Below are 56,031 nucleotides of genomic sequence, written 5' to 3'. Positions count from 1 at the left end.
CTGCTGCTAGGTCTGGTTTTTCTGTTGATGCTACCTTTGGGAATTTTTGGCACTATCTACGTCAACAATCAAAACAACCAGCAAATTACTACTCAAGCAAACCAACAATTAGCTCAGTTGCAGCAGGTGGAAGAACGGCTGAATAAGGGTAGTCCTGAAGATTTAAGGAATTTGGCGGGGGAACTTACCCGTTTGGGGGTACAAGCGGATACGCAAAACCCACAGCAATTGAAAGAGCAAATTCTTTCGAGAATTACTCCGGCTAAGGAACGGTTACAGACGCAAAGTGCTGCGGTTCAGCAAAGTCAGCGCTTGGGGTTATTTAAAAATGCGATTAAGTGGCTGCTGGGCGCGCTGATTTCTAGTGTTTTGTTTTTTACGCTGTGGCGCGGTACTGACTGGGCTCGCTAGTAGTTTTGAGTTTTGAGTTGCGAGTTTTGAGCTAGTAAGGTGCGCCTAGCGCACCCGGAGAGACTTGTTGAGGACTAAGGTGCGCCCTGCCCTGTACACGCAGCCCGCGTCTTGGTGGTTAAAAAGACCCTCAAACCCTGGAAATTTCGTTGGGGGCAGCGCTCCCTCTTCTTCTTTTCAAAAGATATTATCGGTAATAAATCTTGTTTATTGCCGATAGCCAACACCGAGAATGAGGCAAATCGCTTGTTAGCGCAGCCCTCGAAGAGGAACGCACCTTGACCAAGAAACTGGGTACAAGCCTCGCCCTTTTAGGGCGACTTTAGTTAAAACTTGTGAATAAGCGTTCCGGCCTTTCTTCACGACTGTATAATCAGAGTAGGAGGATAGAGCAAGTGTTTAACTTAACCTACGAGTACAAATTAAGACCAACGCCAGCGCAAGCAGCCATTTTTGAAGATTGGCTGGAACAGTGTCGTCGCGTTTATAACTACGCGCTGGCAGAGCGCAAGCATTGGTTTCATTCTCGTAGTTGCCAGGTTAACGCTTGCTCTATCCGCTCTGAATTTATTATTGGGGCCGAAACAAAACGACCAACTTATGCTAGTCAGTGCAAGAACTTAACCGCAGCCAGGGCAAGTATATCGGCTTTGGGTGCCGTTGCCGTACACGTTTTGCAACAAACATTGAGACGGCTTGAAAAAGCGTTTGTCAGTATGTGGGAACAAAAGCACGGTTTTCCTCGCTTTAAAAAAGCGGGAACAATGCGGTCTTTTGTCTTCCCTCAATTGGGGGTTGATCCGGTTCAGAATGGAAAAGTAAAATTACCCAAGATTGGATTGGTTAAACTTCACCAATCGCGTCCTATTCCTGATGGGGCAACTATCAAACAAGCCAGAATCGTCAAGAGAGCCAGCGGTTGGTATGTAATGCTAACCCTACAATGGGACGTGTCAGTGCCGTCGGTTATGCCACACGGCGAGGGGATTGGGATTGATGTTGGCTTAACTAATTTCATAGCAACTTCTAACGGTCTTTTAGTCAAGCGCCAAAAGTTTTTTGTTGAGGCCGAACGCAAGCTTAAATTGCTGCAACAGCGCGTCAGTCGGAAAAAGTTAGGCTCAAATAATTGGAAAAAGGCTCAGAAGAAAGTTTCTCAACTGCACGAGGACATTGCAAACTGTCGCCAAGACTGGCACTGGAAATTGTCTCACCAACTCTGTAAAGATGTGGGGATGATATTTGTTGAGGACTTGAACCTAGTAGGATTGTCTAGAGCAATACTAGGTAAACATTGCTTAGAGGCAAGCTGGGGTCAGTTCTTCACAATATTAGAGCAAACCTGTTTTAAGCATGGCGTGTACTTCCAGAAAGTAAGCACTCATAAAACAAGTCAGATTTGTCCTAGTTGTGGTGTAGAAACGGGCAAAAAAGAATTGTCAGAGCGCACCCACACCTGCTCAAGTTGTAACTACACAACTGATAGGGATATTGCAGCAGCTCAAGTAGTTCTTATTAGAGGACTTGCAGCCGTAGGGCATACGGTCAAGATGCTTTCTTGCAAGTAAATTCGTCGGAATCCCGGTGAAGGAAGAATCCTCGTACCTGATAGTCGAGGAGTGTCAAAGTGCTGGCATTGTGCAATCGACAATCTCAAATCTAAAATCTAAAATCTCAAATCCACAATCTCAAGTCTAAAATCCACAATCTAAAATCTAAAATCCACAATCTAAAATCTAAAATCTAAAATCTAAAATCGATTGATGGTATTTTCTAGTTTGTCGGCAATGCCTTCTACCCAGTTTTCATCTTGTTTTGTATAGCTGCGGGGCGCGTTAGCGCCTAAGATTAAAACGCCTTGGGTGCCGATGGGTTGACAGATGACTCCTTGAGTATTTTCTGGCAAATAGTCAAATTCAATTTTGCCGGGATAAATATTGAGATTTACTAAATAAACTGGTTTATTTTTGTCGAGCACTCGCTGCAAAATCGGCCCCGGTTTGACTTCGGGATTGATGCCTAAAATACCGCGCCGCAATAGGACTTTTCCTTGATACACAATTACGATCGACCTTGTGGCGGTATTTGTCAACAGCAAACGCGACGCCCAGGCTAATTCTATTTTCACAGCATCCGGCAAATCCGGCGCAAATTCAAAACCTTCTTCGCCGATAAGTTTTACGGAATCGGGCGATCGCGCTTGCACCTGCTGCCACAGCAAACCTGTTAAAATCAGCAGAGCGCTGATAATTACTCCCAAAGCGTCCGATCGAGCTTGAGAATCTGTAATTTGCTCTGTCAGCAATCGGTTTACCATTAGCAGCGTACCTGCTAACCCTCCTGCAACTAAGGGCAATTGCCGCAAAACTTTATTGGGATCAGATTTAGTCATTAGTCATTAGTCATTAGTCATTAGTCATTAGTCATTAGTCATTAGTCATTGGTAATTGGTAGTTGGTAATTTAAGTAATGCCAACTGCCAACTGCCAACTGACTTTATCCTACTTCCCCAATTTCGACAATTCGCTGGAAGAGATAGCCGGTGCCGCGGGCGGTGAGAATTAATTCGGGATTGCTGGGGTCGTCTTCCAACTTTGCCCTCAGCCGCGAGATGTGAACGTCCACTACGCGGGTGTCTACGTGGCGTTCTGGCGTGTATCCCCAGACTTCCTGCAAAATTTCCGATCGCGAAAAAGGCTCTCCAGAACGGCTGACAAGCAGTTCTAACAGGCTGAATTCCATGCCCGTGAGGCGAATTCGCTCGTCGCCTTTGTAAACTTGGCGCTTGTTGGTGTCAATCCTAATGTTGGTGACGTGGATGACTCCAGAACTGGGAATTCCCGATGCGCCGTTTTTGTCTACCCGGCGCAATACCGAACGGATACGGGCTTCTAGTTCTTTGGGAGAGAAGGGTTTGACGACGTAATCGTCGGCGCCCAATTCTAAACCGGTGATGCGATCGGCTACGTCTCCCAAAGCAGTTAGCATGATGATAGGCACGTCTGACTCTTTTCGCAACTCCTGACAGACGCCGTAACCGTCTAGCTTCGGCATCATCACGTCCAAAACCACTAAGTCGGGTTCGGTGTTGCGAAATGTTTCGAGAGCTTCTTCGCCGTCAGCAGCGGTGACGACATCGTAGCCAATCATGGAAAGGCGAGTCTCCAGAATGCGACGGATACTGGCTTCGTCATCGACTACCAGAATTTTTTCTTTATGGTTTTCCAAGTTACCGAGCACTCCTTAAGTTACATTTCAGATAATGTTATTTTTTTGTACCCTATCATAGAGGACACAAATTGAATCATGGGCGGCGATCGGTCTGAAAGCTTGATAATTGCTTTAAATCAGACTTTTCTAAATGTTAGGGTGACTATTTATCATAGTAAACAATGCCTAAGCCTCGAATACAATATATTTGTCGGGAATGCGGGTATGATTCACCACAATATTTTGGCAGATGTCCTAGCTGTCAGAAGTGGGATTCTTTTGACGAGCAGTTAGAACAACCTACTGCTGGTGTGCCGCGGGCTGGTTTAACTGGGGTGACAACTAAGACAGTGGGCGGTTCGCCCCCTGATAAGTCGAAGGGTCAACCAAGGGTATCTTTCAGATTATCGCAGATTGCTGACCAAACTCAGTCTCGCTGGCCTTCTGGTTACGGGGAACTCGATCGAGTTTTGGGAGGCGGGATTGTGCCGGGATCGCTGGTGTTGATTGGGGGGGAACCGGGAATCGGGAAATCGACGCTGCTGTTGCAGGTGGCGAATATGTTGGCCCGCAAGGATCGGATACTGTATGTCAGTGCGGAGGAGTCCGGCCAGCAGGTGAAGTTGCGATCGCAGCGTTTGGGCGTGGCTAATCCGGTTGAATTGTCAAGCAACGGCGGGCATAAATCTGGCAGTAACGGGGAAGCTAAAAAGGATTCGGAGGACAATTCAGCGGAGAATTTCTACTTGCTTCCAGAGACGGATTTAGAAGTTGTTTTGCGGGAGTTGGAAGCGCTGAAACCGAATGTGGCGGTGATTGACAGCATCCAAACTATTTATTTTGCTAGTTTAACATCGGCGCCCGGTTCGGTGGCTCAGGTGCGGGAATGTACGTCTGCTTTGATGCAGGTGGCGAAAAGGGAAAATATTACTTTATTTATTGTCGGTCACGTTACGAAAGATGGAGCTTTGGCCGGGCCGAGGGTTTTGGAACATTTGGTAGATACTGTACTGTATTTTGAGGGCGATCGCTTTGCTTCTCATCGACTTTTGCGATCGATGAAAAACCGTTTTGGCGCTACTCACGAAATTGGTGTTTTTGAAATGGTAGCCAACGGTTTGCGAGAAGTAGATAATCCGTCGGAGTTATTTTTAGGGAATAGAGATGAATTTTCGCCCGGTACTTCGACGACTGTTACTTGCGAAGGAACTCGACCTATTTTAGTAGAAATTCAGGCGCTAGTCAGCCCTGCAAGTTTCGGTTCGCCGCGCCGTACTACTACTGGTGTGGACAATGGTAGATTGCAGCAAATTTTAGCTGTTTTGGAGAAAAGGGTGGGGATTCCTTTATCTAAATTAGATGTGATTTTGGCGACGGTGGGCGGGTTGAAGGTGGACGAACCAGCGGCGGATTTGGCAGTTGCGATCGCCGTTGTGGCCAGTTTTCGCGATCGGGTTGTTGATGCGCGCACAGTTTTGCTTGGAGAAGTTGGTTTGGGAGGACAGGTGCGGCCGGTTTCGCAATTAGAGTTGCGGCTGAGGGAGGCGGCGAAATTGGGTTTCAAAAGGGCGATTATTCCTAAGAATCAACCCGTACCAGAGTTAGGGATGGAGATTATTCCGGTGGCGAAGGTAATCGATGCAATAATTGCGGCGATTCCGGCTACACCGGCTCAGTTGCAGTCGGCTGATATGGAATTACAGTCTGTTGATTTGGAGGAAGAGGATTTGTTGAATTGAGTTAGAATTGTGATGTTATAAATTGATAGTAAGGAGGCACGAATTATGTATCAAGTAGACATTGTTGAGGCAAAAGAAAAGCTTCTGGAATTAATCGAAGCGGCAATGAGAGGCGAAGAAGTGGCGATTACTCAAGATAACCAGCCTGTTGTAAAATTGGTAGGAATTCCCAAACAAGCTAAACCCAATCGGCAAGCAGGAAGTGCCAAAGGAATGGTTTGGATGTCCGATGATTTTGACGAACCGCTAGAAGAGTTTAAGGAGTACATGGAATGAGGTTGTTGTTGGACACTCATGCCTTTATTTTGATGCTTATGCGATGATCGCACGAGTGTGGTGAATTAAGTTAGTGCAAAAATAAAGAGGCAAAAAGGAGGTAATAGCAACGTGAGCGTTAGATTACATCCCCATGCTCAAGCACGATTGATTGAGCGAGGTGCAACTGAGGCAGAAGTAATTGCTACTGTTGAAAGTGGCACAACTTTTCCGGCTCAATTTGGCAGAACCGGATTTAGGCGCAACTTTTCCTTCAATGCTGAGTGGCAGGGAAAAGTTTATGCTATTAAGAAAGTGGAGGCGATCGCAGCGTCAGAAGGCGAAGACTAGATGATTATCACTGTAATTGTCAAATTCTTTTGAGCAGGAGGTTCCCGTGAAACTGAGTTACGATCCGAGATACAACCTAGCTTATATATACCTGCAAGAAAAAACCGCACAGGTAAAAACTATCCAGGTTAGGGAGCAAATGAATGTGGATATTGCCCCAGACGGTACTATTTATGGAATTGAATTACTCAATGCAAATCAACAATTAGGGGCAGATAGTCAAGGAAAACTGATTGTAATCAACGAAGCTTTGGGAGATTATTCTGAGATTAAACTCGCACTATAACTGTCTTAATAAAATTAAGTTCAATACAGATTAAAACCTACCATGAAAGCCTACGAGTTTCCAGCAAAAGTCACAGATGAAGGGAAAATAGAATTTCCCGATACTCTCTTAAAATACTTGGCAGCTAACCAAGAAGTCCGAGTTATTGTTCTGGTGCAAGAACCAACTGACACAGAAGAGGAAAACGCTGCTTGGCAGATCCTTGCTGCTGAGCAATTATTGGCTGGTTACAGCGAGGAAGATGCTATCTACGACAATATTTGAAATATGCCCAATTATCAATCAGGAGAAGTTCTCTTACTGGCACTACCGTTTGCCGATGTAACAACATCAAAACTCCGTCCTGTGCTGGTACTTTTGGATGCAGGAGATGAAGATATTGTTGTTGCACGAGTGACAAGTCAAACAACTAAGACTGTTTTTGATATTGAGATTGTAGAATGGGAGCAGGCAGGTTTTTTGCGTTCGTCAGTGGTTCGACTCCATAAGGTGAACACAATAGAAAAGCGTTTGGTCAATCGTCGATTGGGAATTTTAACCGCTAGCGACTGGACGCAAGTTAGAGAAAGAATACAACAAATATGGTATTCTATTTGAGCCAGTTTAAAAAAATATTTACTTGCCCAATTTTTGACGTGCGTTTTCACGAAACATGAAAAAATCAAAAAGACTTAAAAATCAGTGGTCAAAGGAACTAAACGACATCATTCGAGGTGCATCTGGTGGCTTTTTGTTCGGAATTCCGCTGCTTTATACGATGGAGGTTTGGTGGATCGGTTCCTATACTACACCAGCGGAAATGTCGATCGCGATCGCAACTACTTTTCTCGTCGTTTTCTTGTTGACTCGCACGGAAGGTTTTCGCAAAACTCAAGAGATCCGCTGGCTAGATGCTGCAATCGATACCGTAGAAGCGATCGCCCTTGGCATTGTCTGCGCGGCTTTTGTCCTGTTTTTGCTCAGGGAAATTACCCCGGAGACTCCGCTGCAAGAAACTTTGGGGAAAATCATCTTTGAAGGCCTGCCGTTTGCCTTGGGAGTAGCCCTGGCCAACGGTTTCTTGAGCGGCGATCGCTATCAAAGTTCAGACAGTGAACAGGAACCTACCATTAATGCAACTGTAGCAGATATCGGCGCTACTTTAATCGGCGCGATGATCATTGCTTTCAACATCGCCCCAACTGACGAAATTCCCATGCTAGCGGCAGGTATTTCGCCACCTAGGCAATTAGCAATTATCGCCGCTTCCCTGCTAATTTCTTACGGTATAGTATTTGTAGCAGGCTTTACTTATCAAGCAAAAAGGCAGCAGCAGCAAGGGATTTTTCAGCGTCCTCTCAGCGAAACTGTCATGGCCTATTTAGTGTCCCTGGCGGCTTCTGCATTTATGATGTTTTTCTTCCACAAACTCACTTTTGACGACCCGTGGTCGCTGTGGTTGAACTATACGTTAGTATTGGGATTGCCGGCGGCTGTTGGCGGCGCCGCGGGGAGGTTGGCGGTATGAGTGAAAGTAATAACAAAGAACAGCAACAAAAAAGAACTTTTGCTGAATGGGTGACATTTGCGATCGCCGGCTTGATCCTCTTTGCCCTCACCGGACTCGTACTCTACAACTGGGTGACTAAAAAGCAGGAACCTCCGGTTATTTCTGTCACTCGGAACACGCCTATTCGCGAAAATCAAGGGCAATTTTACGTGCCGTTTACAGTAACTAATACGGGCGGCGAAACGGCAGAATCAGTGCAAATTATGGCCGAACTCCGCGTCAACGGTGAAGTTGTAGAATCCGGCGACCAACAAATAGATTTTTTGTCAAGCGGTGAAACTCAAGAAGGAGCTTTTATTTTCAGCCGTAACCCCAGTCAAGGTGAGTTGATTGTGCGATCGAGCAGTTACAAACTGCCTTAACAAGGTTTTCAACTCTCGTTTCCGGTAAGTGTGACCCTCATAAAATCCTGTCGCTGGGTGGGGGCGGGTTTAAAAATACCTTGGTTATTAAGCAGAGATACGGGTGAACCCGCCCCTACAAAATTTACGTTTATTGACCGAGAATTTTTTCATGGTACCCGCCACGTGATTTATCCGTGGAATCAATCCAAAATCTAAAATCCTCAAGCCCCCGAATTTATCTCGCGCAAGTCAATCCAAAATCCAAAATCTAAAATCTAAAATAGAATGACTCGGTATCACGTTAAATAGACATAATTCCCGTAGGGGCGGGTTCACCCATCTCTCCAATCGAGTGAGAGATTCATTAAACCCGCCCCAACCTCGATATTGTAGTGCGATCGAGCTAACGCTTCACGAGATTGTGTTCCCACTTCCAAACACAGCTAGAAATCAAATTTGTGCAGATATGAGCCGTAATTGGCACTAACAAATTCCCAGTAGCTAAAACACTGTAACCCAACAGCAATCCGACAGCCGTTGCCCAAACAGCATAAGGCCACTGATCCAGGGTTCCCAAGTGCAGAATACCGAAACAAAAACTCGATAAAACTAAACCGGTAACATTCAATCCCAAAGCAGACAGCATCACGCCTCGAAATAGCAATTCTTCGCTAAGTCCCGGCAGGAGTCCCAGCCAAATTAAATCCGGCCAAAACAAAGGTTTGAGCACTACTTCCAAGTAAACATCCGCACTGCGGCGATAACCGGGCCAGAGTTGATAAACGATCGCACTACCGCCTGTAATTGCCAGTCCGAGCGCAAATCCTTTGAGCAAGTCGATTCCTATCAATTTGACTGGCAAAAGCGATACCGATCCAAATAGCAACCACAATTTAGCTACCGCCAGCAACATAATTGCTGTCACGCCCATTGCTACTAAAACTTGGGTGCGCGTCAAGGGTTCAATTTCAGGATTTCCGGGAAGTTTTTCTGCCACTTAATCACTTTTAGATTTGAGGTTTGAGATTTGAGATTTGTTGGGTTTAGTCAGATAAACAACGCAGGGAGGAGATGTCTGCACCCAAGGAAGCTGGACTGATGCCCGATCGCAAAGCGACCAAAACTCCGATCGCCTCTAAATATGAGTTTACCTGCAAAGCTTTGATTCCGAGTTTTTCTGGAGTCGCCTGCATCTGGGTTTTGTTGTCGCCGACAGCGATGATTTGTACGGACGATCGCGCACTCAAACTCAGAATAGCACTGCCGCCGCAGGCTGTGGCGGGTATCACTACCGCATCGACTCGATCGGCGGTAATTGATAATTGATTGTGCTGCTGGCTTTCTGGCGCTACCAATTGAGGAGCTTTGCTGAGTCCGGCAAGCACACAAGGTAGGAAAGTATAGCCGATTTCCTCAGCAGCCGATCGCGGGGACAGGTGCGGATCGAGGGGAAGCGCTGACAGCGCGGGGGCGTGGGCGCAGGGGATTTTAAACGTTTTGACGACGAGGTGGCTGATCGCAGCTTCCGCGCCGGCGAGGGGGTCAACTCCTTTGCCCCGGCGGTAGTTTTCGAGGGCGAGGCTGCCTTCATCGTCGGGAAATCTGGCTACAACTGCGATCGCCTCTACTCTTGCTTGTGTGATTAATTTTTCTGCCGCGCGCAATAAACTGTCTGGATTGCCGATCGTCCCCCAGGATGCCCCGGATTCGGAAATACGCAATTCTACTTGCAGGGGGCGATCGGTTAAAACACAATCGGTTATATTCAAACCCAATGTAGCTCTCGCTGCATCAGCCGCTTGCAAGTGGCGCAACTGCAAGTCTGGTTCAATGCCGGCATCGAGGATTAAGCCGATGCGATTTTGATGTACCGGTTGCAGTCCCCAGCATCCGGCAGCAAATTTGTCAAGGGCGTAACCTTCAACGTAGAGAGCGTTAGGTATGGGCCAATAAAGTTGAGCGCCGTTGAGGACGTTGGGGTGAGTGATCAGGGTGTCTGAAATTTGGGCGATCGCCCTAGCCACGGGCAGCGCATCTCCTGCAAACCCACCAATCGAGGCTCCAACGCCTGTGGGGACTATCAAAACCACTGTCAAAGGGCGGGGGTTCACGGTGTTGCGGGGGATGCTTCCACGAGCACGTAGCCTTCTACAACAGCCTTTTGCCGATCGACATCCACGTCTGTGACTGCCCACCGTAGGGGTTCGCCGTGCTTTTGCAGTTCAATTTCAATAGCCGAGTGCAGTTGCTCGGCGGTATCGTGGAGGTCAACTTCTGCGGAAATGAAATGGGTGGTCATAGGGCGATCCATAGTGGTTTTACCGCTAACGGTACTTAGGTCAATTTTAGCTTAGTGCTAGGATTTACCGAATTGGCGATCGTAAACAATGTCTTCTTTTTCTGTTTCTATCTTCAAGTTCGATCGGGGATAAGCAACACACAGCAACACATAACCTTCTGCCTGAAGTTCGGGACTAACGCCCATGCCATCAACTTGATCGACTTGACCCTCAATAATTTTAGCAGCGCAAGTAGTACAAACCCCCGCATTGCATGAACTCGGCAACTCAATGCCGGCGGCGTTGGCGGCGCGGAGAATTTGTTTATCTTCCGGTACTTCTACGGTATAGGTAGAGCCTTGGTGGATCAATTCAACAGTGTAAGTCTTAGACATATATCAATTATTGGTTTTAATTCCCCAATTGGAATTTACGCTAGATTTGGAAACAAAGCAATCAGTATTTTACCGCTGTTGGTGCTTTTGTGCAAATTTACAACTGCATTTTTTATTGATAATTTTTTTTATTAAATGGCTGGGCGAGCGAGTGGCATTTTGTCAATGACTTTTTCACAATTTATTACAACCCTCACGGCGGAACTGTGCCGCAAAGCACTTATACCTAATTAATTTTTTGCCTTCAAGCCAACAACTCATCAACCGCAACACTAAAACCCGGCAGCACTAGCTGAGTGCTGACTGTAGAACCCAAGTTAAAAGTTAACTTTTGAGTTTGAGTCATTATCAATATCCAGCGACTTTCTGGAAAAACAATCCAAGCTTCCAGACAACCCGAATCTAAATATTCTTGTGCTTTCATAAAAATCTCTTCCGCAATATCAGTAGGAGAAACTATTTCAGCAATTAACGGCGGACTTTGAGGCAAAGTAGGAACATCGCCATATTCAGCAACAAGTTCAGCAGTCAGATAAGCTACATCAGGGCGGCGCACTCGCCTGTCTGTACGACAAGGAACTTCTGTATAAACTTCGCCGCCTTGTCCGCTAGATATCTTATAACTTCTCCAAGAATAATCTAGTTTGGATTGAATTAGACTGTGTTTTGCTGTCATGCCATTTTTCTCCGCGATTTGCCCGTCCACCCATTCCATATCGTCGGGGGGATTAGCCATAAAGTCTTCTAGAGAAACATTTTCTGATAAAACGGCAGCCATTACCATAGCCATTTCCTCCTTTTTGCAGAATTCACTCCTATTGTAGCAATCAATTGGTAATGGGTAATTGGGAATTGGGAATGAGTTGATTGGAACTGAGATATTGCACCATTTTCAGAACAGGCAAGATGCCTGTTCCACAAAGATATTAATTTTCTTGTGGAACAGGCATCTTGCCTGTTCATAAAAGGCTTATTGACGGTGCAATATCTCAGTTGGAGTAAAAAAATAACCCATACCCGATGCCCCATGCCCAATACCCAATTTAGTCAATATTAATTTGATTGGGAGGCTTAGGTTGATCCGGTTTCTCATCTTTCAAAGTTTTACGCCCAGAACTAGCATAATCCTTATAAAAATCCACAAACATCTTTGTCAACTGCTGCAAAGAAAGTTGTTCCCCATTAACTTGAGCTTTCATATAAGCTTTAAGCACTTCAATGTAAGCCAAACCGAGAGCAAGCGTGAGAGTTGCTGCGGTTGCACCGGAGATAGCACCGCCGACAACCGTACCAGCACCCGGAATTATTTTAATCAAATTAGTAACAATACTTCTGCCGACAGCAGTAACCCCGCCAGCGCCGCTAATAGCCGACAGCATCGCCGAAATAAAGCCCTTATCAAAGGGCATTCCAAAAATCACAGTAATATTAGCAATCATTGCCGTTTGCATCGTCATCAAAATCGGCGCATCAGCAAAGGGTACAGGAGTCGCACCGACAATGGCAGAACCTGCAACATAAGCACTTAGATACTTAAATGCCATATCGGATTTGAGCGCAATATTTGCAATTTGTTCTTTAACAAAAGCTTTTTTAGCTACTTCCGGCAGCAGTTGAAAAGTTGCATCTACCAACTTATCTAAACCGTGAGATTTTACTGTATAATCTTCATCAATTTCTTCCGGTTCAGCCATGACGGGGATGATTTGACTGACTGGCAAATTCATGTGTTCCAGTTGCTTGAAAAACTCGCTGGGCTTTTTAGATGTAGTTTGAGTCAAAACTAAAATCACTGGTACATCTTTAACTTCCATTTCTTTTAGCCAGCTTTCCTCCACAGATTCTATTCTATTGGCGTTGTGATTGATGCAGTACCAGATGACGTGAATGTGGTCTTTTGGGTGCAGGAGTCTTTGGTCTTCAATCAGTTTAGCAACGTTTAATTGAATAACTTTAATTTGTTCGGCGTTGAGTTCGAGTCCGGGAGTATCGTAGACTGTAATTGGGCAATTAGGTTTGGTATATTGGCGAATGCCTTGAGTGATGGGGCGGCCGACTCCGGTTTCTGCTAAGCGCTGGCGAAAAACGGAATTTATCAGGGTACTTTTGCCAACACCAGTTTTGCCGATGACTAAAACATTGCACTGTCCCACTTGGTTTTCTGCCTCTTTGAAGGCGTAATAACTTCTATTTAAAAGCTCGTCTAAGGAAAAGTCGTCTGACATGGCGGTTTGCTCCGATAAGGGTGGGATATTAATTCAATACCACCGAATAGAATTCCGATGCTCTACAAACGAAGTCCGCGAAGGCGGACTGGGGGAGTATTAAATATATTGTAGCAATTTGATTTCAGAACCAGTGGAAAGGATATCTGATTCAATTATTCAATATTTTCAGGATTTTCAGGCTGCTCGCTGTCAGGCGGTAAAAAATCAGGATTAAGAACTTCTTCTTCAGTAAATGGAGACTCTGGGGGAAATATCTGAATAGATAAACCTGTTTCATCTGCGGCTAATTCCCTAGCATCTTGATAAGATTCATTAAAAATTTCTTCAAAAAAACGATATAAACTTGGACTGGTTTTGAAGGTATCTCGGATGCGTTGACGATGTTCACGAATGGTGTACACCCAACTATTTGTTCGTTTTTCTGGCTGATATTTATACTTAAGTAAGTGCATTAAAAGTACCCTTAAATTACTTTTTAAAGCATTCTTATCGCTTTTTCCCATACTTTCCAGTTCCTCTAGTAAGTTCTCTAAATCTATTTCAGAAAACTTTCCCTCTTTCAATAAGTTGATTGTTGTCTGTAACCAAAGATAAAAATCCCGTTCATAAAGAGATGTTATTGCAGTTGTTATTGATTGGATAGTTGTCATTTTGTTTGACTCCATTTCTTGGTCATCAACCTAAGAATATTGTAGTAGTAGGTTGCGTAGCCCTTCGACTCCGCTCAGGAACCGCGACAGCGAACCCTCCGCTAAATGCTCCGCCCAACAAATCCCAGAAATTGTTGGGTTTCGTAAACTCAACCCAACCTACTGAGTTTCGGATTTCATAATTTAGTTTAACCTAGCAATCCATCGACATCGATGCTAAAACCGATCAGGATTTGTTGGGTGCTGGCGGTATCGCCGGCTCGAAATGTCAATATTTGATTTTGAGTCATCACGAATATTAAACGACTTTCGGGAAAAACTAGCCAAACTTCCTGACAGCTAGATTCTAAATATTCCTGTGCTTTGAGAAAGACATCTTCAGCGATATCGGTGGGTGAAACTATTTCGGCAATTAAAGGGAAACTTTGGGGTAAAGTGGCAAGATTGCCAAATTGTGCAACTAATTCGGGTGTGAGATAGGCGACATCGGGACGGCGAATTTGTCGGTTGGTACGGCAAGGAACCTCGACATAAGCCTCTCCCCCTTGGCCGCTTGAATCTTTGTAATTTTTCCAAGCATCCCCCAGGCTTAACTGAATTTTACCCGTCTTTAGTGTCATGCCATTTTTCTCTACAAGTTGTCCGTCCACCCATTCCATGTTGTCGGGCGGATGAGCCATGAACTCTTCTAGAGTAAAATGCTTCTGTGCGGCAGTAGCAGTGACCATAGTCATTTCCTCGTTTTTACAAATCGGTTTCAGAACTTGCCTGTATGATGTTCGATCAAACCTTCACCAATGGCGCAAACTCCTCTAACTTCACTTGTAAGTCATCCACCAGCATTAAACGATACCTTTCGGTAGTTTTCAACTTGTGGAGAACATAACTAGCAAACTCATATCGCCACTTTTTTCTATCAAGTTCATTCGAGATGTTCAGCGCTCTGATTGATAGGTTGTAAGGGTATTCTTCAAAGTTGAGTTCTTTATCATTTTCAAAATCATGCTTTCCTCTAGTAAGAGTGATTGTTGAGTTCCGAAACTCATACCAGTTGTCAATGCCATCAGAAACCAGCTCTAATTTAATAGCCAATATAAACTCTAATTCTTTGATTAAATGTTCGATGTCCTGTGGAAAGTCTACAAAAATATCTAGTGTGCGAGACATAAAAACCTCCTTTATTGAAACTCAGTAAAAGTGATGTCATAGATATCGCCACGGGCTGAAATGAGCCGAATTATACAGGAGTTACCTGCACTTTTAACATCTCCCAAGTTTCTCGTTCCATGTTCAAAATATTTCCCACTTCTTGCAATAGTTCATAAGCCTTTAAATCAATGGGAATTTCTTCTTCAAGGAGAATATCGCACAAAGTCTCTAACGCCAAATTCCACTCGCCAGCATTGATATAAGATTGAAGGAATTCTATTTGAGCGCCCGAAAAAACTTCCTTAAGTTGGGCAAGGACTTCATTAAGTTTCTTTACCACAATTTTATAGTCAAACATGAGTCTATGTCCTTAATTATTACGGGTTTGGCGGTATATTAGTCGGAAAAGCTGTGATGACACCTCTGCCATCTGGTTCTACAATTACTCTTATGTTAACACCATCTCTAGTTGCATCAATCTGCCATTTTACAGGGTTTCCGGTCTTGGTGTATCTAGCACCTGCCTTTCCATTTTGCTGGAACCAGATAGAATTAGGGTCTTGAATCACCTCTGAAATATAATTCATAGTCTGCTCGTCGCTCCAGCGCGCGGGAAATTCACTTTTACCAGAAATTCCTCTACCAGGGCCGTGACCGCCTCCTGTGGTGTCACTATCGAGAATGTGTGTCCGTTGCTGAGAGTTGATTTGAGATAGATTATTGACATCAACTCCACTGGGAATATTGCCTGAAGAATTATTGCTCATAGAAGGAGTTACTTAAACTTTAGCAAAGACTTAAGATAAGTATAAATTAATTCTTTTTTCCAAAGTATATGTTCATAATCAATGGTCATAGGATGGATGGTAACATTGACCCCGTTTTCTTGAGATTGAAGTCGATTGAGTCTGTGCTGACATTTGATATAAGTATCTCTAGGTACATAAAATCTGACTTCACCTCCTCCATTTTCCTGAAGATAGTTAACATATTTCTTGGCTGCTGCCTTAATGCCATTAATGGAACTAGGTTTATAAGCTTTTGCATCACAAATTAAACGGTGAGATGTTAGATAAAAATCTGGTTTACAGTAATCTTTGCCATTCTCAAAATTAAGTTTAGGTTTGATTCGTAAACTTGACAGAAGATTTTCTGTATCATCGGAGTCTAACAGCATTTTTAATAAGACTAATTCCCCTTGATCGCCTTGTAGTTGCGTATTCGGTTTTTTTTGATAATAGTCACTCGCGGGATTTTGGGTTAAATCAGTGAGTCTTTCTGTTGCGTTCGGATTTTCATATAAAATCCAAGAGTCACCCGGAATGTTAGCGAGTTCGAGGGCTAACCATACAGGTACACCTGATTTAAGGGCCGTTGTCAAAAAAATCTCTGTTTGCGCCATCGCATCTTGAAGAGAAGTATCATTAACAGCCGTATTAGCCAATTTAGTTGTTGGAGAACTGATTGAAGGTAAGAACGATTGTACTCCAATCATCTCCTGAATTAACTCTATTTGATTTTGAGTTAACTTCATGCGGCTCATTTCCTCACAGCAGATTTCCAGAATGTCAGAAATCTCTCGCTTTAGCTCATATATATCGCAATCCGGTAAATATTTAGCACGAGTTTGCACCTCAGCCAAGCTATCAATAACTTGACTGAGCATTGACTGAAGCGCATCGCACTCTTCGTTGATTCCCATTAGCCTCCTACAGTTTTCATAATATCCTCAGCTTGTCCAGTGGCTACATTTAACGTTTTAATTGCTTCATCACAAATTTCATAAATCTGCTGAACTTTAGATCGTGCTTCAGCTAAACTGGCATCTGGTAGCTGCCCTGCTTGTGATTTAGCGTCATCCATAAGTTCCATGATTTGATTCAGTGTTTTTTGAAAGTCTTCTACTTGACCTACTAAATCGCCCATAACTCACCTCACTACATTTGTTGTTGTGTCATTTTAATACAAATTCGTTAACTAAACAAGCTATCTTTAGTCCAGATATCTTTGGGGACGCGAGGAGTAGCAATGAGTTTGATTTCTGCCTCTAACCCTCGATAAATTGCCCTTCCTTTGGGATTAACTGGTAAATTACCGGCGCGATCGTCAGAAAGTCTTCTATTTGATCTAGTAGTGCCATGCTCTCACTCCAAAAAGTATTAATATTATTCTAAACTAACGCAACTAATTTTCCCATATTTCATCAGGAACGAACGGAGTCGCAATAATTTTTAATTCTGATTCTAACCCTCTGTAAACTGCTCTTCCTCTGGGTTCTACAGGTAAACTTGCAGCTAGATCGTCGTCAAGTAACCTCTGACTAGCAGCGGGTTGGACTCGGAAAATAAGTCTTTCATCCATATTATCTGATATCTGGCTCGGAATGACTTCTGGTGTCGGTCGCTGGCTACAGTAAATAATGTGAATCCCAGTCACGCGAGCTTGTGCTGCTAATCCCATCAAATTTTTTTCTATCGATTCCCTTGTTTTCCTTTCGGCATTTTGAATGTAAAATGCTTCATCAATAATTAAGACAATGCGGTGCTTTTTGATGTTATGCTTTTGTTTGAGATCCGTTAAACTTCTTACCCGCTTATCGCGCATTAACTCTCGTCGCGTTTCGTGTTCCTTCCACAATTGATTTAACAGAGTGGCACATTGCTCTAGTTCTGTTACCATCTCTAGGCTAGGCTGTTGGTCTACAATTAGTTGGTAGTGCATACCCGCTTGAAAATCAGCGATGTAAATCTTCCTTTCAGGATTAGCATACAAAAATTGATAGATAACAGATGTGATAAAATTGGTTTTTCCAGAACCAGGTACACCTGCAACGATGCGGTGAGGAATTTTGGAAAAATCCGAAATGCAAGGCTTCCCTTTTTGGTCAATCCCGACAATATAGGTGTCTTCAGTAATTAGTTGCCTATATTTCCTGACAACATCCTCTATAGTTAATTTTTCAGGTAATTTATTTGGATCTTCCTCAATAGACACATCCGACGCACTTCGGGAAACAGCTATGCGGAAAAAGCCGCTAATTTCTTGGGCTGTCGCCAGCCTGTGCAATGGTTTTAAATCAACCATCCGAGATGGTGGCGGAGTTGATGACAACTTCGCTAAACCTGAGCCATCTGAAACAGCATTATATAATTGCGGTAGATTTGGATTTTGCTCTGAGTTGATGCCTCCTATCATTGGTGGTTGATTTTGATGGTAGAATGATGGTTTGTCGGGAAGACTGCCAGAATCGCCGCCGAATTTTGCTAATCCTTTTTTTTGTGGCTGAATTGCATTTGCAATTGACATTTGACTGTTGTTTTTATGCCAGCCTTCCCATTCAATCGCACTGGAAATGTTTACGTTTTTTGTGGCTTCCAAGCTTTCGGAAAAACCGGGTTGATTTTTGCTAATTTGGATGATTCGGCATCGTTTCCCGTGAGGTGTTTCTTTGATGGCTTCATGGATGAGAGCGTCGAGGACGGGAAAAGCATCGGCACGATTTTCGGCTAGGGCTTTGATGCTATATTGGAATAGGTCGCTGTTGGGATATGACTGTTGGTATTTTTGGTAGAGTGCTGATGTGACTGAGAGAATGTTGTCTTTGATTCCGCTGGTGTTGGCGTTGACTTTATCCAATTGAGCGAGCATTTGGTTGATGGCATTTACCCACAAGGATTTTTGATTGGGGTTGTCATAGGTTTGTAGGGTGATTTCTAAAATGAGTTTGCTGTCTAAGCGGTGGATGACATCGCAGACTGCTGACATATCATTGGTTTGATTTGCCTCGAAAAGGTGAGGTAGGTAGTAATTTTGGGGTGCGATGAATTCTTCATGTTTGAGGATTTCGCCAATTGTTTGCACCCAGTCTAAGTTTTGGAATGGGGTAAGGTTTGGTTGAGGGGTGAGGGTGAAGAATTGGCTTAATTTGCCTTTGGTGAGAAGGCTGAGGATTTGTTCGGAATGTTCTGCGGTTTGGGTGTTATGAGGGTCATTTATTAGGAGGTAAGTTTTGAGTTTGGGGGATTGATTGGGATCATAGATGTAACGGAGGGAAATTGTTAGGTTAGTACCGAGGTGGCTAATTGAACTTATTAGCTGTTGTTGGGTTTGCTGGAGGTTTTTACGGAGTTCAGTTGGGCGAGTATTATCGTGAATAATCTGCTTAGGAGTAATTTCTAAGCCCAGAATATATGATTGATTATTTATTCTTGCCATTGAGTATTTAACTTGTAGAGAATAGACTGTATGTTTTGAATTATCTTCTCAAATTCTTTTTTCTCTGTCTGGATTTTCTTGAAACATCGTTGATATATTTTGACCATTATTCCTAGATTTATCGCTATTAATAATGTGGCAAACCATGACCATTGATGGTTAACCAAAAAAATAATAACTATATTCAATAACATAATAATATCTACTATTAATAATATCATCAATAATGATTTTTTATTGTCTGGTAATTCGTCAAAATCAAATAAGTTAGAATAATAATAATAATCACTATTTAATAATTCTCTATATCTAGTTTCTTTTTTCTTTGCTTCAATTGCGAATCTTAGTAAATAAACGTTTATTGATTTTAAATCTCTTTTAATTTGGCAGCTTTGGTTATAAGTATAAGAACTTGTGCTGGAAAGTACAATGCTTTGGTCGAGAATACACAGTTTTTTAGGAATAGGAAAAGGGGAAACAAATTGGTCTCCTTCCTTTGAATCAATATTGGAAATAATTTTGCCTCTTCTGTCTATATAATAAGAATACATATGTATCTTGTAACTATTTTCTTCACTCATCAAATCAATTGTTTCGTTTATCAAAGCTTGATTAGATTGAACCTTTGTATTCTCTGTTTCAGTTTCAGAAATGTGATTTCTTAAGACTTGTAACCAACTTTCAATCGGTGACAGGCATTCATCCTGCTTATTTGGCAGAAATTGTTTCAATACGAAACTGGTTCTCCCGTATCGTCGCGCTAATGATTCTGACGCTGCTATAGCACTTGTAAATATCTCTGAAATTTCCCTATGATCCTGACTTGCTGATGAAAAATAAGTTTCTAGTTGTGAAATCGTTAAGTCTTGTAGTTGAGGCTTCTGCAAAGTATCCAAACTGTAGCTAAAAACCAAAGCCTTCAATATCGTATCAGCATCAGGCTCTACTCTAGTTAAATCATTCTTGTATGGAGTTAACATCCTCACCGCCGCATTCCGCAACTCGATACTTTTTTCCAACAACAACTGACTCAAGGTTTTCAGCTTTCTGCTTAAATCTGTTGTGGTATTGATAATCTCCGCCGCGTTAATTCTCAATGCTATTTCATTATTGGAATTATCTAAAAAGTTTTCCAATAGTCCATAGATAAAATCCTCAGCATAGTGATGAAATGCTTGCTGAGCTTGACGCAGCCCCAATTCATGGAATTTGGGATTTCTTTCTTCCAACAACAACTTGCTTAAGGTTTTCAGCCTTCTGTTTACATCCGTTGATGTATTGATAATCTCCGCCGCATAAATTCTCACAGGTATTTCATTGTTGGAATTATCGAAAAACTTTTCCAAAAGTCCATAGATAAAATCCTCAATCTCAGCAGAGCGTTTAAATACTGACTGAGCTTGACGCAGCGCCACTTCATGCAATTTGGGATTTGTCTCTTCCAACAACAACTTGCTTAAAGTTTTCAGCCTTCTGTTTAAATCCGTTGCTGTATTAATAATCTCCGCCGCATGAATTCTCAATGATGTTTCATGGCTGGAGTCATGCAAAAACTCTTCCAACAGCCCATAGAGATATTCCTCAATCTGAGCAGATTCTTTGAAAATTAACCCAGCTTGCCGCAGCGCCGCCGCTTGTACAATGCTATTGGGTGATATCAATCCTAAATACACGCCTCGCCCGTGTAACTTGGAAATGACATCGCCGATTAAATCCTGATAATTCAGAGATCGATCGCTATCATTTAATAATTCATCAGCGGGCCCATAGATCCAAAATTCTAGATGTCTTTCATATTCTGCGGTTGTTTCCCCTCTGTTGTTGAGGCGCGGAATTCTGTTGATTTCTATGAACTTACGATCGCGAATTTCCCTACGAATGCGATCGAGAGGTTCAGTAAAACCGCCCCCTTCTAAATGTTGTAAATCCCTCAGAGAATATCCAATGTCTTCCAGGGCCTTCGCCGCCGCCCATCGAGTCAAATCGCTGCTAACTTCCCCTTTTCCCTTGACTTCCTTCGCGATATCTTTAAGCACTTCCCAGTCAGCTAGAGCCTGCTTGACGTGACCGTGTTGTGCTGCACGACCCAAACCTTGCAGCGCCAGAGCCCGCGTCGTTAGCGATCCTTGAGTTTCCCAGATGTTGGCAAAGATAGGAACAGCCCGATCGGGGTTTTTGTCGGCCAAATCGAAGAATGCTTGGATTTGTTCTCCTACATTCCGATAGCGATCGGGTAAATCGCCGCCACCTGGGGTGTTTGAAAGGTTGCTCATGGGCTTAACGGGGATAGAGAGGGAAGCGCATGGAGAAATTATAACTGTTGCTGTTGAGCTTGTACCAATTTTTTGAATGTTTGTGGCGAGTAATTCCTGTAGGGGCAATCCCCCCGTGGTTGCCCCGATCTTTCGGGCGGGCACGGGGGCACCGCCCCTACAGGGGGGCAGGAGTTTATGAGAGTTACGCACAGCAAAGAAACCGGGTTTTTCACTTAGTTAAAGGCTGGGATGCCGTATTTTTGCAAAAAACCCGGTTTCTAATCACCCGTGTTTTAGTCATAATTTAAAAATGTTGCAGCAGAGATTTTTCTTGGGCGTAAACCTTTCGCAGCGACTCCAGCCCGATCGCACTTAACACCAATTTAATCACCCCCACCAAATTTCCCCACTCCAACAATTCAGAAACAGAAACAGCTTTGTGAAATCTATCCGCATAAAAATCCACCCAAAAATCCGGCGCGTGTCTCTCTTTCTGACTCGCTATCCGGCGCTTCCAATAACCAAAATCTAAACCAGAGGGCGATTCCACTCCCAAAACTGGCGGAAAGTCCGCATAACTGACAAACCGACTCATGCCTTTGGCGTGCACGTACAGGATATGCGCCCAGCACTCGAAGCGATATATTTGTTCTACCTTGATTTTCAGCAGCCGCGCGATCGCCTCTTTCGTCACAAACCGGCTCAATCTGTGTCTGGGGGTTGATTTTGGTCGAAAGCTTGCTAACATAGTTGGTACATCCCACTTGATGGGAATTTTCAATGGTTGGTACATCCCACTTGATGGGAATTTCAGATGGTTAATAAATCCCAGTTGATGGGATTTGAACTTTGATAAGCGATCGTCCTTGAGTTTTCCAGGCCTAGGGGCGATCGCTTTTTACAGTATAATTGTATGACTTATATCAATCATCTGTCAAGAGGTTATGGGTTTAATTAGATTGCGGGTTCGAGAGTTTGCTGCTGAGAAAGGCTGGACGATCAAAGAGGTTTCAGAGCGATCGGGCGTAGTCTACAGCACGCTGAGAACCTATGCCCGATCGCCCGGATTAGCAACAGTTGACGTGACAGCCTTGCACAAGTTGGCGAGGACTTTTGATGTGTTGATCGAAGATTTGTATGAGATTGTGCAGGAATAGTCGATCGCTTTTTACGATAAAATTTGATCCCAGAGTAAATCTAGTTTTTTGTCAATGGGTTTAATTAGATTGCGGGTTAAAGAATTTGCTGCTGAGAAAGGCTGGACGATCAAAGAGGTTTCTGAGCGATCGGGAGTCATTTACAGCACACTCAGCACCTATTCACGTTCTCCGGGAATGGCAATGGTAGATTTTACTTGTCTGCTGAAGTTGGCACGTACTTTTGACGTGATGGTGGAAGATTTGGTTGAGGTCGTCAAAGAGTAGCTTTTGGCTGAAACCAGGCTAATATCATAGATAAATCCTTTTTCAAGGGATTTGAATCGGCGATCGACCGTCAGTTGTGCAGACCTTGGGGCGATCGCTTTTTGGGATAAAACTATCCTATGATGGTACACCATCATTTGTCAAGTATGGGTTTAGTCAGGCTAAAAGTCAGAGAATTCGCTGCTGAGAAAGGTTGGACGCTGAAAGAAGTTTCAGAGCGATCGGGAGTAATTTACAGCACCGTCAGACACTACGCCCGCTGTCCGGGAGTGTCCACCATTGACTTCATTTCCATACACAAATTGGCCCGAACCTTTGATGTGATGATTGAAGACTTGGTGGAAATTGTGCAGGAATAGTCGATCGCTTTTAAGAACTAATTATCCACTCAATATTGCTCGACAGTTGCTAGCATCTGATTGACAGACTCGCTTTGTTGTAGCGCTTCCCAATCAGATGTAACAGGTTGGTAAGAACAGTAACACACCACAATTCGCTCCTCAGTATCGGAAGCAAAAAACTGCTGAACGCGAGTAACTACCCAATCTCCATCTTTCCCGTGGGTGACTCCATTACCGGGGTCAGATAAATTTTCATAATCGCGGGTTTTGTCCCCTACTTGAGGAATTTCTGGGTTTTCTTCCCAAGTCCAATTTTCCCAAAGTATATTAGTTAGACCGCCCCTCGGCATAAGCTGACGTTCTTCCCAGCCCGGAGCACTCATGCTTTCGGTTTTGTAGACAATCCAGATTTTTTTTGCCATTTTTCCTCCCTTTCCTTTAATCTTGGTAATCTTGCCACATATCCTGAAACGAGGTTTGTTCCCCGTCAAACACGCAAGCCACATCAGGGGGGGTGTTACGAGTTACTCGGATTTCTTTTAACCGCCAGTGGTATTTTTCGCCCATCTTTTCGCAGAGTTCGGGATCTGTAACATGATGTACGTTTTCTGGCTTTGGATTCGGTACGCGATCGCTCCTCACTTCAGACTTCCCTTACAGTTTAAAAACTAAATGTCATGCCCTGTATGCGATCGCTCCACCACTGCACACAGCAGCTATGTGTTGTTTTGGTTTTGACTTGCTTCTATTTTTGGTTGCTCAGCCTTCATGACATATTGCTCCATAAATTCCAGCAAAACATCCCTCATATTTTTACCGTCCCTAGCAACAGCCGACTTAAATCGGTTCCGCAGATCCGGCGGCATTTCTACTCTAATAGCCACAGTCTTGTTTTCATCCATACAGGCTCAAGGCTTTACAACATATACATTTTGACATTTTTATGTAGTTTGCCTAAAAACCAGCTTTTTGCATACAGGTGCATTAGTTTAACTATATGCCTTAGTGCATACTAATGCAAGAGTGCAAAAAATGCCGTTTTCCGCGAAAAACGCTACAGAGCGTTAATTTAAGTCATTTAGCTATGATTTACGCTCATAAACCCGGTTTCTGCAAAAAATCTTGAGTTTGGCTTTGTTAGTACATTGTGGTCAATTGTAACAACTTTATAAATAAAAAAAGCGCCTGAGTTCCCCCAGACGCATACCATAAAATCAACAAATTGTCAACCCTAACCTAACCGTTCAAAGCCTCAGCACCGCCGCAAACTTCCAGGATTTCCTGAGTAATTGCCGCTTGCCGCGCCTTGTTATAAGTCAGCGTCAAACTACCGATCAAATCGCTAGCATTCTCACTAGCATTGTTCATCGCCGTCATCCGCGCAGCCAACTCGCTAGCAGCAGACTCTTGCAAAGCCCGCAGCAATTGGTTGTTCAAATACAAGGGCAAAAGAGCCTCCAGAATTTGCGCCGGATCTTGCTCGAAAATCATGTCCCTGGGCAAACTCTTCGTAGGTGAAGCAACCTTCTCGCGCGATACTTGAAACTGTCCGCCTTGCGATGTCAAGCGGAAGATTTCATCATCGGGAGTTTCCAAACCTTGGGGGTCGAGGGGCAGCAAAGTTTGAATTACCGGACGCGAACTAATTAATGACACAAACTTGGTGTAAATTAGCTCAACTCTGTCCACAGTTCCCGACAGGAACAAAGAAAGCAATTCGTCAGCAATTTGTGCCGCTTCCGGTGCTGTGGGAATTTGTTCTAAGTTAGCGTAAGTAGCATCGATCGGCTGTTCGCGGCGCTGGAAATACTGAGTAGCTTTGCGTCCTACCAACACGTATTTGTAGTCTAAGCCTTCAGCTTTGATTTCCTTAGCGCGATTTTCGGCGTATCTGATGATGTTGCTGTTGTAGCCGCCGCACAAACCCCGATCGCCCGAAACTACCAACAGTCCCACCGATCGCACTTCGCGTTTTTTCAGCAGCGGCAAATCCAGGTTTTCAAACTGCAAGCGTTCCGCCAAACCGTATAATACCTCTGCCAGTCGATCGGCAAAAGGCCGAGTAGCAGTCACCTGTTCTTGAGCGCGGCGCACCTTTGCAGCGGCCACCAAGCGCATTGCTTCTGTAATCTTTTTAGTGTTCTTGACCGACTTAATGCGATCGCGAATAGTTTTCAGATTTGCCATAATTTTCTCCTTTTTTCTTAGCTTTTATTCTGAGTTCTTAGTTCCTAGTCATCAATTTTTAAGCTTGTGCGCGATCGAGAAACGGCATTTTTTAACCCACCGTAGGGACACGGCACTGCCCATTCGTGTCAACTTAAGCCGAAAGCCCGCCAGGGACTGAAGTCCCTGTCTAATAGCGAAAGTCCTCTGAAGAGGACTAATAATTTCTTCAGTCCTCTTCAGAGGACTTTTGCTTTGAGACAGGGGTTTTAACCCCTGTCGGACTGAGGGTTTAACGTGTTTGTTGACACCAATGGGCAATGCCGTGTCCTTAATCTAGGGACACTCCAAGAGCCGTGTCCCTAACAATTTCACCCGCTAATCACTGATGACTAAAGACTAATTACGCAGAAACCAAGAAACTTTGCTTGTATTCAGTGATGCCTTCTTTCAGCAGCTTCTCAGCTTCATCAGTCAAGGCCTTTCCGCCTTGAACAATTTCGCCGTACTTCGGCTTGCTAGTCCGCAAATAGTCGCGCAAACCAACAGTAAACTTGCTGACTTTTTCCACAGGAATGTCATCCATATAGCCGTTAATACCGGCATAGATTACAGCAACTTGTTCGTTCATCGGCAGAGGCGAACTTTGGGGCTGTTTCAACAGTTCCCGCAAGCGCTGACCGCGCGACAATTGATTTTGAGTAGCTTTATCCAAGTCAGAAGCAAACTGAGAAAATGCTGCCAGTTCTTCAAACTGTGCCAATTCCAATTTCACCTTACCGGCTACTTTTTTCATAGCCTTAGTTTGAGCCGCCGAACCTACCCGCGATACCGAAATACCGGGGTTTACTGCAGGACGCAAACCAGCGTTAAACAAGTCAGAAGAAAGGAAGATTTGACCGTCGGTAATCGAAATTACGTTCGTCGGAATGTAAGCAGAAACGTCACCAGCTTGGGTTTCGATAATTGGCAAAGCAGTCATGCTGCCTTCGCCCAAATCGTCGCTCAATTTAGCAGCGCGTTCTAGCAAGCGAGAGTGCAGGTAAAACACGTCTCCGGGATAAGCTTCGCGACCGGGAGGACGGCGCAGCAACAAGGACATTTGGCGGTAAGCTTGTGCTTGTTTGGAAAGGTCATCGTAAATGACCAAAGTGTGCTTGCCTTTGTACATGAAATACTCGGCTAAGCTAGCACCTGTGTAGGGAGCCAAGTATTGCAGGGTTGCGGGGTCGCTAGCGTTGGCTGCTACTACGATCGTGTAGTCCATCGCGCCCTTTTCTTGCAGGACGTTGACGATGTTAGCTACTGTAGAAGCTTTTTGACCGATCGCCACGTAAACGCAGATCACGTTTTCCGATTTTTGGTTGATGATTGTGTCGATCGCGATCGCAGTTTTACCGGTTTGTCTGTCACCGATAATCAGTTCCCGCTGTCCTCTTCCCACCGGAATCATCGCATCAATAGCGGTAATTCCTGTTTGCATGGGTTCGTAAACAGAACGGCGAGAAACAATCCCCGGTGCCGGAGATTCAATCAAGCGAGATTCAGTAGTTTTAATTTCTCCTTTGCCGTCAATCGGACGGGCCAAAGCATCAACTACCCGTCCCAACATTGCTTCACCCACGGGGACTTCAGCAATTCTGCCAGTAGCAGTAACTGCCGAACCTTCTTGAATGCCGAGGCCTTGGCCCATCAACACTGCACCCACGTTATCTTGTTCGAGGTTCAGTGCAATGCCCACGGTGCCGTCGGCAAATTCTAGCAATTCCCCAGACATAGCTTTATCCAAGCCATAAATCCGAGCAATGCCGTCGCCTACTTGCAGAACAGTACCGACGTTAGAGACTTTTACGTCTTGGTCGTACTGTTCAATTTGCTGGCGAATAATGCTGCTAATTTCGTCAGGTCTGATTGCTGCCATGTCAGTTGTTTTTTGTCAGTTGTTTGTTGTCAGTTGTCAGTTATCAGTTGTTCAAAACTACCAACCGTTAACTGCTAATTAAATTAGCTAATAGTCATCAGCTATTAACTCTCAGGAATTCAAGCGAATTCCTAGACGGCGCAATTGTCCCCGCAGGCTGGCATCAATTACTTGAGAGCCTACTTTGATTACCACACCGCCGATTAAATCTGCGTCTATTTTGGTTTCAATTTCTACGCTTCTAGCGCTGGTCATCGCCTGCACTTTCTCGCGAACAGTCTGCTGTTGAGCGTCTGAAAGCGGGACTGCCGATGTAACTTCAGCCAATACTGTTTGGTTTAGTTCTCGGAGCCTTGCCAAGTATTGTTTGCCAATCCCTTCTAAAAAAAGAATTCTTCCTTTGTCTACTAATAGCTTCAGAAAGCTGTGCATCAAGGGGCTCATTTCTTCACCCGCTATTTGCCCAATTACGGCTTTTTTAGCATCCGGTTTTATCAGCGGATTGGCTAAAAATTGACGCAAATCTTCCGAACCTTCTAGCAGGCTCAGCAAGGAACGAATATCTTCGCCGAACTTCTCTGAGAGATTGTTAGACTGAGCCAGTGACATCAAGGCAGATGCGTAAGGCTGTAAGACTTCTGTGCTGACTGTACTCACGTTTTAGCCTCCCAGTAACGCAATGCTGCGATCGATTAATTGGTGTTGAGCGCTGTCGTCTAAGCTAGTTTTTAGCTGGCTTTCCACCTTTGCTAATGCCAGAGATACAACCGCCGATCGCAGTTGGGCGATCGCTCTTTCCCGCTCCGCTTCCAACTCTTGACCTGCTGTTGCTCTCATTCGTTCAACGTCTTGCGCTGCCTGAGCTAGAATTGCTTCTTTTGCTTTCTTGGCAGTTTCTTCAGCAGCGGCACGAATTCGTTCGGCTTCTGCTTGCGCTTGAGTCAGTTTTTGCTGTTGCTCTGCTAGAGCTGCTGCTGCATCTTTTTGGCGTTTTTCTGCATCTTGAATCGCCTCTTGGATAGCCGAACGCCTCTCTGTCAGGATTTTACCTACAAATCCGCGCCCGAAATAAAACAGCACTGCAATAATAATGACCAGGTTAATCAGGTTGGTTTCTAAAATATCGAAATTTAAACCGAAACCACCTTCGCCGCTAGCTTCTGTGGCTAGCAATAAAACAGTCCCCATGATACTCTTCCATAATTGCGCGTGCAGATTGGGTGAAGCGATTTTAGATTTGAGATTCCATCAAAAATCTAAAACTCTTCGGTCTCGCTATTTGGCCAACGACTGCCCTAATAGCTTTTCGAGAATTTGGCCGCTGAGCGCGTCTACTTGTTGTTCTAGTGAGCGCATTGCTTCTTGCTTTTGCTGCTCTATTTCTTGCCCAGCTTTTTCTCGCGCGACTTGAGCTTCTTGTTGAGCCTCAGCTACTTTTGCTGCCCCAATTTTTTGGGCATCAGCTTGAGCAGCAGCAATTACTGATTGAGACTGTTTGCGAGTTTCTCCCAGTTTTTGCTCGTACTGCTGCGCTAGTTGCTGAGCTTTTGCCAAGCGTTCTTTGGCGGAGACTTGAGTGTTGCGAATGTAATCGGCGCGATCGTCAATTGACTTGCTGAGCGGCTTGTAAAAAATTACATTCAAGACTGCGACTAGAATTAAAAACTGCACCGCCATCAGAGGCAGCGTAGCATCTATATCAAACAGTCCCCCTTCCTTAGCCGCTTCTTCAACTGCTAGTAATACTGTCCAGTGCATCATGATTTTTTGACGGCTTCCATCTAATTCGCTTAATCGATTTTAGACTTGAGATTTTGGATTAGAATCGCCAAAACCTCAAATCTAAAATTTCCAATTATTATGCGAAGGGGTTGGCAAACAGCAGCACTAGGGCTACGACCAAACCGTAAATTGTGAGCGCTTCCATGAACGCCAAACTCAACAGCAAGGTGCCGCGAATTTTACCTTCTGCTTCCGGCTGACGGGCAATACCTTCTACAGCCTGACCTGCTGCATTACCTTGACCGATGCCAGGGCCGATTGCAGCTAAACCTACTGCCAAAGCGGCGGCAATTACGGAAGCGGCAGCAACTGTTGGGTTCATGATGATTTTCCTTATCTAAAGTACAAAATTGAGAACAGAAAGTCTAGAGAATTGTCCGATTTTACGGCCGAAAGTTTAAGTTCAGAAATTTATTTTTTCCTCCCTCATGCTTCGCCGTTTATCGTTAGTTAATCGTGGTGTTCTTCGCCGTGACCGCCTTCTAGAGCTTCACCAATGTAGGCGGCGGCTAAGGTAGCAAAAATCAAAGCTTGAATTGCACTCGTAAATAGTCCCAAAACCATCACTGGCAGAGGAACAAATAAAGGCACTAGCAACACTAGCACTCCGACCACCAATTCGTCCGCAAGAATGTTGCCAAACAAACGGAAACTCAGGGACAGAGGCTTAGTGAAATCTTCTATGATTTTGAACGGCAACATAAAAGGCACCGGTTCAACATAGTGGGCGAAATACCCCAAGCCGCTTTTGCTGAGACCTGCATAAAAATATGCTAGAGAAGTCAGCAGTGCAAATGCTACCGTCGTGTTGATGTCAGCGGTAGGAGCTCCCAATTCCCCTGATGGCAGCTTAATCAGCTTCCAAGGAATTAGAGCGCCAGACCAGTTTGACACAAAGATGAACAGAAATAATGTACCAATAAACGGTACCCAAGGGCGATATTCTTTTTCCCCAATTTGGTTTTTAGCCAAGTCCCGAATAAATTCCAGCGCATACTCCATAAAATTTTGCATTCCGCTGGGAATTCGCTGGATTTTGCTGGTTCCTAAAATCGAAACTACGACTAAAACAGCAATTACAAACCACGAGGTTAGAAAAACCTGCCCGTGCACTTTCAGATTGCCCAGTTGCCAGTACAACTGCTGGCCAACTTCCAATTCGGCGAGGGGGAAACGATTAAAGGTGTTTAGAACGTCAAGCATTGCCATTCAACGGGCTTCCCCATACAAATCGATGAGTTGAGTTTTGCTCGAATTGCCTGACTTACCTGTAGTCTAGTGCTAATGCACTTCGGATCACGTAAACCATCAGCGCAGCTTTGTAAGTCAGAAATCCCAAAAATATCGGTAAAATCTGTAGCTGATTCCACTGTGTTCCTACTATCATCACCGCTAAAAACACACCGAGCCTTGTCTTGCTGATGCGTTGATTTTGGCTGCCGATTCGTTCAACGTCTCTAGCCAACATCTTTAAGTAAACCACACCTGTGCTCGCCCCAAGCAAATAATTCAGGGCAATATTGAGCGAGTAAAAAATCCAAACGGAGATAAAAATAATCGCCGTAAACGCAAGGGTGTACGCCAACAACTCTTGTTGGAGGCGATAAAAGTCTTGCATGGGATTCGTTGTCTCGGACGAGACTGTCGAGACTGTTGAGACTGTGCCAGCTTGAGGAATATCCTCGGTTGCTGGTGTGGGTTCGGTGGGTGTGTTTTGCGTGTTCACGAAGCTCAGAAACTAATGCAGGTAGCAGGCGAGTGCTTTGCAAACTCAGAAAAATAATACCACGCTGCGGTAACAATACTTAAAATAAAATTAATCATATTTTTTACTTTACTGGTTTCTAGGAAGAGCCTGGGAACCGATGTCACTCTTGCTCTGCCTCGCGTGGCGAAGGGTAAATTGGAGGCTCTTCTCGCCTATCTGCGTTACCAGGCAGAACCGACTGAACGCATCATCATTTTTAGTCGGCGACCGACGACTTTCACTATGAGACAGGGGTTTGCAACCCCCTGTCGGACTGTCGGACTGTCGGGCTGTCGGATTGTCGGACTGTCGGGCTGTCGGATTGTCCAGAAGACCGACAGGGAATTAATTCCCTGTCTCATAGCACAAGTCGGTTAAAAACCGACTGAAATCCTATAATTTTTAGTCTTCTTGCAGTCGTCTTCAGAAAACTACTTCACCGCATTCAGCTTGAGGATTGCTATAACTGATAACAGTTAAAAGTCCCCATTCAACGTGGTAAAATTGGCTGCGCTTAGAGCAGCAGGTTGGACTCCGGTAACAACCCCTAAAATTTGTCCGGTAGCAACAATCCGAATTGCTGTATTGCTACCCGAAGCATCTAAGGCAATTCCTGCAAATGCAAGTCCGTTGGTGAGGGCGATCGCATCTTGACCCGCCGTAAAATCCGCAATAATATCGGCTTCAGATACATTGGAGGCCGCTGCATTCCCCCGCAGTACAAACAGATCGTTTCCAGCTTCACCCGTCAGAATATCTCTACCTAAGTCACCTACCAATTGGTCGTTACCTTCTCCTCCATTGAGCACATCGTTGTTTTGTCCGCCACGTAGGAGGTCGTCACCCGCACCGCCAGAGATCGTATCATTTCCGAGGTTTCCAGCGATAATGTCATTGCCGGCGTTGCCCTCGATGCGATCGTTATCGCGACCGCCCCAGAGCGTATCGTTGCCGTCGCCTCCTAGTATAGTATCGTTGCCGGCATTGCCATTTACCCGATCGACCGATGGCGACCCTTGGATCAAGTCGTTACCATCTAAACCTTGAACCAATAGATTGCCGACTAGAGCTGGATCGATGGTAAAGTTATCGGCATTGGTGGAGAGGTTGAAGAAGAGGTCATTGGGGCCCAAGGGGGAAGGAGAAATGGTTCCAGGTGTGAAACCATATTGAAGATGATCGACTTCCCAGTTATTTTTACCGGGCATCGACAATCGAATTGATGAGATCCCGTTTTGATTGACGACTCCAAAGAATCTATCTTCTGAGGTTGTACGCGAAATACTCTCATCACCCAGCGAAAAGGGACCGATAACCCCCAGAGATTCTCCCGATGGCCCAAACGCCTCAAATAACGTGTTATTTAGCAGGTCGCCAGACAGGGGTGTGCCGCCACCATTCCTGCCAATATCCGTCCAGACAATTCCAGCATGGGTTGGTAATTGACCCCCAAGTGCATTAGCAGAAAAGTTGAAGGTAAAGCTGCTAGTCCTCAAATTCGAGAATAAGCTGCTGCTGTTTCCTCTGCCCTGACCATCAATAACTCCGTCATCGCCGTCCACCGAGTCGCTGAACCCTATTGTGATATTTGTTGTGGCAAACTCAGAAACAGTAACACCCGGTGTATTTAAAGCGCCGTCTTCAAAGTCTTCTAAATGAAAGTAAGTGAACCTAACTGGGCTAAATGGGCTGATGGCACTTCCTGCTGATGGATTGTTGAAAGCCCAGTAGGGCAGTGGATCAAAAAACTGAGGATTGTTAGACATGGTGTCTTGAAAGTAAATGCTACTTAAAAGTTATATTCTCGCTGAAAATGAGGCGATATGGTAAAGAAATCGCTGCCAACCAACAACCTACATTGAGCGATTGCTCGTGCTGGCTACAAACTTTTTACCATATACTTATTCAATAACCTTAAACTCTCGAACAGCGGGGAGAAAGTTTTTATTCTCGTGGCTCGATCGACTAAGCTTAATCAAAGCAAATCGCTGTAGCGGCTGCAAACTCGCCCACTGTGCCAAAGTTATTGTGACGCCGAACTCTTGCGCTTTTGCAGAAACAGACTCCGGTACAGTTGCAGCATCCATCCACGGGGGATTTTCATCAACGGTCAAATCTGTTCCCGGTTTGCCTGTCTGTTGAATTAATACTTGGTTTAGCTGTTCTCGGTAATCGATAATTTCTGCTTCTGTCAAGCAAGGTTTCTCTACAAGCATTTGACGTTCTGCTTGGTTAAAATGATTCCAATCCTGCAACTTTAATTTAATGCCACAAGTATCTAACTTGAGACGTACTTGCATCGGGATGCACCGCAGGGCTTCTACAAAATCGGCTTCAAATTCAAAGAACATAAATATACAAATTTGTGAATGAGATTTTTTTTTATTAACCGCAGAGGGCGCAGAGAGCGCAGAGTAAGAGAAGAGAGAGAAATCTATGCAGGTTTTTTGCTTTCTATCAATAATTGCAGAAAATCGAGTCAGCATTTATAATTAAATAATATTACAAACTATTGACATGGATACCGTAGACTACCTTCGGATTAGCTTGATAGACCGCTGCAACTTCCGCTGTCTCTACTGTATGCCGGAAGGTAGTGAGTTGGACTATGTATTGCAGCAGCAGTTGTTAACTCACTCGGAATTGCTAACTCTGCTGCGGGAAGTTTTTATACCCGTGGGATTTACCAAGTTTCGGTTGACGGGTGGGGAACCGCTGCTGCGCCCTGGGGTGGTGGATTTGGTAAGGTCGATCGCATCTTTGCCGGAAACGCGAGATTTGTCAATGACAACTAATGGCTTTTTGCTGGCGGGAATGGCCCAAAATCTCTACGATGCTGGTTTGCGCCGGATTAATATTAGTTTGGATTCGCTGGAACCGGAGACTTTTGATAAGATAATTGGCAGTCGGGGACGATCGCGATGGACGCAGGTTTGGGAGGGAATTCAAGCGGCTTATCACGCAGGATTTGACCCGCTGAAACTGAATGTTGTGGTAATTCCCGGTGTGAATGACGGCGAAATATTGGATTTAGCGGCGTTAACTATTAACCGGAATTGGCACGTTCGTTTTATTGAGTTTATGCCGATCGGCAATGGGGATTTATTTGGCGATAAGGGTTGGGTAGCCTCAGCCGAATTGCGGCAACGAATTAGCGACAAATACGGGTTAGCGGAGTCGGGTGTTCGCGGAAATGGGCCGGCGGATGTGTTTCAAATTCCGGGGGCGAAGGGCACTTTAGGATTTATCAGCCAAATGTCCGAGTGTTTTTGCGATCGCTGCAACCGGATGCGTTTGTCTGCTGACGGGTGGCTGCGGCCTTGTCTGCTGAACGAAACCGGGCAAATTGACTTGAAAACTGCTTTGCGGAATGGGGTGTCTACGGTTGAATTGCGCGATCGAGTGCGGCACATATTAGAGATGAAACCGGAAATTAATTTCAAACAGCGGGATTCGGGAACTACTCAAGGAAATTACAGTCGCACCATGTCTCAAATCGGTGGGTAATTGTCTTTAGTGCGATCGGTCATTTATGTACTTATTCCTAGGTTGCGTTGAGCTAAGCAAAACCCAACTCTCTGTGAAAGTAACAAGTTGGGTTTCGTTCCTCAACCCAACCTACAACTACTATAGCAATCCTTGCAGGAGTCGTAAAAAATCACGACTCCTGCAAGGATTGCTATATGCTTGCACCGCAAGCATTATAAATCACTCATTTAGCCGATATTCTTTGTTGAAGTACGGCTAATTCTATGCCTTTGGGGACTTGGGAATCACTCTGAGGGTAGAGCCTGGTTAATACCTTAACGAGTTACATTGGATACAAATGAAGGAAAAACCAAAAGTTCTCTAAACTCCCTAAGCTAAAAGCTGTTAAGCAATTAAACTCATGAGCCAAACACCCAACGCTTACACCTGAATCTTGACGGTAAATCGAAATAAGTGATTTAAATGCTCAACAGCTTAGCTCAAGTTTTCAAACCAGGGCATCTCCTACAGACAATATTTTTTGAATAGTTGTGGCGAAGATAATTATGAAACCTAACGAAGAAAATAGCTCTAGCCGTGAAATTCATCAAGAAGTTCACACCGATGCAACTAACGGTCACGTCAGTACAACGCGAACCACTACAAGTGTTCCGAGTACAACGGGGAAGGCTTCTAAAGAAGCAGCTCATCACCAAGGTTATGTACAGGGTCAAATGGCGGAAAATCACCGCCAACTTGGAGTCCAAGAAGTCCGCGATAATGAGAATGCTGGTCGCGGGTTACTGTTAGGAATTCTTCTTGCTTCTTTGGCAGGCTTAGTTCTGGGCAGTGTATATTACTTCAATCGGAGTGAGGAGGCTCCTACTCCGGCTTCTGCTCCTGTGATTGTTGTACCGAAAGCGAATCAGCCTTCAGCAACACCAGCTCCGACTCGGACTATAGAGAGAGAAAAAACGATCATTCAAAAGATTGTTCCGGTTCCGGTTCAACCATCTCCAGCTCAAAACCCTACGCCTGATCCTCAACCAAGTCCAGCTCAAAACGCAACTCCGGCTCCTCAAGCAAGTCCGGCTCCCAATATCAATATTACAATTCCAAATTCACAGCAGCAAGATGCACCCGCTCAGGAAGCAGCGCCGTCTCCATCTTCGCCGTCAAATAATACCAATACTACGGTTCCGACTCCGCAGAATGAGCCAGATTCCACTCCAACAACTCCAGCACCTGAGAGTTCAGCTACTCCATCTCCAACTCAAGATGATGGTGCTTCTGGAGCAGGTACCAGTGGCCAAACTAATACGGAAAGCCAGAGCGATTCTAATCCTACGGATACGGCTGTACCTAATAGCAACTCCGGCGCAGAGGGTGCGACTGGTTCACCACAATAAAAGTTTGATGTCGAATTAGTCCGCTACGGGTTCAAACCCCAGACTCATAGCTAAAGTCCTTTAAAGCTGATATCTGGCACCATTCTCGCTTAACAGGCTTTTCGGCCTGTTCCACAAAATATAAATTTTCTTGTGGAACAGGCCGAAAAGCCTGTTCATAAAAGGCTTATTGATAATGGTGCAACATATTAGTTAAAGAGGACTTTTTTTAGGGTTTAAAGTGAAATCTTGCACCATTATCAATAAGCCTGCTATAGGCGGGATATCCTGCCCAACCCCTACTCCCCACAAGAAAATGCACTTGTTGTGGAACAGGCTCGAAAGCCTGTTAAGCGAGAATAATGCAACATCTCAGACTAACCGCACATTGTGGCTGAACTCAAAAAACCAGGTTTCTGCGATGGAAAACGTTTTAAGATTTTGCCAATCTATCCTAAGAAACTGTTTGGTGAACTAATTTAACTTTCCCTAAAGCCGTCTTTCTGCTGTCAAATAGTTTCATCACCCCGGAGGAGATGGTCTCGATGACATCGGGAGAACAGTAAGAGAGAAACTCTTCCGAGGAAATATGACCGGCAAAAAACTCTTGAGCTTTCTTCAAAAAGTTTTCAGTTTCAGCAAAACCGATAGATTTGATAATAAACGTAGCTACGGGAGAGTTTTTAATATCATAGGGAGATTCTTGATTTCGTCCTATTGCTAACAAATTTAAAACCTCTTTTTCCAACTGAGTTTCTAATGGGTAGGCAATCTGTTTGTTGGGCAAGTAATCCTCCAAAACTGAGGTCTTAAATCCGGGTGCGCGCAATTCTCCCATCATAGTAGAAAGCGGAATATCGCGCCCCAAGCGGTAGGAAAGAGCTTCTAAAATGGCGATGGTAATTAGCTTGATACCCAGATAAAGTTTAGCAACTTCGATATTTTTGCGAGTTCGGGCAATCAGGTTAGCGTAGGTTGCATCGTCCGGCTCTTGCATAAACTGCTGGAAAACCAGCTCGGGTTTGAGGAAGTTCAAAAATCCTTCCATTTTTTGCAGAGACCTGCGATATCCGGCAACAGTATAGGAATTAACATTGGTCAATTCGTGGTTGGTTTCTGGCATCAAATTCCAGGTATTGTCTAAGAAATTAGAGGAATTTGGAGATGCAAAATTCTCGACATCTCTATTTGCTAACCTGACTGCACGCTTGACAATTTCTAAGGTTTGGGCATCGCTCCATCCCAAGTTAAAATCGCGATTTGCACTTGCTAAACGCTGGTACAAAAGTTCGATCGCACTCAAACCGCTGGGCGAAACGGGGCGAAAAGGGATAGTAGCTTCGATGCAAGCGGCGATTTCGGCGATCGTACTAGCTGGCAAAAAAGGCTCCAAAGATTTGGCAGCAATAACGGCACTCAAAAATTCGTTTTGGCCGCCAAACGGAGAGAGAGTCTTGCCGGGAATAAACCCAAATACTGAGGCCACTAGGTGATACATGGCATCGTCGGGCAGTTCGGTTTCATCTCTAATAACTAACTGCGATCGCACTTCTTTGACAAAAGGACAAAGGGCGCTGCTAATATTGAAACTAACCCCCTGATCGACTTGCACGTACACGAGGTCGTGAAACAGGGCAGCCAGCACCTCGATCGGATCGACTGACCCCCCGACCTCAAAAATGTGTTCCGACGTGTGAAAGTAGCGCCAAGGCCCTCTCATCGTTTGAATAATTAGCTCAGCTATCTGCTCCAGCTTGGGAATGTCTACTTGACCTCCCAATTGCTCGATCGAGCTTACCAAGCAATCCAAGCACCGTTTTTGTTCTGCCAAAAGCTCCATTTACACACCTCCAGTGCATTCCCTGATTGTCTTGCGCTTGATTGCATGGTATCAAAACGCGCTGCGATCGTGCCATAATTCGTCACTCAAAAATTTCAAATTTTAGGGTGAAACAGGGAGAGGGGGCGAGGGAAAGAGGAAGAGCGAGGAAGAGCGAGGGAGAGCGAGGGAGAGCGAGGGAGAGAAATTAAGTATTAAAAATTCTGCCGTTGTGGAGATTCGGGCAACTTGGGCGATCGGTATCATAAATTACAGTAAAACCGACAAAAAGTGCGTAAAAACTTGATGAATTTTTGAGGAAATTATGAGGGATTTTTGACAAAAGCTGTGGGTGGGTGGCATTGACACCAGCTTCAAGCTGCGGTGGTATAAATACTGCGTGTGGCCTCAGAATAAGATTTGTAGACGTGCTGATAAACTTCAGTTGATTAGCTTTCGGGCAGTTGGTCTAAAGCTTCCTCGCTCGCCACTTTAACTGCTGCCTTGGTTTGCTGTGACCTCCCCCAATCTAACACTAACAGAACTTACGCAACTGTCAATCGATTTTAGATTTTAGATTTTAGATTTTAGATTGAAGCATTGACTTGCGCGAGATAAATTCGGGGGCTTGCTTATCGGATACACGTTTTTGATTTCTCCACGGATGAATCACGTGGCGGGTATCCTGGATGCTTTCGGTCACAAGTGATACTGGCACCATGCAGCACAAAATCAGACAATAAACATGGGAACATCGGGGCGTTTCAGTGGCTCAATTAAATAATGGGACAACATCAATCGAGCTTCAATACCCCCTCAATCCCTTCGTCCCCCTCTGCTGCGACTTCGTATGTTTAGAAGCAATTTAAATCGCCGAATCAACTGTTAAATACCCAACTTCTTTAAGAAGTCGGGGATCGGGGGATTGTGTCTTTTGAGCCGCTGCTGACAAGCGAATTTCTTCATGTGGTACCCGCCACGTGATTTATCCGTGGAATCAATCCCAAATCGAAAATCGAAAATCCTCCAGAAAGAGCATTTATCCGTGGGGTCGCCTCTAAAATCTAAAATCTAAAATCTAAAATCTAAAATCGATTGACTTACTGCATTCGATCGATCGTCCGATACTGCACCGCCTCCGCCACATGATTCGTTTTCAAGCTTTCATCCCCCGACAAATCAGCAATAGTTCTAGCAACCTTCAAAATGCGATCGCTAGCCCTCGCCGAAAGCCCCAACTTCCGAATCGCCATCTCCAATAAATTCCGAGAAGCATCATCCAACTGACACCATCTGTTAATGTGACTGCTTTGCATTTCCGCATTACAGCGCAAACTAGATTCCGACTGAAAACGGCGAGTTGCGAGCTCTCGCGCCCGCTGTACTCTCACCCGCACCGGTTCCGACTCCTCCCCCGTCGGCTGTCGCGTAATTTCTTCGGGTTTCAAACGATTTACGGCCACTTGCAAATCAATCCGATCCATCAAAGGCCCCGAAAGTTTTGCCCAATATTGCTCCCTCTTTTGCGGCGAACAAGTACACTGTTGAATCGAATCCCCGTAATAACCGCAAGCGCAAGGATTTGTACTCGCAACTAAAGTGAATTGAGCCGGAAACATCACGGATTGTCTAGTTCGAGAAATCGTCACATAACCATCTTCCAGCGGTTGTCGCAAAAACTCCAAAACATCTCTTTTAAACTCAGTTAATTCATCCAAAAAAAGAATGCCGCGATGTGCTAAAGAAATTTCACCCGGACGCGGAAAACTGCCGCCACCTACCAAAGAAGGCCCCGATGCTGAATGGTGAGGACTGCGAAAAGGCCGATCGCCCACCAAGCTTCCCTTATCCTTCAACAACCCAGCCACCGAATGAATCTGAGTTACATCCAAAGCTTCATCAAAAGTCAGCGGCGGCAAAATACCAGGCAAACGCCTCGCCAACATCGTCTTACCGCTCCCTGGCGGCCCCACAAAAATTAAATTGTGTCCCCCCGCCGCCGCAATTTCCAAAGCCCGCCGCGCGTGAATTTGCCCCTTTACATCCTTTAAATCTAAACCCGAAAACCGCGTTTTAGCTAACTCTTCTCGACCGTTTACTTCGACAGGCGAATAAACTTCAGGATTGTTCAAAAAATCAGTAACTGCAAAAATATTCTCAAAACCATAAACAGATATTCCGTGCACCAAAGCCGCTTCCTGCGCGTTACCAGCCGGTACAACTAATCCTGAAATACCCATTTTTTGAGCAGCAGCGGCGATCGGCAAAACCCCAGCCACAGGCCGTAAACTCCCATCTAAAGAAAGTTCCCCTAAAAACAAATAATCTCCTAAAAGTTGACCGCTGACTTGTTCTGATGCTGCTAAAATGCCAATGGCGATCGGCAAATCAAAACTCGGCCCCTCCTTCCGCAAATCCGCCGGAGTCAAATTAATCACAATACTCCGCATCGGAAAAGCATATCCCGAATTTTTCAGCGTAGCCTTAACCCTTTCTTTAGCTTCTTGCACCGCAGAATCGGGCAACCCCACAACGACGATTTTCGGTAGCCCCCCTGACACATCAGCCTCAACACCCACCTTTACCGCGTCAATTCCAACGATCGATGCACTCCAAACCCTAGCAAGCATTTTTCTTTATCCTTAATTTGCCTGTCCTTGATTCATCATCTATTATGATTAACAATGACTAATGAATATCGGGAGAGGCAAGAAAAACTTTTCCTTGCCTCTTCTTTTTCTCCTCTTCCTTCTATCCTGCTGGGTCTTCCCTCTTCCCTCGAACCCTTCTCCCTTCCCACTTGGGCCTTCCCTCTTCCCACTTCCCACTTGGGCCTTCTTCCCTCTTCCTTCTTCCTTCGTTAACACCCGTCAGGAACCTCAGCCCTGACGGCATGAGGCTTGAAAGAGAAATCTAACAAGCCATTCTGACCAGCCTAAGTCTTAACTGACTACGTTTTTTGAGTCACGACACCCTGGGATACGAAGCTAGTCCCTTGCTCTGTCGCTAGTGGTTAAACAGTTCTCAGGTAACAGGAACAGTGCTGCTAGCCTAACAAGCTCACTAAACATTGGCGAAGCTAACTTTACCCCAGAAATGGGAGATTGAGGACAACCATATCCTCACGGGGGGGCAACCATACCCCCCTACCCCGCAAGGGGATTCAATTACAACGTAAAGCCGTCCTGTAAGGACGGGGTTTCAGACCCAAGGACTTTTGATGACAACTCAAGAAACGCTTTTCAGCAAAATCATCCGCAAAGAGATTCCCGCAGACATCGTTTATGAGGACGACTTGGCCCTCGCCTTCAGAGATATCAATCCGCAAGCACCCGTCCACATCCTCGTCATTCCCAAACAGCCTATTGCCAAATTAGCCGATGCCGAGTCGGAAGATCATGCTCTCATGGGACACCTGCTGCTGACTGTCAAGCACGTAGCAGAACAACTCGGACTTAGCAACGGCTATCGCGTCGTCATTAATAGCGGCAGCGACGGCGGCCAAACTGTAGACCACCTGCACCTTCACATTCTCGGCGGTCGGCAGATGAACTGGCCCCCAGGCTAAATCCTAATTTTTACGCCGAACTTGCGGACTCATCCTCAGAAACCCGGTTGATTTCTATTGCCAAGCGCCTCAGAAACCGGGTTTCTTTTTTCGTCAATAAACCCGGTTGATTGGAGATTATTGAGAATGCAGCCCGCACTAGAAACCCGGTTTTCACTATTCTCCAGATAAAAATTTTCCCTCGCAGAATCCACAGGGTATATGTGAATAAATATTAAAAATTCTCTATCCCAGACGTAATTAAGAGATATTTAAACAGAAAGAGAATCGACCTGAACAAAAATAATTTGCTAAAACTGCTGAACCCATCTACAGCTAATAAATTCAGTTCTTCAGGCCGCTATATTTTACCTGTTATGTGGGTAATATTGCTTTGTAAAAAACTACAAATATTTACCAAGAATCCAGTTTTTGTAAAAGTTTGTAAAATGTTGAAATTGTCAGCAGAAATCCCTTGGCAAACTTTAGGGAATGGTGTTACTAATATAAGCGTGGGGCATCCCCACAACGAACTTTGAAAATTCAATTAAGCCATCATAAACCAAATGACAACAACCGTACAGCGTCGCGAAAGCGGCAACGTTTGGGAACGCTTTTGTGAATGGGTCACAAGCACTGAAAACCGGATTTACATCGGTTGGTTCGGCGTCTTGATGATTCCCACCTTGCTGAGTGCCACCATCTGCTACATCATCGCCTTCATCGCTGCTCCTCCAGTGGACATCGACGGCATCCGCGAACCAGTAGCTGGTTCCTTGATGTACGGCAACAACATCATTACTGGTGCTGTTGTGCCTTCATCGAATGCGATCGGGCTTCACTTCTATCCCATCTGGGAAGCAGCTTCCTTAGACGAATGGTTGTACAACGGCGGCCCCTACCAATTGGTAGTATTTCACTTCCTGATTGGCATTTTCTGCTACATGGGTCGTGAATGGGAACTGTCCTACCGCTTAGGTATGCGTCCTTGGATCTGCGTCGCTTACTCTGCACCTGTTGCAGCAGCCACCGCAGTATTCTTGATTTACCCGATCGGACAAGGCAGCTTTTCTGACGGTATGCCCTTGGGTATCTCCGGCACCTTCAACTTCATGATCGTGTTCCAAGCCGAGCACAACATCCTGATGCACCCCTTCCATATGTTGGGAGTTGCTGGTGTCTTCGGCGGTGCTCTGTTCTCCGCCATGCACGGTTCTCTTGTTACCTCTAGCTTGGTTCGCGAAACAACCGAAACTGAATCTTTGAACTACGGTTACAAATTCGGTCAAGAAGAAGAAACCTACAACATCGTTGCAGCCCACGGCTACTTCGGTCGTTTGATTTTCCAATACGCGAGCTTTAACAACAGCCGTTCTCTGCACTTCTTGTTAGGTGCATGGCCTGTTGTCGGCATCTGGTTTACCGCTTTGGGTATTTCCACGATGGCGTTTAACCTCAACGGTTTCAACTTCAACCAATCGATTATCGACTCGCAAGGTCGCGTCATCAACACTTGGGCTGATGTCATCAACCGCGCTAACTTGGGCATGGAAGTAATGCACGAGCGCAACGCTCACAACTTCCCCCTCGACTTGGCCGCCGGTGAAGTCACCCCAGTAGCAATGGTTGCTCCTTCCATCAACGGCTAAATTTAGCTTTTGATTTAACAAAAAGCGCTCCTAGAAATAGGGGCGCTTTTTGTTTGAGCAAGTAGAATTTGAGAGATTTTTTTCGGTTAAATCCGTTAAATCTGAGATGTTGCACCATTCTCAATTAATTGTTTAGGAACAGGCTTTTCGGCCTGTTCCACAAGAAAACTAACTCTTTGTGGAACAGGCCGAAAAGCCTGTTCTTGAGAAGGGTGCAAAATGTGAGTTAAATTCATTAAATCCGTTAAATTCCGTACACTGCTCGTTGCCAAACTCCCTTCTTCCCGATCGATCTGATATATTGATTAAGAATTATTATTTTTGGCAAGCATCAAAGTGGCGATATTTAACAGGCACAAATTTGAAAAACTCGTGGTTCATAAATCAAAAACATTAGCCTGGGCGATCCCACTTTTCAGCGGCATTTTGATGGCATTGACAACCGCACCAGTAAATGCTTGGCTATTGGCTTGGGTAGCATTAGCTCCGCTGTGGGTTTTGGTTGTCAGTTATCAAAAGCCAAAAATAGAACAACAAAAACAAAAATTTCTCTTTCTTCCTTCTTTCCTCAAAATCCATCCGTTACATCCGTTACAGAATCCGTTGCCGAACTTCCTTCTTCCTTCACTCTGGGGAATTGGCTATCACGGATTAGCTTTATCTTGGATTATGGGAATTCACCCGATGACTTGGTTGGGAGTTCCTTGGTGGCCGAGTTTGGCGATCGCACTTTTTTGCTGGGCATTCATCACCCTCTGGGGAGCAGCCTTAGTCGCCGTTTGGGCGTGGCTATTTGTAATTCTCAACTCCCTCACTTTACCCAGCAAAAATCCTATTCCTAACTCCCCCCCTTTACAAGGGGGGGCTGGGGGGGGTAGCTCTAAATTTTCAGCATTAACTCGCGTTTTAATTGGCACAGCTTTGTGGTGTGCCTTAGAAAGTATTTGGAGTACAGGTTCGCTGTGGTGGACATCACTATCTTACACGCAAAGCCCGCACAATTTAGCAATATTGCACCTCGGTCAACTCTCCGGGCCCAGCGCAGTAACAGCCGCTATTGTAGCAGTAAATGGCTTAATCGCCGAAGCTTTTATTGAAGGAAGAAGGAAGAAGGAAGAAGGAAGTTCGGCAACGGACGTAACGGATGTAACGGATGTAACGGATGGATGGAAGCAGGAGAGAGTCCGAGGTAAGAAGGGAGAAGTCCGAGGGAAGAAGTCGGTTGCTTATATTTTGCCTGCGGGTTTATTTTTAGTTTTGCATATTGCAGGCTGGAGTTTGTACAATCGGCCTTTAATTCAAGAGGCGGGAACATCATTAAAAATTGGCATTATTCAAGGCAATATTCCTAACGAGATTAAGTTTGACTCAGCGGGTTGGGGGCGCGCTTTAGAAGGTTACACCACTGGATACAAACAGTTAGCCGACAGAAAAGTCGATGCTGTGTTAATTCCAGAGACCGCTTTGCCTTTTATCTGGACAAACGAGTATCAGCGTTCTACTCTTTCCTTTTACCAAGCTATTCTCGAACGCGGCGTTGTGGCTTGGGTTGGAGGATTCGGACAGCAAGATAATAGTATCACTAACAGCTTATTGGCGATCGATCGCACTGGAGAAATTGTCGGCCGCTACGATAAACTAAAGCTAGTGCCTTTAGGCGAATATATCCCTTTTTACGAAATCTTAGGCGGGATTATTAATCGACTTTCGCCCTTAGATGCTCATTTAGTACCCGGCAATTCTCAACAATTGTTTGATACGCCGTTTGGCCGCGCCATTGTCGGAATTTGTTACGATTCGGCCTTTGCGGAAATTTTCCGATATCAGGCGGCGAATGGAGGCGAATTTATGCTCACAGCTTCCAACAATGCCCACTACAAACCGCCCATGTTGGATCAACATCACGCTCTAGATGTGATGCGGGCAATTGAGACGGATAGATGGGCAGTTATCGCAACTAATACGGGTTACTCTGCTTTTGTAAATCCTCGCGGCGAGACGGTTTGGAAGTCTGGGATTAATACCTATGAAGTCCGAGATGCTACTATCTATCGGCGGCAAACTCGGACTTTTTACGTGCGGTGGGGAGATTGGCTGACACCTGTATTGTTAGTATTAGCGGGGTTAATGCGGTTGATTGTTAAAAAAAATTAATCCGAAGCTTTTAGATTTTAGATTTTATGTACCAATCTAAAATCTAAAATCTAAAATCGAATGACTCTACTTATCTTTCACGTGTTCGTGAACGCTAGGAGATAAAGAAATTAAATCGTCGATATTGCGCTGCATGGCAGCACAAATATTGTCCAAAGGCAAATCATTGTCATCGTGCCCGAAGGGATTTTCTATTTCAATGCCGATTTCTTCGATGCCGAACAAAGTAAAACTAATTAAAGCCACAACTAAGCCGGTTCCCCAACCCAAATCTTTCACCATTTGAAAGGGGAGGGCTAAACAGTAAAGCAACAATAGTTGTTTCAGGTGAATCGCGTAAGCCAAAGGGATAGGCGTCTTCAAAATCCGCTCGCAGCCACCTAATACATCAATCATAGAGTTGAGCAACTCATTCATACCAGTTAACTGATAAACATCGAGGCAATTGCGCTCGTACTGCTCGTGCAAGTAATCCTCAATCCAAAAGGCAATTTCTAGAGGCGGATTGTTCATTGATTTGAGCTTGTGGTAGTGCGCTGGGGACATTAACGGCTCCAACTCTGGATTGACTGATTCTTGCCGCAAATGCAGTTTTAGGGCCACTGCAAAGGCGGGTAACAGGCGCAGGACTGACTTTTTGAGTTCGATATCCTGCGGGTCTTTTTCCTCAATTGCTACCCAGATTTGGCGCGCCAAATTGCGGACGTTGTTGACTAAAGTTCCCCACATTTTTCGGCCGTCCCAAAATCTTTCGTAGGCTGTATTTGTCCGAAAAACTAATAGTAGACCCAGGACTATACTGGGTACAATACTCGACAAAATTGGTAAGGAAACTGGCCACTTAAAAAAGTGCAGTAGGGAAATAAAAACTCCAAAGCCGCCGCACAGCAAAACGCGGGGCAAAATTGAGAGAATGACAGACCCCCGAACCTGTAATGCCATTTTAAACCAAGGTGGTCGATCGTCTCTCATGCAAGTCTCCTCATTAAATTAAATTAGCCTCGCCCTAGCACGGGCGGCACAACTGCCTGCTACACTTATTTCTTCGGCTCCCACCAGTCGATTTGAGATTCGAGATTTTAGATTGACTCCACAGATAAATCTGGGGCGTTTGAACTTTGGTCTAAAATTTTTTGGTCTCCATGACTGTTGGCAGGGCTTTGATCCCTATTTGGGTGCGGTGAGAGCTTCCGAAAAAAGCTTTCCTACAAACAACCTTTGGATTTTACCCAAAAAACTCATCAGCATCAATCTAAAATCTAAAACCTAAAACCTAAAATCTAAAATTGATTGACTGAGGCACTTAATTCGGTAAGATTAATCATGTATCTTTAAACCTCAGCTTCCGTGCAAGAGCTACCGACATCTGTGCCCCCGCATTTTCACCGATTGCCAAACCAACGGTGGCAAATTTATTCGCCTCAAACACAGCAAGCCGAACAGTTTGCCACTGAAATCAGTTTGTCGCCTTTGCTGGCCCAGGTGCTGATTAACCGGGGCATCGATTCGGTTAAAGAAGTGCAAGGGTTTATCGAACCGGAATCTCTGGTTTTGCCGGCGCCAATGGATGAGTTTCCAGATTTGGCTGCGAGTGTCAAATTGTTGCGGGAGGCGATTTCGGGAGGGCAAAAAATTGCGATTTGCGGCGACTACGATGCTGACGGGATGACGAGCACGGCTTTGTTGTTACGCGCTCTCAGGGTTCTGGGGGCGAATGTGGATTATGCTATTCCGAGCCGGATGCGAGAAGGTTATGGGATTAACGATCGCATTGTAGAAGAATTTCACTCGGAAGGTGTCGCTCTCATTCTCACGGTTGACAACGGAATTGCAGCCTACGGCCCGGTTTCCAGGGCACGAGAACTCGGTGTCAAAGTTATTATTACAGACCACCATGATTTGCCGCCAAAACTGCCGCCGGCTGATGCTATTCTCAACCCGAAATTAATCGCGGAATCTTCACCTTATCGCGGTTTAGCTGGCGTAGGCGTGGCTTATGTTTTGGCTATTACTTTGGCTCAGGATATGCAGAAAGTTGGGGGGTTGGTAAATCCCCTGCTGGAGTTATTCACGTTGGGAACTATTGCGGATTTAGCACCTTTGACTGGAGTTAATCGGCGCTGGGTAAAGCGGGGTTTGCGGCTGTTGCCTCACTCGCAATTGGCGGGTATTCAGGCTTTGATTCAGGTGGCGGGAGTGCAGCCTGGAAGTGCGGAAAGTTCATCTATTCTCAACTCAAAACTCAAGGGCGGGCACGGGGGCACCGCCCCTACTCAAAATTCGTTAAAGCCTGAAGATATTGGTTTTAGGCTTGGGCCCCGGATTAATGCTGTGGGGCGGCTGGCTGACCCTCAAATTGTGATAGAGTTGCTGACTACGGACGATCGCGAATTGGCTCTCAAAAACGCGATGCAGTGCGAACAAATTAATCAGCGCAGGCAGGAGTTGTGCCAGGAAATTGAGCAGGAAGCAATTGCTTGGTGTGAGGAAAGGGCGATCGACTTGCAGCAAGAACGAGTTTTAGTTGTGGTGCAGCCCGGTTGGCACCACGGGGTGATCGGGATTGTAGCTTCTCGGTTGGTGGAACGCTACGGCGTACCTGTGTTTATTGGTACTTTTGAGGATGAGGGCGGGCACGGGGGCACCGCCCCTACAACCTCATCCTCCTCCGTTCCCCCGTGCCCGCCCGCTAAAATTGTCCGGGGTTCGGCGAGGGGAATTCCTGAGTTTAATGTATTTGATGGGCTGAATTTTTGCGCGGATTTATTAACTAAATTTGGCGGACACAAAGCGGCTGGCGGTTTTTCTATGCCTGCTGAGAATATCGAACAATTCCGCAGCCAATTGTCAATTTTTGCCAATCAATGTTTGCAGCCGGAACACTTAAAACCGCTGGTTTCAGTTGACGTGCGAGCAGATTTGGCTGAGATTAATCTTGACCTTTACCGACAAATTGATGCTCTGGAACCTTGCGGGATTGAAAATAAGGCTCCTGTATTTTGGACGCCTAATGTTTGCATAACTGAACAGAAAATTGTTGGTAAAGGAGGTCACGTTAAATTAACTGCAACTCAAGATGGAAATGTATCGGCTAGTGTGAAGGCGATTGCTTGGCGTTGGGGCGAATATTTTCCTTTGCCTCGGCGGGTTGATCTTGCTTACCGATTGCGGGAAAATAGTTTTAATGGCAAGACATCGGTTGAGTTAGAATTGTTGGGCGTTCGGCTACCGGCAAATGCTGCTACTTCCAGGCCACCGAGGTTCGGAAAAGTTGAGTTTGATTATTGCGATCGCACTTATTCTTGCAGTCTGTCTCCCGCCGGCTCGATCGAGGAATTGAGAATTCGCAACTCTCAAGGGCAAGTTTTGGCTGTTGCACCCGGACAAAACATCGGTTTGTTAGGTAACTCCCGCAAAGATGCTAGAGAAGTCGATGTATCTCTACCTTTTTTTGAGAATTTGATTCAAACTGCTAAACACGCCCTTGGTATTTGATAAGAAAGCTCGTGCTGCTGGGAAATTTGGCGATCGAGCGTTGTGAATTTTGCCTAATTTAAAACTCAAAACTCCCAACTCTCGATCGCCGCCTAGCGTGCTATAATTACAGGTCGCCGCCTTTAGCTGCCAAGAGAAAAATCACGATCGGGCCAGAAAGCACGACGGCTGCGAGTAAAGCTACCTGAACAATGAGTTGGTAGTCTACACCACCCATACCACTGAAAAGATCGGTTATAAAGTCCATTTGTCCTCCTGACTGTAGTGATTAAGTCTAGATTGTTGCATTAGAAAATCCGCTTCTGATTTTACCGGGCGATCGACCATATTTTTTAAGGAACTTTACAAAATTCAACAAAATGTAAACTACGATCGACCTCTCAGTCATTCGATTTTAGATTTGAGATTTTAGATTTTGGATTGACCCCAGGGATAAATTCGGGGGACGCAAGGATTTTCAATTTTCGATTTTGGATTGATTCCACGGATAAATCACGTGGCGGGTACCACATGAAGAAAGTCTTGGTCACAGGGAACTGCGGACTTGATGCCCCTTCCCGGAAAGTCTCCCAAATCTCAAATCTCAAATCTCAAATCCAACCGCCCCTTCGGGATATGGGCCTCCGGCGCTGGCAATTGATATACTTGAAGAGCCCAAATCTCCTAAAGTTTGGCATTTTCCACATAATGCTCCGAATCTAAAATCTAAAATCTAAAATCTAAAATCTAAAATCAAACTATGGCTACTTGGCGTTGCGTAAAGCAGTGCGGTGCTTGTTGTTACCTCGACCCAACAGAGCGCCCAGACTTAGACGAGTATTTATCAGAAGACGAATTATCGCTCTATTTGAGCTTAGTCGGAGATGACGGTTGGTGTATCAATTTTGACAAAACCACCAGAGAATGCGGAATTTATGCCGATCGACCGCGCTTTTGTCGGGTAGACTCAGAGGTGTTTGAGGAAATGTACGGCGTTGAGCCGGCCCAATTGAACGATTTCGCGATCGAGTGCTGCTTGGAACACATAGAAGATTTGTATGGCGATCGATCTTTGGAAATGATCCGCTTTAACTCGGAAGTCGGAATTCTCGCCTTACCTGACAACTAACCGACTTGATGCTCATTAGGCTTTCTCTTTGCGGATGATTTTTCGCGCTGGGCATCTCAATCTAAAATCTAAAATCTAAAATCTAAAATCGTCTGCCGGTTTCTCACCGGGAGAGTGTCAAAATAAACAAATCAAAGAAATATCGCGCTGTTGAGTTGAGCCATGAGCAATCGAGAGGGTTTTACGGGGGGATTTATTGCCGGAGCCGCAGTTGGCGGCTTGGTGGGTGCCGTTTTGGGCGCGGTGCTGTCGCGGCGCGCTGCTGAAGCTTTGCTGAGTGAACCTTCAGAAGCAAAGACAAGAAAGATCCGCCAGAGGAAAGCCAGCCAACTCGAAGCCGAAGGGATGGAAGTAGCAAGGCTGAGTTTAGAAGATAAAATTGCCCAGCTCAATCAGGCAATAGATGACGTGCGGCTGCAACTCGGCGACGTAAACGGCAACGCGCCGGCGTCGGGCAGCGAGGGTTCGATCGCCCAAGACTCCTGAATCCCTTTAAAATTTTAGATTAGTCGGGCCGATCGATGGGGGCTACTGACATCTTGCACCATTCTCGCTTAACAGGCCTTTCGGGCCTGTGAAGCCAAGAGTGAATTTTATTGTGGGTCGTTACTCTTCTAGCCCGCCCGTAAACAGCCTCATGCTCCCCCTCTCCCCGACCTATGCTAAACTTTAAGTTAAAGTGTCTGTAAACTTTACTCAAACTTCAACGAGAATATATGAGTTATTCCCTAGGCCTTTTGGCAACCACGCTGTCCACATTTCTGCAAATCTATGTAGCCCTGATGATTATTCGGGTGCTGTTAAGCTGGTTCCCTAACATCAATTGGTACGACCCCCCGTTTTCAATTTTGAGTCAGTTAACAGACCCTTACCTCAATCTATTCCGCTCGATTATCCCCCCCTTGGGAGGGATTGACTTTTCACCACTAATTGCGTTTTTTGTACTGCAATTCGGCTCGGAATTCTTGATCGGTCTTTTGACCAGCCTGCAAACATCTTTGTAGTTGGAAAAGCTTAAGTTTTTCAGCATCGAGCGTAAATTGTTTGGCAGACCTAGCCGCCGGCAACTAAATTTTAGATTTGACATTTTTAGATTAACTCCCCGGTTGAAAAGCTGGGGAGTTTATCGTAAATTAGAAATGAGAAATTGCCGGCCGCTCAACAATCGAAAATCGAAAACTGCATCGCAATTTCATCGGCAGCCAACCCAAAATCTCCAAGAGTTTCGTTAGCGGCGAACCACGCCAGTAAAACCTGTAGCTTTAAATTGCTTGAGCTTCAAAGGTGTTCGTTGATTGGCGGCAACGGAAATTCTGAGCTGAAAATCGCTAACTCCGGGAGGAACTTCTTCTATAGAACCCAACCGAGTCCGGTTTTGCATCACCGGATTGTCGTCAGCATCATAAATGCGGCCGAAAATATCGGCATTGACAACTGGTTTGCCGGTGCTATTTTCAGCTTTCCCAGTAATCAAAAAGCAGGTAGCTTCCATAGAACTGCCGCTGGTGACTGTTCCTTCTCCCATTTCTGCCGGACATTCGCGATAAGAAAGGTCTGAAAGTTTAATCTGCGTCAAAGCCCAAGCAGGTGGAGTGAATACCAAACTAAAAATTCCGATTAGGCAAGTAGCAAAAAAAAGGCTGATAGCTCGAAATTTCATAAATGGGGGGGCAAGTATATTTTAATTCTCAGCTTAGCGCGAATTGGGCCTCAAATTCCTGCTTATAGGAATTCTGAAAACTACAGCTACTTTTTGAAGAAATGGCATTAATCTAGACCTAAATGCTGGCGCAAGGCTTGGCGCATCACATCGACTGGGACGGATTCTTGATCCAGCCAAATTTTTAAGGCGGCTGCTCCTTGTTGAACTAGCATGGGGAGTCCGTCAATAGCTCGCGCTCCCCGAAGCTTCGCATCTTTGAGAAACTGGGTAGGATTAGGGGTGTAAATTAAATCATAGACGATCGCACCTGCTGAAATTCGATCGATCTCACCAGCCGCAACCGGCGACTTTTCCCCCTGCGGATACATCCCCACAGGCGTCGTGTTCACCAGCAAATCTGCCTGCGAGATTAAGCTTGACAAATTATCCCAAGTATGCACCTGCAAATTATGCACGGGCATCGGAGAATTGACCCAACTCTGCTGAAATTCCCCTAAATTTTGTTCGTTGCGGCCGACAACGTGAATCTCTGCACATCCCAATTGAGCGCATCCAGCCACAACAGCTCTCGCGGCCCCGCCATTCCCCAAAATTACCGCTACTTTCTGACTCCAATCGGAACCCCCCCTAGCCCCCCCTTGGTAAGGGGGGGGACAGGATTCAACAGCCGTATTGCCCGTTTCTTCGGAACCCCCCCTAGCCCCCCCTTGGTAAGGGGGGGGACAGGATTCGACTGCCGTATTGCCCGTTTCTTCGGAATCCCCCCTAGCCCCCCCTTGGTAAGGGGGGGTTGGGGGGGTTTGCAGGGGCGCGAGAAAGCCTTCAACGTCTGTATTTGTGCCGCACCAACCTTTGTCAGTCAGGTATACGGTATTGACTGCGCCGATCGATCGGGCGATCGGGGAAACTTCTGACAACAGCGGTAAGATTGCTTGTTTGTGGGGAATCGTGATGCTAAATCCCCGAACGCCGATCGCCGCAAATCCTGCAAGAGCAGCTTTTAAATCCCCTGGTTTTACCGGAAACGGCAAGTAAACAAAATCGACTCCCAAGTGGGAAATAGCAGCATTGTGCATCGCCGGCGACAAAGAATGTTCGACGGGATGACCAATTACTCCCAACAGTTTAGTCGTGCCTTTAATCATTTTTGTTAGTTGACTGTTGACTGTTTATGATTAGGCGGAGATAACTCTCAACCATGAACCATCAACCATCAACTCTCAACCATCAACTGTCAACTGTCAACTCTCAACTCTCAACTGTTTCCCGAAACTCTTTGGCGTCAGCCAAAATCGGATTGACATCAAACCAATAATCTTCGCCGTAACGGTATTCAAAAACCCAGAGACTCCGCAGCAATATTTGGTATTTAGTTTCCCCGTTCACAGTTTTGGTAACGGATACTTGGCGCAGCAATTGCCACTCATCAGGTTCGATCGCCAAAGTAAGCTGGTGGCGGCGCTGGACGATCACATTTTCCAAAGTTTCCCGCGACAGAGGAGGGTCTTGTTTCTGCAGACAGCCATACAGTAGTTGCAGCAAATTGCGGACATGACCGCCGCTGACTCGACACAGGCGATCGAGAGTTTCCGCAGAGTCGAAAACTTTGCCCACCAAAGCATAGCGCTGTGAAGGATGCACCGTTGGAAAAGCCCGCGCCAGAACCATTTGCCGCAGCAATTCCACACCCTCAGAACACTCAGAACCATCGCTAAACTGCACCGGCACCATCGGCAAAACCTTCGGATCTACCCCAAATCGATTGGTCAACTGGCCCAAATCGTTAGAGAAAATCAGCACCAAAGGAATTGTATACACGACGTGGCAATTTAGTCTTGCCAATTGTTCGCCGCGATCGACAAACAGGTATTCCGGCTGCAGTCGCCCCGTCGGTTTCGCGCACAGGTGTATGCGATCGAGATTGTCGATAATTACCACAAGTCCCTGTTTTCCCTGGCGTTTCAGTTCTTGGTTAGCCGGTTCCAGCAACTCCTTATTCAGTGCATCTAAAATTACGTTAGTTCGCGGCTCCAAATATTGCCTTAACTCCGATCGCAGATTCGGAGCATCTTTCGCCTTAGCAGTAATTTTCCCAATTCCCAAAGACAGAGAAAATTCTCCCTCCGTGCTGGCATTTATTTCCCCAAAACCAGGGACATTAGCTTCAGCACTCAAGTCTATTTGAGTTTGAAAAACATCAGCAACCCCTTTGAGCAAAGCTTTAAAACCCGTCGGTTGCAGCTTGATTTTCATTTTCTCGATACTTTCGCTCACCTGACGAGCAACGCTCAATAAAATGTCAGTGATATCTACATCTGCCATGTCTAAGTCTTTACTCGACTCAAAATAAACAACATGAAATCCTTGTTGCTGCAATTGAGCTTGTAGCCGCAGCAATTCAGTTGATTTACCAGAGCCGATGTGACCGGTGAATAATTGACAGGTAGGTGAATCGGGGGACAGACGGCTGATGGTGCGCTCCAATTGTTCTACGATCGTGCCGCCCCGCACTGAAGAGAAATCGATATAGTATTGTCGGTCTTGTTGATTTGCTACTGCCAGGGTGTAGCTGGGATTGCAGGCGCTATAAAATTTCTGTAAATTTAGTTCCATACCCTGTTCCATCTTTCACAACATTATGCCCTAATACCTTATTCATTTCGCTACTTTACTAATCAGAACAAGTGGCCCGTTTATTGTGCTGTTTTATTTTGCGGTCAATATCTTGATGTAGCTCATACAAATTTAGATTTTAGATTTTAGATTTTAGATTTTAGATGGGTAATGACTCATCACTATCGCGTTTGGGTTCTTCCCTCCCTGGCCCTTCTTTTTTTAAACTTTTATCATAATACGCGCTAACCAATTATACCTAATTTTTGCCTATAGGGAATGAAGGGAAATCACTAATGCCCGATAACTAGGTAATGGATCTGTCTGTGCCGATCGCAATTTTGTATATTGAAATCAACGACGAAGAGTGGGCGGTAATGTTCTCGCGTTAAAGTGGCTATTTGAGTACGGTTAACCGAATATCTAAAGGGCGGGTGCAAGTTTCCGCCCCGACTTCATAAACCAATATATTGTGTTTTCTATGCTGAATTGTCCGATAAATTATCCATATTCCGCCTCCGATACAAAAAATACTTGTTGTCAGTTTGAATAAAAAAACACGCTAGTATAGAAACCGCCAAGGCGGTTGCTATATCGCCATTAACCGATTAATCATGGCTGTAATTAATAATCCTAAGATTAGCGAAATCAATAAGCTAATCCGCATTTAAATTGCATAGTAAAATAAATTTTTTCTCTTGTGGGAAGTAGGGCTTGGGCCCGAAAGCCCGCCGTTAACATACAAATTAAATGCACAACAGCTTAGATCGACAAACCCATATTCTTTTCGTCCTATACTTTGTAGTTTGGTATTCTTGAGTGGCAGTTAGTTTAATTATTCAAATCCTAAATATACTCAGTACAGTCAATCGATTTTAGATTTTAGATTTTAGATTTTAGAGGCGACCCCACGGATAAATGCTCTTTCTTGAGGATTTTCGATTTTCGATTTTGGGTTGATTCCACGGATAAATCACGTGGCGGGTACCATCAAGAAATTCGTGGTCAGAGACCATACTGAATTGCCAACCATTTCTCACGCTTGCCTGCCCGTTATCAAATTTCTCAGTCTCATCAAACTGTGGTTCAATTTAGTCCACTTAAGTGGACTTCAGCTATGAGACAGGGATTTCAATCCCTGTCGGACTCTCGGACTCATCGATCGACCCCGATCGCACTTTTGGGGCGATCGGGTTTTGCTTTGAGTCCTAGCAGTGATAGAAATCCCCGTCGAGAGAGTTAAAGTCGGTTTTAACTGACATCTTGCAGCAATATCAATAAGAGGATTTTTCGTGGGGTCGGGCGGGTTTATAGAACCTATTTGCAAGCTTTAAGGCTGTTGGCGAACCCGCCCCTAGGGCTAATTGAGAATGGTGCAAGATATCAGTTAAAACCGACTGAAACGCCAAATCAAACGATCGCCCACCTCAGTCCTCATAGCAAGGACTTTAGCTAGGACACAGGGAGTTCAATCCCTGTCGGACTATGGGACTCGCCGATCGATCAACAGCGTAACATTACCAAAAATCCCCCGCTACAGCATTACCATAGCGAGGGATTTTTGTCAACCTACAAAATCAACTTTCTTGCAGTTTGTTGTTAGCTTCTGTCGATCGCAGCCACAGGCTCAAAACTCGGAACCACAATTTCACCATTCTGCTTAGTCAACTGGTTGTACAGTCTTTCAGTATTCGGGAAATTAGCAGCAGGTAGAGTCGGGAAGCGGCGGTAAGGAACAGTATCCTCACCAAAAGCCTCAGCATATTCAACGCTGTTCAACATCGCGTTGATAAAGCCCTTAATCCCTTTACTTGCCAAGATTTGGTTATAAGTCCGAATCTCCGCTTGATTGCGAGGAGCACGGCCCAAGAAGTGCTTCGTACCCAACTCAATTACCTTAGTATTGGGATAAGGTGCGTAGAACTGTTTGATGTACAGCGACGAGCAGCCCAAAGCCTCAATGAACTCCTTGAGATTGATTTCATTGTTGCCCAGTTTGCTTTCGAGCGCCGTGAATTCATTCTTCACAACGTAGGGGTTTAAATCGCGTTCAAAAATTTGACGGTAAGCAGCTTGAATTAAAGTTTTCAAAGCTACTTTGTCCGAAGTTGTCGTCAGCTTGAACATCTTAGTTTGTTCGCGCCGCTTGCTAACACCTTGAGCAATCCGACTTTGCAACTCGATATCGCCTCGGTTGCCTGCTGTACCCAGTTCAATAAACCGAGGAGTTTCGGGCGTCTGAGCTTGGAAATTTTGCTCAGCGATGGAACCCGATCGCATCGTCCGCATCGACAAACCACCGGGAGTCACATAGCGCTCGTAGGGCACTGTATCTTCCCCGAAAGCTTCGTTGTACTCCATGCTGTCCATGATGCTATCGACTAGCGCGTAGAAACCCTTCTTGGCGCAAATGTCAAAGTAAGCGTTCAT

General features: G+C 45.2%; 64 protein-coding genes (2 of these 64 cut by a window edge). 24 read left to right on the top strand and 40 right to left on the bottom strand.

Translation table 11 applies throughout. From position 1 onward, the window contains the following. Positions 1 to 411: the 3' portion of an HpsJ-like protein, cyanoexosortase A-associated gene (hpsJ-A, locus tag QUA88_RS09550; protein ID WP_333058144.1), read on the top strand. The gene continues 267 nt to the left of window position 1, outside the view; 411 of the gene's 678 nt are visible here — the last part of the coding sequence; its start codon lies beyond the left edge, outside the window; its stop codon occupies positions 409 to 411. A 395-nt stretch (positions 412 to 806) separates the two neighbouring features. Then, positions 807 to 1,979: a transposase gene (locus QUA88_RS09545; RefSeq protein ID WP_333058143.1), complete on the top strand. Its 1,173-nt coding sequence runs from the start codon at positions 807 to 809 to the stop codon at positions 1,977 to 1,979. A gap of 182 nt (positions 1,980 to 2,161) precedes the next feature. On the opposite strand, the gene QUA88_RS09540 is transcribed toward QUA88_RS09545, so the two are convergent. Both QUA88_RS09540 and rpaB read right to left on the bottom strand, forming a co-directional pair. After that, positions 2,162 to 2,803 carry a cofactor assembly of complex C subunit B gene (locus tag QUA88_RS09540; protein WP_333058142.1) on the bottom strand — a complete coding sequence of 214 codons (642 nt, stop codon included), beginning with the start codon at positions 2,801 to 2,803 and terminating at the stop codon, positions 2,162 to 2,164. A 104-nt stretch (positions 2,804 to 2,907) separates the two neighbouring features. Beyond that, on the bottom strand, positions 2,908 to 3,639 hold the full coding sequence (gene rpaB / locus QUA88_RS09535; protein WP_071587789.1) for a response regulator transcription factor RpaB: 732 nt from the start codon (positions 3,637 to 3,639) through the stop codon (positions 2,908 to 2,910). A 164-nt stretch (positions 3,640 to 3,803) separates the two neighbouring features. On the opposite strand from rpaB, the gene radA reads away from it, so the two are divergent. The 8 genes from radA to QUA88_RS09495 all read left to right on the top strand — a co-directional run bounded on the left by radA (position 3,804) and on the right by QUA88_RS09495 (position 8,163). Continuing rightward, positions 3,804 to 5,360: a DNA repair protein RadA gene (radA, locus tag QUA88_RS09530; RefSeq protein WP_333058141.1), complete on the top strand. Its 1,557-nt coding sequence runs from the start codon at positions 3,804 to 3,806 to the stop codon at positions 5,358 to 5,360. 45 nt (positions 5,361 to 5,405) lie between these two features. Beyond that, complete coding sequence (locus QUA88_RS09525; protein WP_333058140.1) at positions 5,406 to 5,636, top strand: type II toxin-antitoxin system prevent-host-death family antitoxin; 231 nt, start codon at positions 5,406 to 5,408, stop codon at positions 5,634 to 5,636. 111 nt (positions 5,637 to 5,747) lie between these two features. Then, positions 5,748 to 5,966: a hypothetical protein gene (locus QUA88_RS09520; protein WP_333054553.1), complete on the top strand. Its 219-nt coding sequence runs from the start codon at positions 5,748 to 5,750 to the stop codon at positions 5,964 to 5,966. 46 nt (positions 5,967 to 6,012) lie between these two features. Further along, complete coding sequence (locus QUA88_RS09515; protein WP_333054552.1) at positions 6,013 to 6,252, top strand: DUF2283 domain-containing protein; 240 nt, start codon at positions 6,013 to 6,015, stop codon at positions 6,250 to 6,252. A gap of 42 nt (positions 6,253 to 6,294) precedes the next feature. Then, complete coding sequence (locus tag QUA88_RS09510) at positions 6,295 to 6,516, top strand: hypothetical protein (protein WP_172184599.1); 222 nt, start codon at positions 6,295 to 6,297, stop codon at positions 6,514 to 6,516. A 3-nt stretch (positions 6,517 to 6,519) separates the two neighbouring features. Further along, the gene (locus QUA88_RS09505; RefSeq protein ID WP_333054551.1) at positions 6,520 to 6,849 is read left to right on the top strand and encodes a type II toxin-antitoxin system PemK/MazF family toxin; all 330 of its coding nucleotides are present in this window, start codon (positions 6,520 to 6,522) and stop codon (positions 6,847 to 6,849) included. Between the two features lie 55 nt (positions 6,850 to 6,904). Continuing rightward, entirely contained in the window at positions 6,905 to 7,759 is an 855-nt protein-coding gene (locus QUA88_RS09500; protein WP_333054550.1) for a TIGR02587 family membrane protein, read from the top strand. Beyond that, on the top strand, positions 7,756 to 8,163 hold the full coding sequence (locus QUA88_RS09495) for a TIGR02588 family protein (protein ID WP_333271397.1): 408 nt from the start codon (positions 7,756 to 7,758) through the stop codon (positions 8,161 to 8,163). The genes QUA88_RS09500 and QUA88_RS09495 overlap by 4 nt, the downstream gene beginning before the upstream one ends. Positions 8,164 to 8,548: 385 nt before the next feature. Here the strand turns inward: QUA88_RS09495 and QUA88_RS09490 are convergent, their stop codons facing one another. The 16 genes from QUA88_RS09490 to QUA88_RS09415 all read right to left on the bottom strand — a co-directional run bounded on the left by QUA88_RS09490 (position 8,549) and on the right by QUA88_RS09415 (position 22,064). Then, the gene (locus QUA88_RS09490) at positions 8,549 to 9,142 is read right to left on the bottom strand and encodes a CPBP family intramembrane glutamic endopeptidase (RefSeq protein WP_333271394.1); all 594 of its coding nucleotides are present in this window, start codon (positions 9,140 to 9,142) and stop codon (positions 8,549 to 8,551) included. A gap of 46 nt (positions 9,143 to 9,188) precedes the next feature. Further along, a complete protein-coding gene (locus QUA88_RS09485) occupies positions 9,189 to 10,256 on the bottom strand; it encodes a DUF3326 domain-containing protein (RefSeq protein ID WP_333271391.1) in 1,068 nt (355 codons plus the stop codon). After that, positions 10,253 to 10,444: a hypothetical protein gene (locus tag QUA88_RS09480; RefSeq protein WP_333054545.1), complete on the bottom strand. Its 192-nt coding sequence runs from the start codon at positions 10,442 to 10,444 to the stop codon at positions 10,253 to 10,255. Before QUA88_RS09480 ends, QUA88_RS09485 begins: the two co-directional genes overlap by 4 nt. Positions 10,445 to 10,501: 57 nt before the next feature. Then, on the bottom strand, positions 10,502 to 10,819 hold the full coding sequence (locus QUA88_RS09475) for a 2Fe-2S iron-sulfur cluster-binding protein (RefSeq protein WP_333054544.1): 318 nt from the start codon (positions 10,817 to 10,819) through the stop codon (positions 10,502 to 10,504). Between the two features lie 244 nt (positions 10,820 to 11,063). Continuing rightward, positions 11,064 to 11,609 carry a Uma2 family endonuclease gene (locus QUA88_RS09470; RefSeq protein WP_333271387.1) on the bottom strand — a complete coding sequence of 182 codons (546 nt, stop codon included), beginning with the start codon at positions 11,607 to 11,609 and terminating at the stop codon, positions 11,064 to 11,066. A gap of 253 nt (positions 11,610 to 11,862) precedes the next feature. Further along, positions 11,863 to 13,044: a GTPase gene (locus QUA88_RS09465; protein WP_333271385.1), complete on the bottom strand. Its 1,182-nt coding sequence runs from the start codon at positions 13,042 to 13,044 to the stop codon at positions 11,863 to 11,865. 155 nt (positions 13,045 to 13,199) lie between these two features. After that, on the bottom strand, positions 13,200 to 13,697 hold the full coding sequence (locus QUA88_RS09460) for a DUF29 domain-containing protein (protein ID WP_333054540.1): 498 nt from the start codon (positions 13,695 to 13,697) through the stop codon (positions 13,200 to 13,202). Positions 13,698 to 13,885: 188 nt separating this feature from the next. Then, a complete protein-coding gene (locus QUA88_RS09455; protein WP_333271381.1) occupies positions 13,886 to 14,425 on the bottom strand; it encodes a Uma2 family endonuclease in 540 nt (179 codons plus the stop codon). Positions 14,426 to 14,480: 55 nt separating this feature from the next. Further along, the gene (locus QUA88_RS09450) at positions 14,481 to 14,864 is read right to left on the bottom strand and encodes a hypothetical protein (protein WP_333271378.1); all 384 of its coding nucleotides are present in this window, start codon (positions 14,862 to 14,864) and stop codon (positions 14,481 to 14,483) included. Positions 14,865 to 14,934: 70 nt separating this feature from the next. Then, entirely contained in the window at positions 14,935 to 15,204 is a 270-nt protein-coding gene (locus QUA88_RS09445) for a MafI family immunity protein (RefSeq protein WP_333271375.1), read from the bottom strand. Positions 15,205 to 15,223: 19 nt separating this feature from the next. Further along, positions 15,224 to 15,613 (bottom strand): EndoU domain-containing protein, encoded by a 390-nt coding sequence (locus QUA88_RS09440; RefSeq protein WP_333271372.1) that lies wholly within the window; start codon positions 15,611 to 15,613, stop codon positions 15,224 to 15,226. Positions 15,614 to 15,621: 8 nt separating this feature from the next. After that, a complete protein-coding gene (locus tag QUA88_RS09435) occupies positions 15,622 to 16,548 on the bottom strand; it encodes a hypothetical protein (protein WP_333271369.1) in 927 nt (308 codons plus the stop codon). Beyond that, entirely contained in the window at positions 16,548 to 16,772 is a 225-nt protein-coding gene (locus tag QUA88_RS09430) for a hypothetical protein (RefSeq protein WP_332993960.1), read from the bottom strand. Before QUA88_RS09430 ends, QUA88_RS09435 begins: the two co-directional genes overlap by 1 nt. 258 nt (positions 16,773 to 17,030) lie before the next feature. Continuing rightward, positions 17,031 to 19,061: an FtsK/SpoIIIE domain-containing protein gene (locus tag QUA88_RS09425; protein ID WP_333271365.1), complete on the bottom strand. Its 2,031-nt coding sequence runs from the start codon at positions 19,059 to 19,061 to the stop codon at positions 17,031 to 17,033. Further along, positions 19,049 to 21,334, bottom strand: a complete 2,286-nt coding sequence (locus QUA88_RS09420) for a hypothetical protein (RefSeq protein WP_333271362.1) — start codon at positions 21,332 to 21,334, stop codon at positions 19,049 to 19,051. The genes QUA88_RS09425 and QUA88_RS09420 overlap by 13 nt, the downstream gene beginning before the upstream one ends. 286 nt (positions 21,335 to 21,620) lie before the next feature. Further along, positions 21,621 to 22,064 (bottom strand): hypothetical protein, encoded by a 444-nt coding sequence (locus tag QUA88_RS09415; RefSeq protein ID WP_333271359.1) that lies wholly within the window; start codon positions 22,062 to 22,064, stop codon positions 21,621 to 21,623. A 196-nt stretch (positions 22,065 to 22,260) separates the two neighbouring features. Between QUA88_RS09415 and QUA88_RS09410 the strand changes: the two genes are divergently transcribed. The 3 genes from QUA88_RS09410 to QUA88_RS09400 all read left to right on the top strand — a co-directional run bounded on the left by QUA88_RS09410 (position 22,261) and on the right by QUA88_RS09400 (position 23,099). Continuing rightward, complete coding sequence (locus tag QUA88_RS09410; RefSeq protein ID WP_333102803.1) at positions 22,261 to 22,473, top strand: helix-turn-helix transcriptional regulator; 213 nt, start codon at positions 22,261 to 22,263, stop codon at positions 22,471 to 22,473. A gap of 54 nt (positions 22,474 to 22,527) precedes the next feature. After that, on the top strand, positions 22,528 to 22,740 hold the full coding sequence (locus QUA88_RS09405; RefSeq protein WP_194009260.1) for a helix-turn-helix domain-containing protein: 213 nt from the start codon (positions 22,528 to 22,530) through the stop codon (positions 22,738 to 22,740). A gap of 146 nt (positions 22,741 to 22,886) precedes the next feature. After that, the gene (locus QUA88_RS09400; RefSeq protein ID WP_106149042.1) at positions 22,887 to 23,099 is read left to right on the top strand and encodes a helix-turn-helix domain-containing protein; all 213 of its coding nucleotides are present in this window, start codon (positions 22,887 to 22,889) and stop codon (positions 23,097 to 23,099) included. Positions 23,100 to 23,128: 29 nt separating this feature from the next. On the opposite strand, the gene QUA88_RS09395 is transcribed toward QUA88_RS09400, so the two are convergent. From QUA88_RS09395 to QUA88_RS09345, 11 genes are all read right to left on the bottom strand, one after another. Next, on the bottom strand, positions 23,129 to 23,503 hold the full coding sequence (locus tag QUA88_RS09395; protein ID WP_333154050.1) for a hypothetical protein: 375 nt from the start codon (positions 23,501 to 23,503) through the stop codon (positions 23,129 to 23,131). 16 nt (positions 23,504 to 23,519) lie between these two features. Further along, the gene (locus QUA88_RS09390) at positions 23,520 to 23,723 is read right to left on the bottom strand and encodes a hypothetical protein (protein ID WP_190657376.1); all 204 of its coding nucleotides are present in this window, start codon (positions 23,721 to 23,723) and stop codon (positions 23,520 to 23,522) included. A gap of 74 nt (positions 23,724 to 23,797) precedes the next feature. Next, positions 23,798 to 23,983 carry a hypothetical protein gene (locus tag QUA88_RS09385; protein WP_333048362.1) on the bottom strand — a complete coding sequence of 62 codons (186 nt, stop codon included), beginning with the start codon at positions 23,981 to 23,983 and terminating at the stop codon, positions 23,798 to 23,800. A gap of 334 nt (positions 23,984 to 24,317) precedes the next feature. Next, complete coding sequence (locus QUA88_RS09380; RefSeq protein WP_006631110.1) at positions 24,318 to 25,268, bottom strand: F0F1 ATP synthase subunit gamma; 951 nt, start codon at positions 25,266 to 25,268, stop codon at positions 24,318 to 24,320. A gap of 382 nt (positions 25,269 to 25,650) precedes the next feature. Continuing rightward, positions 25,651 to 27,168, bottom strand: a complete 1,518-nt coding sequence (gene atpA, locus QUA88_RS09375; RefSeq protein ID WP_333037344.1) for a F0F1 ATP synthase subunit alpha — start codon at positions 27,166 to 27,168, stop codon at positions 25,651 to 25,653. Positions 27,169 to 27,279: 111 nt separating this feature from the next. Further along, a complete protein-coding gene (atpH, locus tag QUA88_RS09370; protein WP_333233762.1) occupies positions 27,280 to 27,825 on the bottom strand; it encodes an ATP synthase F1 subunit delta in 546 nt (181 codons plus the stop codon). 3 nt (positions 27,826 to 27,828) lie between these two features. Then, complete coding sequence (locus QUA88_RS09365) at positions 27,829 to 28,356, bottom strand: F0F1 ATP synthase subunit B (protein WP_333054531.1); 528 nt, start codon at positions 28,354 to 28,356, stop codon at positions 27,829 to 27,831. Positions 28,357 to 28,443: 87 nt separating this feature from the next. Next, positions 28,444 to 28,929: a F0F1 ATP synthase subunit B' gene (locus tag QUA88_RS09360; protein ID WP_333054530.1), complete on the bottom strand. Its 486-nt coding sequence runs from the start codon at positions 28,927 to 28,929 to the stop codon at positions 28,444 to 28,446. Positions 28,930 to 29,026: 97 nt separating this feature from the next. Continuing rightward, positions 29,027 to 29,272: an ATP synthase F0 subunit C gene (gene atpE, locus QUA88_RS09355; protein WP_006631105.1), complete on the bottom strand. Its 246-nt coding sequence runs from the start codon at positions 29,270 to 29,272 to the stop codon at positions 29,027 to 29,029. A gap of 128 nt (positions 29,273 to 29,400) precedes the next feature. Beyond that, entirely contained in the window at positions 29,401 to 30,159 is a 759-nt protein-coding gene (gene atpB / locus QUA88_RS09350) for a F0F1 ATP synthase subunit A (RefSeq protein ID WP_006631104.1), read from the bottom strand. Positions 30,160 to 30,214: 55 nt separating this feature from the next. Next, complete coding sequence (locus QUA88_RS09345) at positions 30,215 to 30,676, bottom strand: ATP synthase subunit I (protein WP_333054529.1); 462 nt, start codon at positions 30,674 to 30,676, stop codon at positions 30,215 to 30,217. Positions 30,677 to 30,940: 264 nt separating this feature from the next. Here QUA88_RS09345 and QUA88_RS09340 point away from each other — a divergent pair, with 264 nt between their 5' ends. Beyond that, positions 30,941 to 31,075, top strand: coding sequence for a hypothetical protein (locus tag QUA88_RS09340; protein ID WP_333271353.1), 135 nt, complete (start codon positions 30,941 to 30,943; stop codon positions 31,073 to 31,075). A 98-nt stretch (positions 31,076 to 31,173) separates the two neighbouring features. Here QUA88_RS09340 and QUA88_RS09335 read toward each other — a convergent pair whose 3' ends face one another. Both QUA88_RS09335 and QUA88_RS09330 read right to left on the bottom strand, forming a co-directional pair. Further along, the gene (locus tag QUA88_RS09335; RefSeq protein WP_333271350.1) at positions 31,174 to 32,463 is read right to left on the bottom strand and encodes a hypothetical protein; all 1,290 of its coding nucleotides are present in this window, start codon (positions 32,461 to 32,463) and stop codon (positions 31,174 to 31,176) included. 135 nt (positions 32,464 to 32,598) lie between these two features. After that, positions 32,599 to 33,048, bottom strand: coding sequence for a nitrate reductase associated protein (locus tag QUA88_RS09330; protein ID WP_333054526.1), 450 nt, complete (start codon positions 33,046 to 33,048; stop codon positions 32,599 to 32,601). A gap of 166 nt (positions 33,049 to 33,214) precedes the next feature. On the opposite strand from QUA88_RS09330, the gene moaA reads away from it, so the two are divergent. Together moaA and QUA88_RS09320 are read left to right on the top strand one after the other, a co-directional pair. Further along, a complete protein-coding gene (gene moaA, locus QUA88_RS09325) occupies positions 33,215 to 34,204 on the top strand; it encodes a GTP 3',8-cyclase MoaA (RefSeq protein ID WP_333054525.1) in 990 nt (329 codons plus the stop codon). Between the two features lie 527 nt (positions 34,205 to 34,731). Next, on the top strand, positions 34,732 to 35,574 hold the full coding sequence (locus QUA88_RS09320) for a hypothetical protein (protein WP_333210184.1): 843 nt from the start codon (positions 34,732 to 34,734) through the stop codon (positions 35,572 to 35,574). Between the two features lie 433 nt (positions 35,575 to 36,007). On the opposite strand, the gene QUA88_RS09315 is transcribed toward QUA88_RS09320, so the two are convergent. Together QUA88_RS09315 and QUA88_RS09310 are read right to left on the bottom strand one after the other, a co-directional pair. After that, on the bottom strand, positions 36,008 to 37,393 hold the full coding sequence (locus QUA88_RS09315) for a hypothetical protein (protein WP_333054522.1): 1,386 nt from the start codon (positions 37,391 to 37,393) through the stop codon (positions 36,008 to 36,010). A gap of 1,079 nt (positions 37,394 to 38,472) precedes the next feature. Continuing rightward, complete coding sequence (locus tag QUA88_RS09310) at positions 38,473 to 40,002, bottom strand: YifB family Mg chelatase-like AAA ATPase (RefSeq protein ID WP_333054521.1); 1,530 nt, start codon at positions 40,000 to 40,002, stop codon at positions 38,473 to 38,475. A gap of 590 nt (positions 40,003 to 40,592) precedes the next feature. Between QUA88_RS09310 and QUA88_RS09305 the strand changes: the two genes are divergently transcribed. Both QUA88_RS09305 and psbA read left to right on the top strand, forming a co-directional pair. Beyond that, positions 40,593 to 40,940, top strand: a complete 348-nt coding sequence (locus QUA88_RS09305; protein ID WP_333233759.1) for a histidine triad nucleotide-binding protein — start codon at positions 40,593 to 40,595, stop codon at positions 40,938 to 40,940. 545 nt (positions 40,941 to 41,485) lie between these two features. Then, the gene (gene psbA, locus QUA88_RS09300; protein WP_333160757.1) at positions 41,486 to 42,568 is read left to right on the top strand and encodes a photosystem II q(b) protein; all 1,083 of its coding nucleotides are present in this window, start codon (positions 41,486 to 41,488) and stop codon (positions 42,566 to 42,568) included. Between the two features lie 95 nt (positions 42,569 to 42,663). On the opposite strand, the gene QUA88_RS09295 is transcribed toward psbA, so the two are convergent. Next, complete coding sequence (locus QUA88_RS09295; RefSeq protein ID WP_333054517.1) at positions 42,664 to 42,840, bottom strand: hypothetical protein; 177 nt, start codon at positions 42,838 to 42,840, stop codon at positions 42,664 to 42,666. Positions 42,841 to 42,904: 64 nt separating this feature from the next. Between QUA88_RS09295 and lnt the strand changes: the two genes are divergently transcribed. Then, positions 42,905 to 44,722, top strand: coding sequence for an apolipoprotein N-acyltransferase (gene lnt / locus QUA88_RS09290; RefSeq protein ID WP_333271410.1), 1,818 nt, complete (start codon positions 42,905 to 42,907; stop codon positions 44,720 to 44,722). A 66-nt stretch (positions 44,723 to 44,788) separates the two neighbouring features. On the opposite strand, the gene QUA88_RS09285 is transcribed toward lnt, so the two are convergent. After that, entirely contained in the window at positions 44,789 to 45,694 is a 906-nt protein-coding gene (locus QUA88_RS09285; protein WP_333054515.1) for a bestrophin family ion channel, read from the bottom strand. 375 nt (positions 45,695 to 46,069) lie between these two features. On the opposite strand from QUA88_RS09285, the gene QUA88_RS09280 reads away from it, so the two are divergent. After that, entirely contained in the window at positions 46,070 to 48,217 is a 2,148-nt protein-coding gene (locus QUA88_RS09280) for a DHH family phosphoesterase (protein ID WP_333232507.1), read from the top strand. Between the two features lie 106 nt (positions 48,218 to 48,323). On the opposite strand, the gene psb30 is transcribed toward QUA88_RS09280, so the two are convergent. Then, on the bottom strand, positions 48,324 to 48,464 hold the full coding sequence (gene psb30, locus QUA88_RS09275; protein ID WP_333054512.1) for a photosystem II reaction center protein Ycf12/Psb30: 141 nt from the start codon (positions 48,462 to 48,464) through the stop codon (positions 48,324 to 48,326). Positions 48,465 to 48,956: 492 nt separating this feature from the next. On the opposite strand from psb30, the gene QUA88_RS09270 reads away from it, so the two are divergent. The 3 genes from QUA88_RS09270 to QUA88_RS09260 all read left to right on the top strand — a co-directional run bounded on the left by QUA88_RS09270 (position 48,957) and on the right by QUA88_RS09260 (position 50,329). Further along, positions 48,957 to 49,325 carry a YkgJ family cysteine cluster protein gene (locus QUA88_RS09270; protein WP_333054511.1) on the top strand — a complete coding sequence of 123 codons (369 nt, stop codon included), beginning with the start codon at positions 48,957 to 48,959 and terminating at the stop codon, positions 49,323 to 49,325. A gap of 162 nt (positions 49,326 to 49,487) precedes the next feature. Then, positions 49,488 to 49,811, top strand: a complete 324-nt coding sequence (locus QUA88_RS09265; protein WP_333054510.1) for a hypothetical protein — start codon at positions 49,488 to 49,490, stop codon at positions 49,809 to 49,811. Positions 49,812 to 50,041: 230 nt separating this feature from the next. Beyond that, positions 50,042 to 50,329, top strand: coding sequence for a YggT family protein (locus QUA88_RS09260; protein WP_333054509.1), 288 nt, complete (start codon positions 50,042 to 50,044; stop codon positions 50,327 to 50,329). Between the two features lie 224 nt (positions 50,330 to 50,553). Here the strand turns inward: QUA88_RS09260 and QUA88_RS09255 are convergent, their stop codons facing one another. The 3 genes from QUA88_RS09255 to QUA88_RS09245 form a co-directional block, all read right to left on the bottom strand. Continuing rightward, positions 50,554 to 50,985, bottom strand: a complete 432-nt coding sequence (locus QUA88_RS09255; protein ID WP_190657424.1) for a hypothetical protein — start codon at positions 50,983 to 50,985, stop codon at positions 50,554 to 50,556. 107 nt (positions 50,986 to 51,092) lie between these two features. Continuing rightward, entirely contained in the window at positions 51,093 to 52,133 is a 1,041-nt protein-coding gene (locus tag QUA88_RS09250; RefSeq protein WP_333054508.1) for a shikimate dehydrogenase, read from the bottom strand. A 103-nt stretch (positions 52,134 to 52,236) separates the two neighbouring features. Next, complete coding sequence (locus QUA88_RS09245; RefSeq protein WP_333054506.1) at positions 52,237 to 53,601, bottom strand: P-loop NTPase fold protein; 1,365 nt, start codon at positions 53,599 to 53,601, stop codon at positions 52,237 to 52,239. Positions 53,602 to 54,718: 1,117 nt separating this feature from the next. Here QUA88_RS09245 and QUA88_RS09240 point away from each other — a divergent pair. Next, the gene (locus QUA88_RS09240) at positions 54,719 to 54,844 is read left to right on the top strand and encodes a hypothetical protein (protein ID WP_333210192.1); all 126 of its coding nucleotides are present in this window, start codon (positions 54,719 to 54,721) and stop codon (positions 54,842 to 54,844) included. A gap of 356 nt (positions 54,845 to 55,200) precedes the next feature. Here QUA88_RS09240 and QUA88_RS09235 read toward each other — a convergent pair whose 3' ends face one another. Further along, a protein-coding gene (locus QUA88_RS09235; RefSeq protein ID WP_333054505.1) for a phycobilisome rod-core linker polypeptide crosses the window boundary here: on the bottom strand, positions 55,201 to 56,031 show its end. It continues 1,941 nt past the right edge of the window; 831 of the gene's 2,772 nt are visible here — the last part of the coding sequence; the start codon falls outside the window, past its right edge; its stop codon occupies positions 55,201 to 55,203.

It is taken from the genome of Microcoleus sp. D3_18_C2, assembly GCF_036702395.1.
GTDB lineage: Bacteria > Cyanobacteriota > Cyanobacteriia > Cyanobacteriales > Microcoleaceae > Microcoleus.
The sequence above is the reverse complement of the archived record's forward strand: the minus strand, read 5'-3'. Positions and strand labels throughout refer to the sequence as shown.

Coding starts and splice junctions, on each gene's coding strand:
- QUA88_RS09540 (WP_333058142.1), bottom strand. CDS start 2,803: ATGACTAAATCTGATCCCAATAAAGTTTTGCGGCAATTGCCCTTAGTT.
- radA (WP_333058141.1), top strand. CDS start 3,804: ATGCCTAAGCCTCGAATACAATATATTTGTCGGGAATGCGGGTATGAT.
- QUA88_RS09525 (WP_333058140.1), top strand. CDS start 5,406: ATGTATCAAGTAGACATTGTTGAGGCAAAAGAAAAGCTTCTGGAATTA.
- QUA88_RS09510 (WP_172184599.1), top strand. CDS start 6,295: ATGAAAGCCTACGAGTTTCCAGCAAAAGTCACAGATGAAGGGAAAATA.
- QUA88_RS09505 (WP_333054551.1), top strand. CDS start 6,520: ATGCCCAATTATCAATCAGGAGAAGTTCTCTTACTGGCACTACCGTTT.
- QUA88_RS09500 (WP_333054550.1), top strand. CDS start 6,905: ATGAAAAAATCAAAAAGACTTAAAAATCAGTGGTCAAAGGAACTAAAC.
- QUA88_RS09495 (WP_333271397.1), top strand. CDS start 7,756: ATGAGTGAAAGTAATAACAAAGAACAGCAACAAAAAAGAACTTTTGCT.
- QUA88_RS09480 (WP_333054545.1), bottom strand. CDS start 10,444: ATGACCACCCATTTCATTTCCGCAGAAGTTGACCTCCACGATACCGCC.
- QUA88_RS09475 (WP_333054544.1), bottom strand. CDS start 10,819: ATGTCTAAGACTTACACTGTTGAATTGATCCACCAAGGCTCTACCTAT.
- QUA88_RS09470 (WP_333271387.1), bottom strand. CDS start 11,609: ATGGCTATGGTAATGGCTGCCGTTTTATCAGAAAATGTTTCTCTAGAA.
- QUA88_RS09465 (WP_333271385.1), bottom strand. CDS start 13,044: ATGTCAGACGACTTTTCCTTAGACGAGCTTTTAAATAGAAGTTATTAC.
- QUA88_RS09460 (WP_333054540.1), bottom strand. CDS start 13,697: ATGACAACTATCCAATCAATAACAACTGCAATAACATCTCTTTATGAA.
- QUA88_RS09455 (WP_333271381.1), bottom strand. CDS start 14,425: ATGGTCACTGCTACTGCCGCACAGAAGCATTTTACTCTAGAAGAGTTC.
- QUA88_RS09450 (WP_333271378.1), bottom strand. CDS start 14,864: ATGTCTCGCACACTAGATATTTTTGTAGACTTTCCACAGGACATCGAA.
- QUA88_RS09445 (WP_333271375.1), bottom strand. CDS start 15,204: ATGTTTGACTATAAAATTGTGGTAAAGAAACTTAATGAAGTCCTTGCC.
- QUA88_RS09440 (WP_333271372.1), bottom strand. CDS start 15,613: ATGAGCAATAATTCTTCAGGCAATATTCCCAGTGGAGTTGATGTCAAT.
- QUA88_RS09435 (WP_333271369.1), bottom strand. CDS start 16,548: ATGGGAATCAACGAAGAGTGCGATGCGCTTCAGTCAATGCTCAGTCAA.
- QUA88_RS09430 (WP_332993960.1), bottom strand. CDS start 16,772: ATGGGCGATTTAGTAGGTCAAGTAGAAGACTTTCAAAAAACACTGAAT.
- QUA88_RS09425 (WP_333271365.1), bottom strand. CDS start 19,061: ATGGCAAGAATAAATAATCAATCATATATTCTGGGCTTAGAAATTACT.
- QUA88_RS09420 (WP_333271362.1), bottom strand. CDS start 21,334: ATGAGCAACCTTTCAAACACCCCAGGTGGCGGCGATTTACCCGATCGC.
- QUA88_RS09415 (WP_333271359.1), bottom strand. CDS start 22,064: ATGTTAGCAAGCTTTCGACCAAAATCAACCCCCAGACACAGATTGAGC.
- QUA88_RS09410 (WP_333102803.1), top strand. CDS start 22,261: ATGGGTTTAATTAGATTGCGGGTTCGAGAGTTTGCTGCTGAGAAAGGC.
- QUA88_RS09405 (WP_194009260.1), top strand. CDS start 22,528: ATGGGTTTAATTAGATTGCGGGTTAAAGAATTTGCTGCTGAGAAAGGC.
- QUA88_RS09400 (WP_106149042.1), top strand. CDS start 22,887: ATGGGTTTAGTCAGGCTAAAAGTCAGAGAATTCGCTGCTGAGAAAGGT.
- QUA88_RS09395 (WP_333154050.1), bottom strand. CDS start 23,503: ATGGCAAAAAAAATCTGGATTGTCTACAAAACCGAAAGCATGAGTGCT.
- QUA88_RS09385 (WP_333048362.1), bottom strand. CDS start 23,983: ATGGATGAAAACAAGACTGTGGCTATTAGAGTAGAAATGCCGCCGGAT.
- QUA88_RS09380 (WP_006631110.1), bottom strand. CDS start 25,268: ATGGCAAATCTGAAAACTATTCGCGATCGCATTAAGTCGGTCAAGAAC.
- atpA (WP_333037344.1), bottom strand. CDS start 27,168: ATGGCAGCAATCAGACCTGACGAAATTAGCAGCATTATTCGCCAGCAA.
- QUA88_RS09365 (WP_333054531.1), bottom strand. CDS start 28,356: ATGGGGACTGTTTTATTGCTAGCCACAGAAGCTAGCGGCGAAGGTGGT.
- QUA88_RS09360 (WP_333054530.1), bottom strand. CDS start 28,929: ATGATGCACTGGACAGTATTACTAGCAGTTGAAGAAGCGGCTAAGGAA.
- atpE (WP_006631105.1), bottom strand. CDS start 29,272: ATGAACCCAACAGTTGCTGCCGCTTCCGTAATTGCCGCCGCTTTGGCA.
- atpB (WP_006631104.1), bottom strand. CDS start 30,159: ATGGCAATGCTTGACGTTCTAAACACCTTTAATCGTTTCCCCCTCGCC.
- QUA88_RS09340 (WP_333271353.1), top strand. CDS start 30,941: ATGAGACAGGGGTTTGCAACCCCCTGTCGGACTGTCGGACTGTCGGGC.
- QUA88_RS09335 (WP_333271350.1), bottom strand. CDS start 32,463: ATGTCTAACAATCCTCAGTTTTTTGATCCACTGCCCTACTGGGCTTTC.
- QUA88_RS09330 (WP_333054526.1), bottom strand. CDS start 33,048: ATGTTCTTTGAATTTGAAGCCGATTTTGTAGAAGCCCTGCGGTGCATC.
- moaA (WP_333054525.1), top strand. CDS start 33,215: ATGGATACCGTAGACTACCTTCGGATTAGCTTGATAGACCGCTGCAAC.
- QUA88_RS09320 (WP_333210184.1), top strand. CDS start 34,732: ATGAAACCTAACGAAGAAAATAGCTCTAGCCGTGAAATTCATCAAGAA.
- QUA88_RS09315 (WP_333054522.1), bottom strand. CDS start 37,393: ATGGAGCTTTTGGCAGAACAAAAACGGTGCTTGGATTGCTTGGTAAGC.
- QUA88_RS09310 (WP_333054521.1), bottom strand. CDS start 40,002: ATGCTTGCTAGGGTTTGGAGTGCATCGATCGTTGGAATTGACGCGGTA.
- QUA88_RS09305 (WP_333233759.1), top strand. CDS start 40,593: ATGACAACTCAAGAAACGCTTTTCAGCAAAATCATCCGCAAAGAGATT.
- psbA (WP_333160757.1), top strand. CDS start 41,486: ATGACAACAACCGTACAGCGTCGCGAAAGCGGCAACGTTTGGGAACGC.
- QUA88_RS09285 (WP_333054515.1), bottom strand. CDS start 45,694: ATGAGAGACGATCGACCACCTTGGTTTAAAATGGCATTACAGGTTCGG.
- psb30 (WP_333054512.1), bottom strand. CDS start 48,464: ATGGACTTTATAACCGATCTTTTCAGTGGTATGGGTGGTGTAGACTAC.
- QUA88_RS09270 (WP_333054511.1), top strand. CDS start 48,957: ATGGCTACTTGGCGTTGCGTAAAGCAGTGCGGTGCTTGTTGTTACCTC.
- QUA88_RS09265 (WP_333054510.1), top strand. CDS start 49,488: ATGAGCAATCGAGAGGGTTTTACGGGGGGATTTATTGCCGGAGCCGCA.
- QUA88_RS09260 (WP_333054509.1), top strand. CDS start 50,042: ATGAGTTATTCCCTAGGCCTTTTGGCAACCACGCTGTCCACATTTCTG.
- QUA88_RS09255 (WP_190657424.1), bottom strand. CDS start 50,985: ATGAAATTTCGAGCTATCAGCCTTTTTTTTGCTACTTGCCTAATCGGA.
- QUA88_RS09250 (WP_333054508.1), bottom strand. CDS start 52,133: ATGATTAAAGGCACGACTAAACTGTTGGGAGTAATTGGTCATCCCGTC.
- QUA88_RS09245 (WP_333054506.1), bottom strand. CDS start 53,601: ATGGAACTAAATTTACAGAAATTTTATAGCGCCTGCAATCCCAGCTAC.
- QUA88_RS09240 (WP_333210192.1), top strand. CDS start 54,719: ATGAGACAGGGATTTCAATCCCTGTCGGACTCTCGGACTCATCGATCG.